A 55,400-nucleotide genomic window follows, 5' to 3' on the forward strand; every position below is an offset into this window, starting at 1 on the left:
GCACGTGGGGCGATACGTTGGACAGCCCGGCATCAACTGCGGCCGCCTTGAAGCCATTCTTGATGGACTTCACGGGGCCGCCCGCCCACTCCACAACGTAGTCGGACAACGCCGCCCTCCGCGCCTCCATGAGCCGCCGCGGGAACTGCCATCACAACGCCGTTGCCGAGAGCCTCTTCAACCTGCTCAAGTGCGAGCGGATCAGACGGCGTACCTACCGAACGCGCGAGGAGGCCGGGCAGGACGTGTTCGACTACATCGAGATGTTCTACAATCCGAAGCGCAAACACGCGAGAAACGGGATGCTGTCGCCCGTCGAGTTCGAACGGCAGCAGAAAATGAGACACGAAGGCGTCAATAAGGCGCGGGGCAATTTGCAGGTTAGCCAATCGCATCAAGATACGACTGGCGTCCCTGTTGTCAGCCTAAGCTGGCCGCGGCAAGCCGCGTTGGTTGCCGATCCAACTCAGGCCACGTGATGTCTTATGCGGATTTCGGCACCAGCTCGATCTTGCTGCCGTCTTCCAGCCAATCCTCAAGCCAATTGGTCGACACATCTCCTGCCCGAACATCCGGGTTTCGAACCAAGGCGCTATGCAGTGAAACCGTGGTCGGACCGGGGTCAATCGCGAGTTCACTCAGCGCTCCAGCCAAACGGTCCAGAGCCCTTTCCCGGGTCATATCCCAGACAATCAGCTTTCCAAGCAATGAATCGTAGTAGGGGGGAATCCCATAACCCTCATAGATGCCTGTATCGAACCGCACCCCCGGCCCGCCGGGAACCTTGAGGGTCTCGACAACGCCCGGCGCCGGGAAAAAATTCCTTGCCGGATCCTCGGCGTTGAGCCGCACTTCGATCGCGTGCCCGCGACACTGGATCTGTTCCTGCGTGAACGACAGCGGGCTTCCGCCGGCAATCAGGATCATTTCCCGCAGCAGATCAACGCCGGTGATCATCTCGGTCACCGGATGCTCGACCTGAATACGCGTGTTCATCTCGATGAAATAGAATGCCTTGCGATCAATATCGTATAGATATTCAAGAGTTCCCGCGCCGCGATAGCCGACCTGTTCGGCCAGACGCACGGCAGAGGCGCAAAGCTCCTCCCGGATATCTGCGGGCAGCATTGCGGCCGGGGCTTCCTCCCAGACCTTCTGCCGGCGGCGTTGCAGCGAGCATTCCCGCTCGAACAGATGGACGGCAGAATTGCCGTCGGCCAGAATCTGCACTTCGATATGACGCGCACGGGGGATGAAGGCTTCGATATAGAGACCGTCGTCGCCGAACCCGGCCCGCGCCTCGGTCATCGCAGCCGGAATGGTCTTTTCAAGCTCCTCACGGTTCTGCGCCACCCGGATGCCGCGCCCGCCGCCGCCGGCGGCCGCCTTGACCATCACCGGATAGCCGATCTCTTCGGCAACGGCGATGGCAGCCTCAAGGCCGGCAACACGCCCCTCGCTTCCGGGCACGACCGGAACATTCGCCGCCATGGCGGCCCTGCGGGCGTTCACCTTGTCGCCCATACGTTCGATCGTATCGCCGTCGGGCCCGCAGAAAATCAGCCCCATATCCTCGACACGACGGGCAAACTCACCGCTTTCCGAAAGGAAACCATAACCGGGATGGATCGCATCCGCCCCGCTTTCCACTGCGGCCGCAAGGATCCGGTCCATATTCAGATAGGATTGCGGCGCGGGCGCAGGGCCGATCTCGATCACCTCGTCGGCAAGGCGGGCGGCAAGCATGTCGTGGTCCACGGTACTGACGACCTGGACGGTGCGAATGCCGAGATCACGCGCCGCGCGGATGATCCGCACCGCGATCTCGCCCCTGTTCGCGATCAGGAGCTTGGTGATTTTGCCCGCCATGGTCACGCCTCGATCTCGCAAAACGGAACGCCTGGATCCAGGCTCTCCCCGTCTCCGATCAGGAATCCGCGAAAGGTTCCGGCGATCTCCGCTTCGATCGGCACGAAAGACTTCATCAGTTCGACAAGCGCCAGCGTGTCGCCGACGGCGACCGGGTCGCCCGGCTTCTTGAACGGTTCGGCATCTGGTTCGGGCTTGTGATAGAGAAGCCCCGGCATCGCTGCTTCGATCTTGATGATGGACATGTGAGAATTCCTTTCGTTATTTCAGAGTCCGCTCAAGCACGCGTTCGAGGGCCGCAAGGAAATAGTCCGCATTGTCCCTGGTAAAGACCAAGGGCGGACGGATCTTGAGGACGTTTGCCGCCTTGGCGCAGCCGGAAATGAGAACGTTTTCATCGCGCAGCCCGTTGACAATGGCGGTGGCGAGCCCGGCATCCGGCGTCTTGATTTCGGGATCGGAGACCATTTCGACACCGATAAAAAGGCCGGCCCCGCGCACGTCGCCGATTTGGGGATACTCTGTCTGCAAGGCCCGCATCCGGTCACGCATATAGGCGCCGATCTCGCGCGCGTTCTCGACAAGGTTTTCCTTCTCGATCACATCCAGCACCGCGCCCGCGGCCCGCACGGCGACGGCATTGCCGCCGAAGGTGTTGAAATAGCGCGCCTTGCGCCCGAACTCGTCGATCACCTCGGGACGCACCGCGACACCGGCGACCGGATAGCCATTGCCCATCGGCTTGCCCATGGTCACCAGATCGGGAATCACGCCATGACGCTGGAAGCCCCACATCGCATCCCCGGTCCGGCCGAACCCGGACTGCACTTCGTCAGCGACATAAAGCGCGCCCGCGGCACGTGTCGCCGCCACGGCCTTTTGCAGGAAGCCGGCCGGGCCGTCGAACACGCCATCGCTGGCGAAGATGCCGTCGCAGATAAACAGCGCCGGCTTGATCCCGTGGCGCCTGAGATCGGCGAAGGCTGCGGCGACGGCATCGCCGAACGCATCTGCCATGCCCTCGCCCATGCGGTAGGCATCCGGCGCGGGAACCGTGCGGACATGCGGGCCCATATCGACATTTTCGCCAAGCGATGGCGAAAACTCCGAAACGGACTGGGTGATACCGTGATAGGCGGTTTCGGTCACAACAATGCCGGTGCCGCCGGTATAGCTCTGGGCGATCCGGGTCGCGAGATCGTTGGCGTCCGAGCCGGTGCAGGTGAACATCATATGGCCGATCTCGTCGGGCATGGTGGCCAGCAGACGCGCGGCGTAATCGAGGATGGAGGCGTGGATGTAGCGCGTATTCGTCGCCAGGGTCGCCGCCTGTTCCGCAATGGCCTCGACGACTTCGGGACGGCAATGCCCGATCGAGGTCACGTTGTTATAGGCGTCGAGATAGGCCTCGCCCTCGGGATCGTAGAGCCAGACGCCCTCCCCCCGCACGAGATGCAGAGGACGCTCGTAGAACAGCCTGTAGGCCGGCCCCAGAAGCGCGCTGCGGCGCCGGATCATCTCCGCGGTCGCCGCGTCGAGTTCGGTCTTTCCCTCTACAAAGGCATTCACCATGCCCACTTCGGTCTTCATGGTTCACTCCATTTCACAGGCGCGCAAAAGCCGCCCGGTTACATGATTTCGGTCGAGTGCTGCGAAACGGGACATGGCCAGTTTGGCCGGGCCGTTGTTGCGCAGGATATAGGTCGCGTTCTCCGGATAGCGCCGGGCGCGCCATTCGGTGATGGTGATCGAGGTGACGAGACGCGCCACGATCAGGTCGCGCATGACTTCGATCTCTGCGCGCTGGAGCGGCGTCACCCGGTGATAGGCCGCGATCATCCGCGCGACGCTTCCCAGAGCGTCCTCAGGATGATCCGCAAGATACGAGGCCGCGACCGCGACATCGACGGCCAGGCAGGTCTCGACCATATCTCCGAAATCGATCACGCCGGTGATCCTGGCGGTTTCCCCGGGATCGACCATCAGGTTGTGATGATTGAGATCGTTATGGACCACCTGATGACGCAGCGCCTCAAGCTTGGGCCGTGTCTTGACCTCGAAGCGTTCCAGCTCATCCCGTACCGCGATCCCGAGGGCATCTGTCGGCAAGGCGTACAAAAGCGGCTTCAGACGCGACGCATGGCGGATATCCCACAGAAGGTCCTGCCTGGCGCCTTCATGGGTGAAATCGCGCAGGGCCCGACCGATCCGCGCAAGTACGGTTCCGATGGCTTCCTCGATCGCCGGATTTATCGCGACCTTGTAGAGCGGCGTGCCCTGAAGCCAGGTCAGTACGCGAACCATGCTCTGCCGCCCGTCGGCAAGCGTCACCACGGTCTGGTAATGCCCCTCCCGGGTCGGCACGAGTTTCGGCACCGGAATTCCCGGATCCGCCCGCTCGATCCAGAGGATACCCTGCGTCTGGAAATCCGTGGTTATCCGCGGCTCTTCGGGGTTGGAAATCTTGAGCACATATTCACGCCGGTCCGAGGCAACCACATGAAAATTCTGGTCGCGTTCACAGGCCACTTCGCAGACCGTCGCATCGATACCGTAGCGGCCGGCCAGTACGCCCACCGCCTCGGACGGCGTCATACGCGGCGGCTTGCTCGCCAGCAGACCCGCAAGAATGGGATCCCGTTCCAGGACAGACAGGCTCGGACTTTCCGCATCAGACACGATCCAGCACCCCGACCTGTGTTGAACGGTCGATCTCCGCGCGCAACGCGCCGGCTTCGGCGCGGTCGATGCTGCGGAACTTCAGAACCTCGTTCGGCTTGACCTGTCCGAGCTTCCACAGCGCGGCGCTGGCCACGGTGAACGGGTTGATGAACCCGCCGGTGCTTGGGGAATCGTGCACAAGAATGATCGGCGTCTGGCCAGCCAGGTTCACCGCCCCCAGTGGGTACCCGTGGTCGATGATGTTCGAAGGGTCGTGGCCATGATCGGCATTTTTGTTCAGCGCCCGTTTGGAAAAGCCGAACTCCGGCCCGGTGAGACGGATGCCGGTCCGGCTGCTCTTTGCCTGCACTTTCCACTCGGCGGAAAAGAAGGTTTTGACCGTTTCCTCGCTCAACCAGTCGTCATTGGGGCCTTTCAGCGCCTCGATCGTCCAGCACTTGTCTTTGGAGAAGACCGGCCGTTTGTCTTCGGGAATTGTGAAAACCCCGCCGGCGTTGCCGTTATCTCCGAGCGGCACAACCTGGCCCGCGACAAGCGCATGGCCGCCGACACCAGCCTGATGGAACACCGCCCGCGAGCCAAGCACCGGCTCCGTGGCGACCCCCCCGGAGATGGCGATATAGGCTCGCGCTCCGGTCATCGCGGCCCCGAGGACCAGCTCCTGCCCCGCCCGGACGGCGACCGTCGTCCACATCGGCACGGCCTCGCCATCCAGCTTCGGCCGCATGTCGGCGCCGGAAATCGCAATCAGGCAATCCGTATCCAACTTCAGGCTCGGTCCCACAAATTGACATTCGAGCGCGGCGGCATCGCGGTCGTTGCCGACCAGAAGGTTGGCCTGCCGAAAAGACCAGGCATCGAACGGACCGGAAAACGGAAACCCCTGTTCGAGAAAGCCAATCCGGCCCGGAAGCTCCTGCACGCAGGTCTGCAGGCCGGGTTTCACTGTCGTAAAGCTGCGGCTCATCCCTCTGCCCCCTGCGCTTTGGCCCAGTCGAGGTAGCGGTCGACCGAAAAGACCTGATAATCGATGATGTCGTGGCGATAGGACCCTTCGGCCACGCGGGCCTTGATATCTTCGTATTCTTCGAGCCCGACAGGCGCGAAACGGACACGATCGCCCGCCCGGAACAGGGCGAGGCTGTCCTTGAAATCCGGCAGACGCTGCGCGCCGTCATAGGTCGGGGCCGGGGTATGGCCGATCAACTGGTAGCCGCCCGGCGTTGCATCGGGATAGATGCAGGTCAGGGCGCCGCCGATCCCGACGGCTCCTTTCGGGGTATGCGTCCGCGGCGGGTTGTATTTCGGCGCGATGATCCTGGCGCCCGGGTGCAGAGCCAGGAGCGAGCACAGCCCCGGCCAGAACCCGAGCGCAGCAACCCAGTATTCCGTCCCGGCATGGGCGCGCTGCAGCGCAGCACGATCGGGCAGATGGTTGAGCTCGCAGACGAGCTCCGGATCCGGTGTCTTCTCGGGATAGGTCTTGCGGTAGTCGGCAATACAGGCCGCCGTCTCATCGTCGAAATAGAGCACCGGGATCGTGATCAGGCGGCTCGGAAGCGACCCTGTCGCCCCGCGCCCGAGCCCGGCATAGATACCCTCGACCTCCCGGCAGAGATCTTCGTAGCTCATGATGTCGGGATCGTAGGTGATCTGAAAAGAGGCCAGTTCGGGGATAAGGTCCACAACCGCCTCGAATTTCGCGTCGCGCACCGCGGCGACCAGCTTGTGAACGATGAAATTGATCGTGAAATCCATTTCGTCGCCCAGTTCGACTTCTATCGCGCGATCGCCGCCCGGAAAGAAGCGTAGTGCATCGTAAAGCATCCGGCTGATTTCTCCGTATTCTGGCCCGCCCGGGCCGGCATGGTCAGAGGTGGCTCAACTGATCCGTTGCAATATGCGGTATATCATATATCAAATAGCGTCAATGAAATTTCTGTGTATCCTGCGCTGCAATGCGGTATGCCCATGGATGTAAGAGGAAGATCGAGAATGAAGAAAATCGAACATCAGTCGTTGAGCGATCGTGCCTACCAAGCGCTGAAGGACGGTCTCCAGGAAGGCGTCTTTCTTCCTATGCAGCCCATGGTCATTCGCAACCTGGCGGCGGAATACGGCATCTCGGCGACACCGATCCGCGAGGCGCTGCAACGGCTGGTCGCCGAACGTTTGCTCATCGTCCTGCCGAACCGTTCCATCGTCGTGCCGCGGATGACCCGCGAGCTGTTCCTCGACCTGATGCCGATCCGTGTCTCGCTGGAGGGGCTGGCCGCCCGTCTGGCCACGTCGAATTTCTCTCCGAAGGATCTGGAGAAACTCGAAAAGCTCGTTCAGCGCGTCGCGAATGCGATGACGCACTACGATGCGAAGACCTATCTGCTGCTTAATCGGGAGTTCCACTTCGCTATTTACGAAAAGGCCGGAAATCCCGAACTTCTGCAATTGATCAACGACCTCTGGCTCAAGGTGGGACCGGTGTTCACCGGCCTGTTCGACGATGCCTATTTCCGCGAACACGCCAACGACGAACACCAGAACATCCTCCGGGCGATCAAGGCCGGAGATGCCGAAGCCGCCCAGCATTACATGCAGCAGGACATCGACATCGCGGCCAAGGCGCTTCTCCCGCTCATGCCAGAAGACGACGTAACGTAGTCCGGGACGCCGGTTTCCGCCCCTGCCCTCAGGTCTTGTTGAGCCGCGCAAAGAGCAGCCAGAACGCCCCGCCCAGCAGCGGCAGCGTCAGAACCAGAATGATCGACGACAGCGAGAATATTATCGGCACCTGGCTTTGCTGGGCAGCTGCCTGAACCCAGTTCCAGACCGGCATCGTCTCGGTCGTCCCGCGCAGGAAAATGGTCCGCATGACCTCGTTGAAGGACATCAGGAAGCCAAAGAGGCCGGCGCTCACAATTCCCGGCATAAGGATCGGGAATTCGATGTCCCGGAAGACCTGCCAGTCCGATGCGCCAAGATCGCGTCCGGCCTCGATCAGGCTCTGATCGAAGCGCAGCGTAACAACCAGCACGATCAGCAACGCATAGGGCAGCGCCCAGACGTAATGGCCCACGGCGATCGACCAGAAGCCCAGATCAAGCCCGAGCACCGAGCGCGCGAAGATGAAAAGCGCCGCCCCCATCGACATGCCCGGCACGAAGAGCGGAAGCACGAACATTGCCAGCAATCTGCCGGGCCGGCGCATTTTAGGCACCGCGCGACCGATAATCGTTGCGGTCACGGCGCTGACAAGACCGATGATCAGCCCGATCACCACACTTGCAACCATCGGCATGTGCCACGCATCGCTGGCGAACAGCGCGCGATAGTGCTCGAGCGAGAAGGCCCCCGGAATACCCGAAAGCGGATCGCGCGAGATCGACAGCAGCACCAGCCAGAGCAGCGGAAAATAGATCAGGCCAAGCATCGCCAGCCCCAGCCACTTCCCGACGGATTTCCAGATCGGGCGAAAGCTGATCTCCAGCTTGGTGTCGGGCGTCGGGGACGACAGAACGGAAAGGTCAGACATTTTTGTTCCCTGAAATCAGCGTAGCGTCAGACCCGAGGCGCCGAAACGGCGCAGGACCAGAAGAAGGGCGCCAAGCAAGAGTAGCAGCAGCGCGATGACAAAAGTCGAAAGCGCTGCCACGACCGGATAGCGCAGGGCGGTATAAGCGCTCTCGATCGAACTGGAGAGAAGGTTGACGAAACCGCCGCCCAGCATTCCCGGCTCAACCCAGGCCGCCAGTGCCGGACCGAGGGTGAAAACGAACCCCGCGACCACGCCCGGCAGCGCCAGCGGGAAAATCACCCGCCAGAACGTCTGAGCCGGCGTCGCGCCGAGGTCGTTCGAAGCCTCGATCAGACTGTCATCGATCAGGCTGATCGCCATGTAGATCGGCAAGACCATCGGCGGAAACAGCGCCGGGATCATCCCGAAATGTACGGCGAATTCCGAATACAGCATCCATTCGACGGGCGCATCGGTGATACCGGTGGACAGCAGGATGGTGTTGATCAGGCCGTTCTGGCCGAGGATGGCGCGCCAGACGATCGTCCGTGACGACAGATCCAGAAAGAACGGGATCGTCAGCAGCGCCAGAAAGATCGCTCGCGTCGTCTTGCCGATATCCGACTTGGCCAGCCACAGCGCGAAGGGAAAGCCGACGACAAGCTCGATCATCGTGACGGTCAGGGCCACCCGCAGGGTCCGCAATGTGACTTCGAAGCGCCCCGAGGCGAACAATCCCGTCCAGGTGTCGAGGCTCGGCGTGTAGACCGTCTGAAAGTATTCGGTGGTGAAGAAACTGAAAACGAACAGAATGATCAGAGGAACGATCACGGCGACGAACCATGCAAGCGCGATCGCACCCAGCGCCACCTGAGAAAACGACAGATTGATCTTCGATCGTTTCATGATGGTCTTTCCTTCGGGCGCACCGGCCTCGTTTTCCATCTCAATGTTCATCGTCATCGTTCGGACTTTTCCATGGTAAACAAGCAGGCCCCCGTGCCGACATATTCGCGAGCCCCCCGTTCCGGGGGGCCCGCCTGTTCTATGTCGCGATCACGCGTTGAGGAAACGCTGCCACTGGTCTTCGATATCCGCCGAGTGCTGCGGCGTGGTGGTCGAGACGAAAGGCTTGGCGAATTTCTTCGCCACCTTGGCCTCGGTCGCCTTCAGCGCGGCAACCTCTTCCTCGGACCAGCCGTTTTCCTCGGCGTATGCGACGCCCAGATCCATGTTCGGACCGGCATAGCCGCGATCCCGGGCCTGAAGCGCGCGGTACTCACCGCTAAGGAAGTAGTTCAGCACCTTGTAGATATTGTCGACATTGTCGCGGTCCATCGCCTGCTTTGCGACATAGGCGCCATGGCCCCACTTGAAGTAACCCTCCTTGGTGTAGGCATAGCGCGTCGCATCCGCCCCGAGCACCGCGTTCGCCTCGCGCACGGCGGGCTCCCAGCAGTTGATCACATCGACTTCTTTGTTGGTCAGAAGTTGGATCTGCTCTTCAAAGGCGCCGTAAAGTGTACGGAATTGGCCGGCTTTCTTACGCTCGATAAGGAAATCGGCGACCACCTTCGCCTCGTCGCCGGTCATGTCCGCGACATTGCCGATTTCGGCGGCGCCGGTGGACTTCAGGTAGAGCGCGGCACTGGGGAAGGAATAGGCCCAGCCCTTGCCGAACGCAACGCGGCCGCGCGTGCCTTCGTCGTCGAACATCAGCGACCACGACAGCTCTTCTTCGCTGTCAGGCTCCAAGCCGAGTTTCGCGGGAAAATAGCCGAAGCTGTCGGCGTTGCCGATGACCGGCACACCCCATTGAGTGCCGGCCGGATCGGTCACGACATCCGAACGCTTCCAGTCGTCGGAGGTCCGCTCCCACAGTGTCAGTTCCGGGTTTTGCGTGTCGATCTCGGCGTAGAGACCACGCGGGCCGAGGATGTCTTCGGTGCCGCTTTCAAAGATGAAGATATCGGTGGTCTCGCCGAGGTTCGACGCCATGATGTCACGCATGAAGACGCCGACATCATTGCTCGTGCCGCTCAGTTCGCAGCGCACGCCGATGCTTGCCTCCATCGGTGCCCAGTCCTTGAGAGCGGCGGTCGGCACGCCATAGGCCCGCACCACCGGCAGATCCTGTGCTTGCGCCGCGGAGGGCATCCCGGCCACGCCGCTTACGGCCATGGTCCCGGCAACTGCGGCCAGCCCCTGCAACATCGAGCGCCGCGTCAGTTCCTCTTGGGAATAGGTTGATAACTTGTCTTTCATGTCTTCTCTCTCCTTGTTGGCCACCGCCTTTGGCAGTGGATATTCAGACACCGCCATCCGCGAAGATCACGGCATCAGTAACTTTCCAGCCGATCCGATTGACGGATTCGTTCTCCGTCGGGGCGCCGTGCCAACTCCGCATGCGCACGGGGCCGGCCGCCGTCTCGATAACCATATCGGTGTATTTCCCACGGTAGACTTTGCTTTTCAGCGTTCCGTCGATGCCGCATTCTTCGCTGGCGACCGCGCTGATCCTCTCTGCCCGCAAGGCAATGCTGGCAGCACTCCCCGGCAGGGCGTCGGGTGTGACCAGGGTCCCGCGGACCACCGCGCCGCCAGCCAGCTCGATCTCGCCCACTCCGCCCTCGCACCGAACCAGCCGGCCGTCGAGGATGTTCTCGTAGCCCATGAAATCCGCGGCGAACCGCGTCGCAGGGCGGTCGAACAGATCAAGCGGCTCGCCACTCTGTTCGATGCGCCCGTCGCGCATGAGGACGACGCGATCGCTCATCGTCAGCGCCTCTTCCTGCGAATGGGTAATATAGACGAAGGTCATGTCGAGCTTGCGCTGAAGCTCCATCAGTTCGAGCTGCATGTCCTCGCGCAGCCGCTCGTCCAGCGCGCCGAGCGGCTCATCCAGCAGCAGAACCGCCGGTTTGGTGACGACGGCGCGGGCAAGCGCCACGCGCTGCCGCTCGCCGCCCGAAAGCTGACGAATGTTTCTGTCGGCCTTTGCCTCGAGCTGAACCATCGCCAGGGCACGACGGGCCTCCTTCAGGGCATCAGCGGTCGGAACCTTGCGGATTTTCAGCCCATAAGCGACGTTTTCGACGACGGACATATGCGGAAACAGCGCATAGTTCTGAAAAACCGTGGTGCAGCGCCGCTTTGCCGCCGGCATCCCCGCAACGTTTACCCCGTCGATGCGGAGCCGTGAAACGGAGGTGGGGATTTCCAGCCCGGAAATCACGCGCAGCATCGTCGTCTTGCCGGAGCCGCTGGAGCCGAGGATGGTCAGAAACTCGCCTTTTCCCGCCGAAAGCGAGACATGCGAGAGCGCCGTCACAGGGCCGTATTTGTGCACGACATCGTGGACCTCAAGCATGGGTTCCGCGTTCATTTCTTCCATCTTCATTCCTCGATCATGTGCTTTTCAGGTCCTCACAACCGCCGCTTCGAGCGTCATCATCTGCAACGCGAGTGAAACGGCGATTTCCAGAAGACTGCGCGACAAATCCGCGGGGTCGGAAAGTTCGGGCAGATCCGCCCCCCAGTTTCCGTACCCGTCATCAAGCCCGGCATTGCGGCGCAGCACCCGCTCGGGCGCTCGCAGGGCGCGTTCCAGGATCCGCCGCGCGGCGCGTTCTTCCTGCGTTTCGGGTTTCTCGATCTCGATGCGGGCCGCGACAGCGGACAGCCCCTTGCCCGCCCCCGCGATCGTGCCATGGGCCTGCGCGGATCGGGCCGATTTCATGGCCCGCTCGACGCGCGCGAGCAACCCGGGCTGCGCCGGATCCTCGCCGACCGACAATTCAACCCAGCGCCCGGCAAGCCGGGAATGGCGGCGTTGCGCATGTTCGCGATCCAGCGCGAGATAGCGATTGCGGACAACCTCCGCCGCGATCCCACGCAGACGCAATGCGATCTCATCCCCGTTTCCCTTGGGCTCAAGAAATGTGATGCGATCGCCCTGACGCTGCAGCGCGCTCGCCGCCCCCAGCATATCGGGGGTAAGATGTGCAAGGCTCCGCCCGGTTTCCTCGGAAATCATCTCGGCGCCGCTCGCGACCGCAAGATCGGTCAGCATTTCGGCCGCACGGGGACCCTTGTCGACGGGTTCGAACGCCGAGACGCGCAAGATCCCGGCGACGCGGTTCCGCTCCAGAAGCTGTTTTGCGTCGCCCTCAAGCCCCCGCGCCGCAATGAAAAGGCTCTTGTCGCTCTTGGCGAACCCTTCGATCACCGGCAAGAGCGGCTTCAGATCCCGAATAACGTCATTGACCACGAGGACGGAGACCCGCTCCATGTGATAGTGTGTGCCGCCGATCAGCGGCTTCATATCGACAATGAAGCCCTGGCTTGCGTTGCATTCGATCCCCGGTTCGGGATGCTCCGAAACCTCGACATGCCCCTCCTGTCCGGCCTGATCCAGCGCCGCGCGCAAAGCTGTGACGGCCTCCTCCGGAAGATCAAAGGCGCGCAACACCGCCGCCGGATCGCCGAAGGGCGCGGTGCAGGCGGCGAACTGTGCGTTCACTTCGGGAAACAGCGCTGAGACGGCGCGCGACAGCAGGGTCGGATGGATGCCCGCTGCGATGGCCTCGCCGCTGGCGGAAAGGGCTGCATCAAGCATCGCGGCGAGCCGCGCCGTTCCGTCGTGGAGGCCCTGATCCGCCGCCACGAAAGCTTCCCGCACGAGCTTTTCCTCGGCGCTTTGCCCGGTGAAATGGCGAATAATTTCCACCCCGGTCTCAGCCCGCCGGACAGCACCGCCAAGCGTATAGAGCGCGCCAACGCCCTGTGGCCCCAGCGAGGCCGCCGCCGCGCGAATGGCGGGGGCAAGCCTGTCGGTCATTCCAAGGCGGAGCTGATCGCCGAACAGGACGCGGGTGGCGCTCATACAGCCTCCAGAACGCCTTCGCGTTTCAAGGTCTCATAAACAGCCTTCGCCACCTCCAATGCATCCGGCGTATCGGAATGGACGCAAATGCTTTCGGCGACGACGGCAACATCCTTTCCGTTCACCGAGCGTGTCACACCCTCCTTCACCGCACGGAGAACTTTGTCACAGACGACGGCGCTCGGCACGGCGGCATGTTCTCTCGAAATGATCTGGCGACCGTCGTCCCCATAGTCGAGATCGGCATAGAATTCGCAGGAAAACGGAATGCCACGGCGGGTGAACACCTCGGACATGCAGCAATCCGAATAGGCAATCATCGGCAGCTCGAGGGCCTCGGCCGCATCCGCGATTCCTTCGGCAACATGCAATTCATTCTGTGCCATCCCGAAAAGCGAGCCATGTGGCTTGATATGAGAAAGCTCTCCTCCCTGCGCACGGACAAAGGCCTGAAGCGCTCCGGTTTGATACAGGACGAGAGAATAGACCTCTTCCCGAGTCATCTGCATCGGCCGGCGCCCGAAGCCTTCGCGATCGGGCAGGCCCGGATGGGATCCGATCCTGATCCCCGCCTGAACTGCGTCCCTGACAGTTCTGCGCATCGTGACGGGATCGGAGGCATGGAATCCGCAGGCGATATTCGCATGCGTCACAAATGGCATACAGGCCGCATCGTCCCCAAAACGATAAATCCCGAAAGCCTCACCCATGTCGCAGTTGATGGTAACCATGCGCCCCTCCATGATATATGATGTAGTGTATATCACTCATTGCCAGCGAATGTGTCAAGGCTGCAGACTCTTCAAGATTGGTCAGGTTGTACGAGGATCACTCCCTGCGTACTTTTATTGCATCCCCGGGGGCGGTCACATCATCAAAGCCAAGCATGGCGGCGCCAAACGCAGGCTGTGTGAGCCAATGGGATGAACTGCCCTCCCACCAAACCGCGGCTATTGTTGCGGGGGTAGGTGGAGAGAGGAGCATCTGATGGACATCAAGATTTTGGGAGTTGATCCGGGCAAGACCGTTTGCAGTCTTGCGGGATTCGACGCAGCCGGAGCGGTCGTATTTCGCAACCCGCCCAGCGGCATCGGTTGCTGAACCACTTGGAAGGCTTGCCACCGTGCGTTGGGACGATGGAGGCCTGTGGTGGGGCGCATCACATCGGTCGCTTTTGCCTTCAACACGGGCACGAACCTCGGCTGATGTCGCCGCTTTATGTCCGTCCCTACGTTAAGGTCCACAAGAACGATGATCGTGATGCGGAAGCGATCGCCGAGCCGATGGGAAATGTGGTATGTGCGCCCGGACCATGCGTGGCCCTTTCGAACTCGTCCGCCATGTACGCTGCTCGGAAGTCCTGGTCGGCCTTCTTGGCTGCCTCTTTGGCTGTTTGCTCGTGCATAACGACCAGAAACGGCATGGGCAGTTTGCTCAACCAGTGAAGTCGAGCGCGCGAAAAGTTCGGGCGCGGTGCAAATTTCCAGCGGCGTCGGGCGCCGTCGCCGCCGTCGCAGTCGGACCGCCAACTGGGGGGCCGGCGCGGGATGGAGGGCGGTACATGGGTCGCGCCGCCGTTCGTTAGGGTACATCCGCATCGACCTGTCCACGTTCGATGACGACTTCACCGTTACGATCGCGGATGAAGATGCTGACGACGCCATTTTAATTTCGGGTTACCAGTCGCAAACTGATAACGGCGACGGCTCGCACACCTTCCCCTATACCGGCACGGGCGGGCTGACGCACACGGCCACCGTCCACCCGGGCGATGCGAAGCTGAGCTCCAGCAGTGGCTACGACGACACGATCAATGCCGGCGACGGCGACGGCGACGATACCGTCCATGGCGGCGGCGATCCGGTCAGTTTCGGCGGCCCCAGCGAGCCGACGCTGAGCGAACTGCTGTCCCGCAGCTACGATCCCGGCAGCGGCGCGATTTCCCCGGTGGGGTGGTTCCAGATCAGCGGCGGCGACGAGACAGGCCAGATCGGCGATGTCAGCTTCGAGAACTTCGAGGGGGTGAACTTCTCGGTGATCTGTTTCGCCGGCGGCACGCTGATCGCGACAGATCGCGGCGAGGTCGCCGTAGAGGAGCTCGCCGAGGACGATCTGGTGCGCACGATGGATCACGGACTGCAGCCGATCCGCTGGATCGGGGCCACCACGGTGCCGGCGCGCGACGCCTTGGCCCCGATCGAGATCCAGGCCAGCGCGCTGGGCAACCGCCGCATGCTGCGTGTCTCGCCGCAGCACCGGATGCTGCTGCGGGGCTGGCAGGTGCAGCTATTGTTCGGCGAGGAGGGCGCCCTCGTTGCGGTCAAACACCTCGTCAACGACAGCACGATTCGCCCTATGGAAGGCGGCGAGATCACGTATTTCCACATATTGTTCGATCGCCGCGAGATCGTTTTCGCCGAGGGCATGCGGCAAGAGATCTTCTCTCTGTTTCCCCGATTGCGCAGCGACCTGGATGCCTTTGGCTCCTCCGCCCGCCGCAGCCTGAACGGGTTCGAGGCAGCCGCGCTCAGGCATCAACAAATGTATCCGCCGGTCAGGTCGAACAGCCCATGTCAGGCATGACTTGCGACAAACTGAAAGCGAAGAAAGGTTGCGACCATAAGAACAAGGCGCCATCGGGCGCCTTTGTTGTTCTTGGCCGATCCGCCGCAACGATATTCGCGACGTTTCGTGCGGCAGCGGCGCCCCTTCCGCTCCGGTTTCCCGGCGGCCCGCTGGTTTGCGGCACGTCCTGTCTGCCGGCCCATGATCCCCCGTGATCCCGCCGGCCGGGTGCGGGCCAACCGCATACCGCGCGTGGATGAGGCCCAGATCGGATTGGCCGGGTCCGGCGGCGGTTTTTGTCCGGGGCCGGCGCCTGAAAGGCGCCTTCGGGGCATTTGTCCGGCCGCGTGCACGCCAGGCGACCGATGTCGGCCGCCGGATGATGCCGGGGCTTGCAACCGGGTGCCTCTATGTCCCAGGATTCGGCGGGAAACACGGTGCGGACAGGAGGCCCCGCTGGCACGCCGCGACCGGTCGCACGACAGACGGGCGCCGGACCAAGGACTATGATACCGGGTCGCACAACAGGCCCCTTGAAGACACATAAAGGTAGCGAAAGACCATGACTGACGGGAAAAACTACACGTACCAGTCGATTGCCCAGGCCATTCGGGATCACGGGATCGACACGATGTTCGGCCTCATGGGGGACGCGAACCTGTTCATGGTCGATCACTATGTCCGCGCCTGTGCGGGCACCTTCGTCCCGGTCGCGTTCGAGGGCAGTTCGGTCCTGATGGCGCTGGCCTATTCGCATGTCTCCGGCGGGGTGGGCGTGGCAACGGTCACCCATGGCCCCGCCCTGACCAACTGCACCACCGCCCTGACCGAAGGGGTGCGGGGACATATCCCGATGGTCCTTCTGGCCGGCGACACGCCCGTCATGACGCCGCAGAACCTGCAGAACATCGATCAGCGCGAACTGGTCAAGGTCACCGGCGCCGGGTTCGAGCAGATCCGCGCGCCGCAGACCGCCGCCTATGACATCGCCCACGCGTTTTACCGCGCCCGCGTCGAGAAGCGGCCCATCGTGGTGAACATGCCGTCGGATTTCATGTGGCAGGAGGTCGGGCATGAAAAGGTGGTGTTCCAGGCCTTTGACGCGCCGGCCTATGTGCCCGAGGGCGACGACCTCGACGCGGCCATCGGCATGATCGCCTCGGCGCGACGCCCGATCATCCTGGCCGGGGCCGGCGCGGCGGGGGCCCGCGACAAGCTGATCCGCCTGGCCGACAGGCTGGAGGCGCCGCTGGCGACCACGCTCAAGGCCAAGGGCCTGTTCAACGGGCATCCCTACAACATGGATATTTTCGGCACACTCAGCACGCCGGCGGCCTATGACGTCATCGCCAAGGCCGATTGCGTCGTCTGTTTCGGCACCAGCCTGCATTACTTCACCACCGACAAGGGCGCGCTGATGAAGGGCAAGCGTGTCGTGCAGATCAACAACACCGTCCCGGAGGTCAGCAAGAACTATCACCCCGACGCGGCGCTGGTGGCCGATGCCGGCCTGACCGCCGACAATATCGTCTATTGGCTGGACGAGGCCGAGATTCCGCCCACCGCCTTTACCGGAGAGCTGGACATGAAGGCTCTGACGGCGCACCCGGCGGGACAGGCGGACAAGGCGGCCCCGGGATACGTGAATTTCGTCTATGCGCTCGACCGCCTCGAACAGGCGCTGCCCCGGGACCGGACCCTGACGACCGATGGCGGCCGTTTCATGACCGAGGTCTGGTGCCGCATTTCAGCGCCCGATCCCCGAAGCTTTATCGTCACCGCGAATTTCGGCTCGATCGGGCTCGGCCTGCCCGAGGCGATCGGGGCGAGCCTGGCGGTCCCCGGCCGGCCGGTGGTGCTGTTCACCGGCGACGGCGGCTTCATGATGGGCGGGCTGAACGAATTCAACACGGCCGTCCGCCTGAAACAGGATCTGATAGTCATCGTCTGCAACGATTCAGCCTATGGGGCCGAGCATATCCAGTTCCTGGACCGGAGAATGGACCCCGGCCTGTCCCAGTTCGACTGGCCGCGCTTCTCCGACGTGGCGACGGCGCTGGGGGGGCGGGGCATCCATGTGCAATCGAACGCCGACCTCGAAACCGCGATCGAGGCGATCGAGACCCGCGACGGGCCGCTTCTGATCGAGCTGCGCCTCGATCCCAACGACGTTCCAAGAATGCGGCTGTGACGGCCGATTGACGGGCCGGGCGGCGGCAGAGGCGTTGTCTGCGCCCTTGCCGGTTGGCTCGATCACTTGATGCCCGCGCGCATGAAGCTTTGCACGAACTGGCGCTGGAACAGCAGAAAAGCGACCAGCAGCGGCCCCGAGGTCATCAGCGTGGCGGCGTTGATGACGGACCATTCGACGCCGGAATCGACCGCCGAAAACACGCTGAGCCCGACGGTCAGCGGCCGCGTCTCGACCGAGTTGGTCACGATCAGCGGCCACAGGAAGTTGTTCCAGTGGTGGCTGACGGACACCAGCCCGTAGGACAGGTAGACGGGTTTGGCCAGCGGCACATAGACCCGCCAGAGAATGGCGAGCGGCCCCGCCCCCTCGATCCGGGCGGCGTCGTCCAGCTCCTGCGGCACGGTCATGAAGGTCTGGCGGATCAGGAACACGCCGAAACCCGAGGCGACATAGGGCAACGCGATCCCGGCGATGGTATCGACCAGCCCCATCCGCCGCAGAAGACCGTAGTTCTCGACGATCAGGATGTCGGGCATCACCAGAAGCTGAAGCAGAACCAGGCTGAACAGGATGTCGCGGCCCGGAAACCGGTAGCGGGCAAACCCGTAGGCGGCCAATGTGCACAACACGAACTGGCAGATCACGATCACGGTGACCAGGACGAAGGTATTCAGGAAATAACGGGCGAAGGGCGCGGCCTGCCAGGCCTCGATGAAATTGGCCAGGGTCAGCGGCGCGGTGAGGACAAAGCGCGCCTCGTATTCAGACGGATGCACCGCCGTCCACACCGCGTAGATCAGCGGCAGCACCCAGAGCGCCGCCAGCATAGCGGCCCCCAGGATCGTCAGCGCGCGGTCGTAGCCGGTCATTTGTAATGCACCCTGCGGTCAAAGAGAAAGAACTGCCCGATCGCCAGCAGGCACAGCAGCGCCAGCATGGCCACGGTCAGCGTCGCGCCATAGGCGGTGTCCCAGAACCGGAACGAGGTTTCGTAGATGTAGTAGAGCAGCAGCGACGAGGCGTTGTCCGGCCCGCCGGCGGTCAGGATGAAGATGTGATCGACCAGCCGGAACGAATTGATCACCGCGTTGATCGACACGAACAGCGTCGTCGGCATCATCAGCGGAAAGGTGATGCGGCGAAAGATCGTCCAGCCGCCCGCCCCCTCGATCCGCGCGGCCTCGGCCAGTTGCGGCGGGATCGCCTGCAGCGCCGCGAGGTAGAAGATCATGAAGAACCCCGCCTCCTTCCAGACCGACACCACGACGATCGCCGCCAGGGCGGTGTCCGGATTGCCCAGCAGGTTGGTCTGCCCATGGTCGAAGGCGCCGAGGATCTGGTCGACCAGGCCGAAACCGGGCGTGTAGAAGAACAGCCATATGTTGGCCACCGCGATCAGCGGCAGCACCGTCGGCGTGAAATAGGCCATGCGCACCAGGCTGCGGCCCAGAAACTGCCGGTTGACGAACAGCGCCATGGCGATGGCCAGCGCGATCGAGGTGGGGATGGTGCCCAGCGCGAACCACAGGTTGTTGCTCAGCACCTTCCAGAACACCGGATCGTTGATCAGCCGCTCATAATTGTCGAGCCCGACAAAGACCGATGGACGTCGCCCGCGCGCGGTCGAGAAAAAGCTGTTCCAGACCGTGACTACCGCCGGGATATGGGTGAACAGGAAAATAAAGGTCAGCGCCGGCATCAGCAGCAGCCAGCCATGCACCCATTGTCGCGTCAGCATCCTTGCCTCCGGATCGCGGAATGAGGCGGGCCCGGGTCTCGGGCCCGCCCCGGTTTCGGGGCCGTTAGCGGTAGGCCGCCAGGATCGCGTCGGCCTGCGCCTGCGCCTCTGCCAGCGCGGTCGCGGCATCCTTCTGGCCGGTGATGGCGGCGGCGAGCGCGTCATTGAAGATCTGCGTGATGCGCTGGTTCTGATAGGTCGACAGTTCGGCCACCGCATGATCCAGCTGGTCGCGGGCGACCAGAACATAGGGGAAGTCGGCGGCATAGGCCTTCATCGTTTCGGTGTCCCAGGTGGCCGGGCGCGGCGCGACGTAGCCGGTGGCCATGGTCCATTTGGCCGATTGCTCCGGCCCGGTGATCCACTTGATGAAATCGACGGCCTCGGCCAGCTGCTCTTCGGACGAGCCGTCGAACAGGTAGAAGTTGCCGCCGCCGGTGGGCGCGCCGCGGCGTTTGTTGGCCGGCAGCATGGCGACGCCGAAGTCAAAGGGCGCATTGGCGCGCACGTTGGTCAGGTTGCCGGTGGTGGTCCACATCATCGCGGCCTGACCTTCGAAAAAGGCCTTGGGCGTGGCGCCCCATTCAACGATGCCGGGCTCCATGATCTCATGCCTGGTCGACAGATCGACGAGATATTGCAGCGCCTCGACGACCCTGGGGTCGTCGAAATTGGTCTCGTTGCCGTCGGCATTGGCCAGAATCGCGTCGTTCTGCGTGGTCAGCCCCTGGAACAGCCAATAGGGAAAGCCCGAGGTCGGAATGCGCACGCCCCACTGGGTGACATTGCCGTTGGCGTCGCGCCTGGTCAGGGTCTTGCCCATTTCGACCATCTCGTCCCAGGTCGCCGGCGGGGTCTCCGGGTCGAGGCCGGCCGCGGCAAAGGCCGCCTTGTTCCAGTAGAGCACCGGGGTGGAGCGCTGGAACGGGATGCCGTAGGTCTTGCCGCCGGTCTGGCTGTTTTCCATGAAGGCCGGATAGAAGCTGTTCAGCCAGGCCTTGTCCTCTTCGGTCTTGATGAAATCGTCGAACGGCAGGATCAGCCCCTCGTCGATCAGGGTGAACATGTCGACCGACAGCGCCACCGAAAGCTGCGGGGCGTTGCCGCCGCGGGCGGCGGTGATCACCTTGGTGATGGTGTCCTGGTAAGAGCCGGCATAAACCGCGTCGATCTTCACATCGGGGTTCAGCTGCATGTATTCGTCGGTCAGCGCCTGGATGGTTTCGGCCGCACCGCCGCCGACGGCGACCGGAAAGTAGAACTGAAGGTCAACGGCGCGGGCCGGTGCCGCGGCGCTGATGGCGAGGGCTGCCGCGGCGGCCGCGCCCTTGAGAAGGTTGGCGAGCATGGTCATTGGTCCCTGTGGTTGAGGAAAGGCGCAGAGGCGCCCGGTTCGGCCCCGGGGATCCCCGATAGGGCCATCAGCGAGGCGAGGCCGGTCAGCTGGACACGCGTCCCCGACCCCGCATCGAAGAGGTGCAGGTCATCCGCCGCCAGCGCGATCGGCAGCACGGTCCCGGCGGCGGGCGCGTAGTGGCCCGGCGCCCGCAGAACCACCGGCGCGCCACCGATCCGGCCCTGGACCAGCGCGTCGGCGCCCAGGTATTCGGCTTCGGTCGTCACCATGCTCAGCGAACTGGCCTGCGTCACGCGCATCGCCTCCGGTCGCATGCCGATCATCAGCGGGTGGCCGATGGCCGCCTCCAGCCGCCCGCCGAGCCCGCCCAGCGCCGCGGCGGGCACCAGGTTCATCGGCGGCGTGCCGATGAAGCGGGCCGAGAAGGTGGTGGCGGGGCGTTCATAAAGCGCCTCGGGCGTGTCGGCCTGCTCGACCCGGCCCTCGTTCATCAGCACGACCTGATCGGCCATGGTGATCGCCTCGACCTGATCGTGGGTGACATAGAGCATGGTAAAACCCAGCTCGCGCTGCAGCGCGCGCAGCTCGGTCCGCATCGTCTGGCGAAGCTTGGCGTCGAGATTGGACAGCGGCTCGTCCATCAGGCAGATCGAACGTTGGGAGATCACCGCGCGGCCCAGGGCGACGCGCTGCTGCTGCCCGCCGGACAGCGCCGCGGGCTTGCGGTCGAGGTAGGGCGTCAGCCCCAGCAGTTCGGCGACACGGTGCAGCCGCTCTTGCCGCCTGGCCCGACGCACGCCGCGGGTCTTCAGGCCGAAGACGATATTCTCGGCCACGCTCAGATGCGGGAACAGCGCGTAGGACTGGAACACCATCGACAGGTCGCGCTTGTCCGCCGGCCTGCGCGACACGTCTTCCCCGCCGATCAGCACGCGGCCCTCGGTGGCCGCGTCGAGCCCCGCGACGATGCGCAGCAGCGTGGACTTGCCACAGCCCGATGGCCCGAGCAGCGCGGTGAAACTACCGGCCGGCACCGTGACATCGACCCGGTCTAGGGCGCGCGTCCCGGTCCAGTCCCTGACGATCCGCTCCAGCCGGATGGAGCGCCCGCGCCGGTCCGCCGCCCGCGTCATGGCCGCGGGCCCGCGATTTTGATGGTGACCCCCTCTCGCGCCAGCTGCGCCGCGACGACCGCGGGCAGCGGCTGATCGCAGATCACCTCGTCGACCTCGGTGATCTGGCCGCCGCGCACATGGGCGACGCGCCCGAACTTGGTCCGGTCCAGCAGCAGGACCGAGCGCCGGCAGTTGCGCAGGATCGCCAGACGCGCCGCCACCTCCTCCTCGGTGAAATCCAGAAGGGTGCCGTCCTCGGCGACCCCGGCCACGCCGAACACGCCGAAATCGACCCGATAGCGGCCGAAAAACGCCTCGACCTGCGGCCCCAGAACATCACGGTCGCCCGCGCGCACGGCGCCGCCGGGCACCTGCACCGTCCAGCCCTCGCGGTCGCAGGCGAAGATCGCGATGTTGAGGTTGTTGGTGACGATGGTGAGGTCGGTCTGCCCCTGCAGGCTGTGGATGGCGAACTCCGGTGTGGTGCCGATGGAGACCGCAAGAGAGGCCGCCGAGGGCACACGGCCCGAAAAGGCAGCGCCAATGGCGCGCTTGGCGGTTTCGTTCAACATCCGCCGCGCGTTGTACAGAATGTTGCCCGCCTGCGGCAGCGCGACGCCGCCGTGCAACCGGCGCAGCGCCCCGGCGGCGCAAAGCGCGTTGGCATCGCGGCGGATGGTCTGGGTCGAGACGCTATGGGCCTGCGCCAGCGCGTCTATGGTGACATGCCCGGCGCCGCGTACGCGTGTGAGGATATCGCGCTGCCGTTCCGAGAACCGGCCATCCCAATCGTTCATCCCCGTCGCACCCCGGCGTCTGTGTCGCATCCCGGGGTGTGGTCCCACTTTCATATGAAGCCTGGGCGGCATTCAGGTGAAAGATATGTGAACCCTGCGCGCCGATCCGCACCGCCGCAAAACGGGGGCGCAGGTCAGCCGACGGTCAGCTCGCCGGCGGCGGTGTTTCCGGCGGCTGCGCCGTCTGGCCCGCCGCCCCCTCCGACAGCGGCAGCCGGACCTGGAAACAGGATCCCGCGCCCGGCGCGCTGGAAACGGAGATGTCGCCGCCGGCGCGCTGAATCAGGTCGCGGGTGATGGACAGGCCCAGCCCCGTGCCCTCGTTCCGCTTGGTCGAGAAGAAGGGATCGAAAATGCGCGCCTGAAGCTCGGCATCCATGCCGATGCCGGTGTCCCGCACCTCGATGGTCAGGGTGCCCTGCGCGGACCCGGTGCGCAGGCTCAGGGTGCCGCCCTCGGGCATGGCCTGGACGGCGTTGATCATCAGGTTGACCAGAACCTGCTGAAGCTCGGTCTCGTTCATCGCGATCTGGCCGCCGGCGGCAAGGTCCAGCTCCAGCTCGATCCCGGAATTGGTCAGGATATGCTGGACCAGCGGCACGGTGCTGCGCACGACCCGGTCGGGATCGAGGCCATCGCCGGTCTGCTCGAACTCCTCCGGACGGGAAAAGCGCAGCACCTTGGTCACCAGAAGGCTGATCGCCTGGATCTGTTGCTGGATCAGCGTGAACTCGGTGCGCAGCGGTTCGGCGGCGGGGCCGAGATCGTCGTGGATCACATCGAGATTTCCCTGGATCACCGCCAGCGGATTGTTGATCTCATGCGCGACGCCGGCGGTAATCTCGCCCAGCGCGGCCAGCTTTTCCGACAGGATCAGCTGTTTCGAGGTCATTTCCAGCTGGCGGTTCGCCTCCTCCAGATCGCGGGTGCGACTGGCCACGCGCAACTCCAGCTCCTCGGCCCAGTCGCGCAGCTTGCGGTCGCGTTCCTGCAACTGATCGAGCAGACTGTCGAGATGCGCGGCGAGGCGCGAGATTTCGTCGTCCCGCCCCCCGATATTGGACCGCGCCCCGAGATCGCCCCGCTCGACCCGGCCGATGGCGCGGTTCATCCGCTCCAACGGCCTGAAAATACCGCGCGCAAAGATCAACAGGATCGGCACGCTCAGCACCATCACAAAGAGGAAACTGGCCCCGGTCAGCAGATGCGTGCGCCGCTCGGCGGTCTTGAACGGCCGCTCCAGAAAGCCGACGTAAAGCATCCCGATGCGTTTGTCGAAACTGTCGGTGATCGGCTCGTAGGCCGAAATGTACCAGTCGTTGACGACAAAGGCGCGGGCGAGCCAGACCAGCCCTTCGTTCAGCACCTTGCGGCGCACCTCGGCCGAGACGCGGGTGCCGAGGGCGCGGACATTCTCGAACAACCGCACATTGGTGGAGACGCGCACATCTTCGAGAAACAGCGTCGCGGTGCCGAGGTTGCCACCGGTCAGACTGCCCGCCGGGTAGACCAGCTCGTTGATCTCGTCGATGAAACCGAGGTTGCGGTTCAGCAGCAGCCCGCCCACCAGCGCGCCGCCGGGGGCGGGGGCCGCCGCGTGGATAACCATGCCGCGGGTCTCTTCGGTGCGGGCGGTGGGCGCCGCGGCGCGGGTCGGCACCAGCTCCAGCCGGGCGCGGGCGGCCAGTTCCGGCGACAGCGCCGCGAGCTGGGCGGCGTCGAAGACGTCGATCCCGGTCTTGCGGCGCCCGGCCAGCGCCACCCCGACAACCGGCCAGCCGCGCGGGTCCGCCAGGCGGTCGGCGCGGCCGGCGAGCACCGTATTTCCCCCGCCATCAACGAAATAGAGGAAATCGAGCCCCATTTTCAGCCGCTGCCCCTCAAGGAAATCGCTGAGGCTGGACTGATCGGAACTCAGCCGCTGGAAAACCGCCGACTGACCCAGCGCCGAGATGTCGGCGCCGCGCCGCTCCATCAACCCGGCCAGATGCTGATGCGCCACGGTCAGCTCTCCGGCCACCTTGGCGATCAGCACCTCGTCGAACCGGTGGCTCCAGGTTCTGACCGAGGTGATCAGCAGCAGCGGCAGCAGGATCAGGACCGGAAGCAGCGCGATGGCCAGCAGCCGCGCGCGCACGGTATCGCGCAGCGCCACCGGGCGCGCGGCGCTGTCAGACATTCCACATCGCGCATTTGCGGTCGATGGTCTTGCGCGACACCCCCAGCCGGCGGGCCGCCTCGGCGCGATTGCCGCCGCAGGCCTCAAGCACGGTCAGGATGTGACGGCGTTCGACCGCATGCAGCGATTCCACCGGCTCCACCCCGGCCTCGTCGGCGCTGCCGGCGAATTCGGGCGGAAACTCCCCCAGGATCAGCGAGCGTTCGATCAGGTTGCGCAGTTCGCGCACATTGCCGGGCCAGTCATAGCGCGCCAGATTCAGCAGCACCTGTTCAGAAAGCGACAGCGGCGTGACGCCCAGCTGCCGCGACAGCTTGCCCATGAACAGCTCGGCCAGTTCCGGGATGTCACCCACCCGGTCGCGCAGCAGCGGCATGTGCACGGTGATCACGTTGATCCGGTGATAGAGGTCGGCGCGGAACCGCGCTTCCTTCATCGCCGCCTCCAGATCGGCGTTGCTGGCGAACACGAAGCGCAGGTTCAGCGGCACCTCGCGCTCGGCGCCGCCGAGGCGGACGCGGCCATCCTCGATCACCCGCAGAAGCGACGCCTGCAACGGCAGCGGCAGTTCGGCCACCTCGTCGAGGAACAGCGTGCCCCCCGAGGCCTGCACCAACAGCCCGTCGCCCGAGGGATGATCCAGCTCGCCGAACAGGTCGGCGGCGATGCGTTCGGGCGAGGCGGCGGCGCAGTTGATCGGGACAAAGGGCTTGTCGGCGCGGTCGGACATGGCGTGGAGCGTGCGCGCGGCGATCTCCTTGCCGGTGCCGCTGGCGCCGGTGAACAATACCGGCGTCGGCATCGGCGCGACCTTTTCCAGTGTCTGGCGCACCGCGTCGATCCCCGGCGATTTGCCGATCAGTCGGCCGCGTGCGGCCAGATTATCGGCCTGCAACTCGTACTTCAGCAGGAAATTCTCGCGCCGCAGATAGCGCTGGTCCATGCAGCGGTTGACCACATTCAGGATCTGGTTGGAGCGGAACGGCTTGAGCACGAAATCCGAGGCCCCGACCCGCAACGCCTGGATGGCGGTGTCGAGATCGGCATAGGCGGTCATCAGGATCGCCTCGGCGAAAAAGCCGACGCGCCGCTGTTCCTTCAGCCAGTCGAGCCCGGACTGGCCCGGCATCACATTGTCCAGCAGCACCAGATCGAAATGCTGCCTGTCCAAAAGCTGCGAGGCCTCTTCGGCGCTGGCCGCGGCCTCGATCCGCTTGCAGCGGGGCTGCAAGGTGCGCACGAGATAGTTCCGCATCCCCGGCTCGTCGTCGATCACGAGGATTGAGATGTGCCTGATGGCGCGGTCGATCTGAGACTGGTCCGTCCCCGACCTGCCATCGGGCGGTTTCTGCGCCGCTACATTCATGATGTGAGTGTGGCCTTTTGCTACGGGTCGGGTCAATCCAGCCGAACCGAGGGTCCGGAGGTTGCCTCCTGTACGGAAAAACCCGCCCGATGCAGCCCGAAATCGGCCAGCACCGCCAGGGCCACAATCGCCAGGAACGCCAGATACATGCTCTTCATCGTTGTCTTCCCCTGACTGGAAGTCTCATTCGGCCGGGTGTCCGGCCGGATCGTGGGCGGGCTTGCCGGTCACATCCTCATACCACAGGCCATGGTGTTCCTTGGCCCATTGTTCGTCGACCTCGCCCGAGCCCATGGCGTCGAACGCGCCCTCCATGCCGACGGTCCCCAGATAGATATGCGCCAGAATGATGGCGATGAAAAGAAAGGCGACAATGGCATGCCAGAGCTGCGCCAGCTGCATCTCCTGATGCGGCAGCAGCGTCGTGGGCAGATCGCCCAGTCCGACCAGCTGCGGCAGGCCGAGCGCGTTCAGCTTTTCGAAGGTGGCGGCGAACAGCGGCATCTGGAACGGGAACAGCAGCGACAGCCCCGACACCGAGATCGACACGCCCAGCACCAGCACCCCCCAGAAGATGATCTTCTGGCCGGCGTTGAATTTCTTTGCCGGCGGGTGGACATTTTTCGAGAACAGCCCGCCGCCCAGCGCCAGCCATTTCAGGTCATGCCGGTTGGGAATGTTGTGCGCCAGCCAGAACACGGTGACCAGCACCAGCCCCAGCATGAACGCCCAGGAGACGTTGTTGTGAACCCATTTGCCGGCGATGGCATAGGGCGCATAGGCCTGCTTGCCGAGCAGCGGAATGATCGCCATGCGCCCGAACAGCATGGTCAGCCCGGTGATCCCCAACAGCACAAAGGACCCGGCCAGAAGCCAATGTGCGAACCGTTCGATCGCGGAAAACCGCAGAATGGTGATGCCCGCCTTTTCGCCGTCGATGCGGATGCGACCGCGCAGCAGGTAAAACAGCAGCAACGCCCCCAACACCCCCAGCAGCAGATAGCCGCCATAGGTTGCCAGCGGCCCCTCGCGGAAGGTCAGCCATGTCATGCCGCTGTCCTGGATGATCACCGCGGCGGCCGGGCCGTGCGAGGAGACCGTCACATCGGCCGTGCCGTAACGCAGCGCGCGCCACAGCTCGGGGTCCGAAACGCCGCCCAGTGTGCCAAGCTGGCCGGTCATCGGCGCCGCCCCGGCCGGATCGCCCGTCGCGGCGCGGCGGAAGTCGTAATCCACCGCCTCGCCGCGCTGGCGGGCCAGGATGTCCTCGAGCGTCTGCGCCCCGCCGGTCGCGGTGCGCGGATCGACCGGCGCGGCCTCCTGCGCCAGGACCGCGGTGCCCTGCATCAGCACCAGTATCAGCACCGGCGTCAGCGCCGCGATAAAGCTCAACAGTCTCTGCGTGATGATCGCCATAGCCGATTTTCCCGTGCGGTCAGCGCATTGGCCCGCAGCGCGAACGCCACGGGCACAGGTCAGTTACCGTGCGGCCGTCTCATTGCGGCCGCACGCATGAAAGGCGGACTCAGTTCGCCTTTTGCTCGTAGGCGGTGCCCCAGCCCCAGGCGCCGGACCCGAAGCCGCGGGCCACGACACGCTCGCGGTAGATCGCCGAGACAATGTCGCCGTCGCCGGCCAGCAGCGCCTTGGTCGAGCACATCTCGGCGCAGAGCGGCAGCTTGCCCTCGGCGATCCGGTTGCGGCCGTATTTGGCGAACTCGGCGCTGGAGTTGTCCGCTTCCGGGCCGCCGGCACAGAAGGTGCATTTGTCCATCTTGCCGCGGGATCCGAAATTTCCCGCCTGCGGATACTGCGGCGCGCCGAACGGGCAGGCGTAGAAGCAATAGCCGCAGCCGATGCACAGATCCTTGGAATGCAGAACGATCCCGTCTTCGGTCTGGTAAAAACAATCCACCGGGCAGACGGCCATGCAGGGCGCATCCGAACAATGCATGCAGGCGACCGAGATCGACCGTTCGCCGGGGGTGCCGTCACCGATGGTGACGACCCGGCGGCGATTGATGCCCCACGGAACCTCATGTTCGTTCTTGCAGGCGGTGACGCAGGCGTTGCACTCGATGCAGCGCTCGGCGTCGCAGAGGAATTTCACTCGTGCCATTGTGTCGACTCCTTATGCTGCGCTGATCTTGCAGAGAGTGGCCTTGGTCTCCTGCATCTGGGTGACCGAGTCGTAACCGTAAGTTTGCGCGGTATTCGACGATTCACCCAGGACATAGGGGTCGGCCCCCTCGGGGTACTTGTCCCTCAGATCCTTGCCCTGGAAATGTCCGCCGAAGTGGAAGGGCATGAAGGCAACGCCCGGCCCCACCCGCTCGGTGACCATCGCCATCACCTTGACCTTGCCGCCCTCGGGGCCCTCGACCCAGACCTGCGCGCCGTCGCGCACGCCCAGATTGTTGGCGTCGCGCGGGTTGATCTCGACGAACATGTCCTGCTGAAGCTCGGCCAGCCAGGGGTTCGAGCGGGTCTCTTCGCCACCGCCCTCGTATTCCACCAGACGCCCCGAGGTCAGGATGATCGGGTAGGCCTCGCTGAAGTCCTGCTTCTGGATCGAGGCATAGAGCGTCGGCAGACGATAGAACTTGCGGTCCTCATAGGTCGGGTAATCCGCCACCAGGTCGCGCCGGTTGGTATAGAGCGGTTCGCGGTGCAGCGGCACCGGGTCCGGGAAGGTCCACACGACCGCCCGCGCCTTGGCATTGCCGAAGGGCGCGCATTCATGCTTGATCGCCACCCGCTGGATGCCGCCGGACAGGTCGGTCTTCCAGTTGGTCTTGGGCCCGGCCACCGCATCGATGGCGGCGCGCTCCTCATCCGTCAGGTCGCCGTCCCACCCGAGATCCATCAGCATCTGCATGGTGAACTCGGGGTAGCCGTCCTGGATATCCGATCCCTGGCTGTAGACGCCCTCGGCGAGCAGGTTGTCGCCATCGCGCTCCACCCCGAACCGGGCGCGGAAGGTCAGGCCGCCCTTCGAGACCGGCTTGGACATGTCGTAAAGGTTCGGCGTGCCCGGATGGCCCATTTCCGCAGTCCCCCAGCAGGGCCAGGGCAGACCGTAGTAGTCGCCATCGGCAGGGCCGCCAATGGCCTGCAGCGTGGTCCTGTCAAAGGTGTGCTGGTTGGCCATGTGCAGCTTCAGCCGTTCCGGCGACTGGCCGGTATAGCCGATCGTCCACATGCCGGTGTTGATCTCGCGCAGCACGCTTTCGACATTCGGCGTTTCGGCGTCCTCCATCTCGATATTGCGGAAGAGCCGGTCGGCGAAGCCGAACTTGTTGGCGAACTTGGCGATGATCACGTGATCGGGCAGCGATTCGAACAACGGGGCGACCACCTGCTCGCGCCATTGGAACGACCGGTTCGAGGCGGTGACCGATCCGCGGGTCTCGAACTGGGTCGCGGCCGGCAGCAGATAGACGCCGTCGGTGCGGTCATGCAGCACGGCGGAAACCGTCGGATAGGGGTCGACCACCACCAGCATGTCCAGCTTTTCCATGGCCGTCTTCATTTCGGTCATGCGGGTCTGCGAGTTGGGCGCATGGCCCCACAGAACCATGGCGCGGACGTTGTCGGGCTGGTCGATATTCTCCTTGTCTTCCAGCACGCCGTCGATCCAGCGCGATACCGGGATGCCGGTGCGGTTCATCAGGTTGGTGTCTTTGCCCTCGGAGTCCTTCTCGGTATGGAACTGGCCCTTGAGCCAATCCAGATCCTCGCCCCAGACGCGCGCCCAATGGGCCCAGGAGCCGGCCGCCAGACCGTAGTAGCCCGGCAGGGTGTGGCTGAGAACGCCCAGGTCGGTCGCGCCCTGCACGTTGTCATGGCCGCGGAAGATGTTGGTGCCGCCGCCCGATGTGCCCATGTTGCCCAACGCAAGCTGCAGGATGCAGTAGGCGCGGGTGTTGTTGTTGCCGTTGGTGTGCTGGGTGCCGCCCATGCACCAGATGACGGTGCCCGGACGGTTGTTGGCCAGGGTGCGCGCCACGCGCTCCAGCTGGCTGCCGGGCACGCCGGTGACCCGCTCGGTCTCTTCCGGCGTCCACTTCTTCACCTCGTCGCGGATCTGATCCATGCCCCAGACGCGGGTGCGGATGAATTCCCTGTCCTCCCAGCCGTTCTCGAAGATGTGCCACAGCAGCCCCCAGATCAGCGCCACATCGGTGCCGGGACGGAAGCGCACGTATTCGTCAGCATGGGCCGCGGTGCGGGTGAACCGGGGATCGCAGACGATCAGCGGCGCGTTGTTCTCTTCCTTGGCCTTCAGCAGGTGCAGCAGCGAGACCGGGTGCGCCTCGGCCGGGTTGCCGCCGATCACGAAGATCGCCTGCGACTTGTGGATGTCGTTGTAGCTGTTGGTCATGGCGCCGTAGCCCCATGTGTTCGCCACGCCCGCCACCGTCGTCGAATGGCAGATCCGCGCCTGGTGGTCGACGTTGTTGGTGCCCCAGTAGGCGGCGAACTTGCGGAACAGGTAGGCCTGTTCGTTGCTATGCTTGGCCGAGCCCAGCCAATAGACGCTGTCCGGACCGCTTTCGTCGCGGATCGACATCATCTTGTCGCCGATCTCGTCGATCGCCTGCTCCCAGGAGATCCGCTTCCACTCGCCCCCCTCTTTCTTCATCGGGTACTTCAGCCGGCGTTCGCCATGCGCATGTTCGCGCACCGAGGCGCCCTTGGCGCAGTGGCTGCCCAGGTTGAACGGGCTGTCATAGCCGGGCTCCTGCCCGACCCAGACGCCGTTATCCACCTCGGCCACCACGGTGCAGCCGACCGAACAGTGGGTGCAGATGGATTTCACCGTGTCCACGGCGCGGGTGACGGCCGCCTGCGCCTCGGCGCGGGTGACGGTGCCACCGGTCACGCCCAGCGCGGTCAGCCCCCCGATCGCAAGGCCCGACCCGCGCAGGAAGGCGCGGCGATCAACGGACTTTTCGGCAACTGTGGCCAGAAGCGGCGTCCGATGCGCACTGCGCGCAACCCCGCTTGTCTTTTTCCTGAGCATCATACTCTCCCTTGCTTGCTCGGTGCCGGGCACCGCAGCGCTTGCTTGGTCACGCCCCCGTTGCAGGGGGCGCGGCTGGCCTCAGAACCGGGCCGTCTCGTAATAGGCGCGGGTATGCGCGGTGTCCTGCAGGCCGCTTTTCGCGGTCTGGCTCTCGGTCGCCGCGGCAACCTCGCCGCCGCCCGCCGCCACGGCCACGACAGCCGCCGGCGCAGTGGTGGCCGCGAGCTTGAGGAAATCGCGGCGGTTCTTCTTTTCGCTGTTGGATGTCTCAGCCATCTTGGTCTTCCTTCTTCATTGTCCGGCAGGCCCGCCCTGCCCGCGCCCCCCCGGCCCCACGGGGGCCCGGGAGCGAATTGCTGTCACGCTCCGGCCATCCGAAAGGCCTCGCGCTCGATCTCCATGAACAGCCGGCCGATGGTGCCCACCGGCGCATAGAGGACCGAGGTCTTGGCGCCCTCGAGATCGGAAAAGAAATGCCCCGCCCAGGGGCTGATATGCCGGCTGAAGAACGCGCGCTGCTGCGCCAGCGTCGCCGGCGCGCCGAAGCGGCCTTCGATCAGCCCGGCCATCATCTCCATCAGGCTGGCGATGTTGTCCTCGGGCTCATAGACGTTCGCGGCCCGCTCGATCGCGCGCGCGGCCATGTCGGCGCGCAAGGCGGCCAACGGCTTTTCGTTCAGAAACCCGGTCATGTAATAGCTGGCATAGGGCACCAGCTCGCCCCGACCGATGCCGATGAAAAGATCGGTGAACTCTCGTTCGGCGCCCCGCTCGGTGGTCTTGCCGGCCAGGTTGGACAGGGTGCCGATCGCCTGCCCCAGCGGCGAGCTGTCGCCGGTCAGCCGCGCGGTCTGCTCCAGCAACCCGCGCGGCGGCGGTCCGGCCAGCAGCGCGGACAGGAAATCGTAGAGATCCGCGCGCAGCTTGTCCTCCCGGGGGATCGTCAGTTCGGTCTGGGCGGCCTGGGTCATCTGGGTCGGTCTCCTTGGATCAGCTCTCGAAGGCAAAGCGCATGTGGCGGCGGGTCAGGGGCGCCGGCTCCGGCTCCTCCTCCATCTCTTCCACCGGCGGCAAAGCCTGTGCATCGGTTTCGCGCAGGCGCGGCGCGGAGGGGTCGGCGGCGGCCAGGGCGGGTGCGTCCCCCCCGGCTTGCTCCGGCCCGGCCTCTTCGGATGCGGCGGCGTCGGCGGCATCGCCGGCCTCTTCCTCCGTGTCCGAGACCAGCGTGCGGACATGCTGATACATGCCGCGGCCCACCTGATAGGCGGTGCGCATATCCGGAATCACGGTCGCCGCGTCGGTAAAGTCGTCGCTGTAGTCGGTCAGCCCGTCGAGATTGGCCAGAATCGGGTTCGAGGTCCACAACCGGCGCAGCGCGCGGCGGCGCAGCCGCTCGGGCACGGTCTTTTGCATGAAGGCGGCGAAATCGTCCCCCGGCTTCAGCCCGTCGGGATCTGGCAGGCCCAGCTCCTCCAGCAGATCCTCATCGGTCTTTTCCGCCGCAGCGCGGGCGCGCTCCTGCTCGTCGCGGGCGGCCTCGGCAGCGCGCTGCGCCGCCGCCTCGGCCTCTGCCTCGGCCCGGACCGCAGCCCGGCGGCGCGACCAGAAATCGCCGGTTTCCCGCGCCACCGCCATCACGCGTCCCCTCCGAAGGTGCCGCGCGGCGCGCGGTAGACATCGCTGAGCTGACGGACCCGCGGATCGCCCTTGCCGTCCTCGACCAGATCGATCCGCTTGCGGTCGCGCTTGCGTTTGACAAAGGCCTCCTCGACGTGGTGCTCGGCCACGAAATCGCGCACCCAGCCGATCAGGCCCAGCGGCATTGGAACCAGTTCCACCAGCCCCTCGCCGCTTTCGGCATAGCCCTGGCCCTCATAGGCCGAAACGGTCACCAGCTCGGGCCGCCAGGGCATCTGCGCCTCCGGGTCGGTTTCATCCCCCAGCACCACGTAGAGGCCGGGCGTCTTTGCCGAAAGCGCCACCAGATAGGCCTCGGTATCCGAGGAATAGAGCGTCAGGGTCAAAGTCGCGGCGTGATATTCCGCCGCCTCGCCCTCGCGGCGCAGCTCGCGCCAGTCGGCGGGCCCGGCCCCCGGCAGGACGGCGACCACTTTCCACGACCATTTTTGCCACCGGGTCACCCCCGGTGTTTTCCGGACAACAATGCCCAGAGGCAAAGACTCGCAGATAACCGTCATTCGTCCTGTTGCCTCCCCCTCTGGCGCGCAGCGATGCGTCGTTGAGAACAAGATTGACGCCAGCCGGTCGCGCCAGCCAACAGGATTTTTTCCGAATCGCCGCATTTTTCACCAGGCGGCCCGATGACTGGACAATTTGTCCACTTAGGCGATTGATGCAGATTGCCGCATAGACGAATTGTCCCGAGCGTCGATACCCCTTTATTTTTGTCAGGAAACTTTCCGGCAATTTTCGGCGAATCACCCCATTTCCGCTTTACGGCTCGTCCCCTTTCGTGCCTAGCATCGCGCCGCATCAGCGCTGCACCATCAAAGCCAAGTCACCGCGCCGGGGGAGGAGCACATGACTAAGCAACTGATTTTGTGTGATTGTCTGGGAAGCCAGACACTCGACCGTGAGGCCCTGAGCCGGGCCACGGGTCTTCCCTGCTCCCGCGTTCATACCGCCCTTTGCACCCGCGAGATCGACAGCGCCGCCGAGGCGATCGCCGCCGGCGAGGCGATCGTCGCCTGCGCGCAGGAGGCGCCGCGCTTCGAGGAACTGGCGGTCGAGCTGGGGACCGCGGCGCCATTATGCGTTGACATTCGTGACCGCGCAGGCTGGGGCGAGGGCGGCGAATCTCTGGCCAAAATGTCCGCGCTGATCGCCGAGGCCCGGCTCGATGCCCCGCCCGCCAAGACGGTCGATGTGACCTCGGACGGGCTGTGCCTGATCCTGGGGCGCGCCGATGTCGCGCTGCCCGCGGCCGAGCGGCTGGCCGACACACTGGCGGTGACCGTGCTGCTGCTCGATGGCGCCGACGACCTGCCGCTGTCGCGCCGCTATGAGGTGATCACCGGCGATCTGAAGCGTGCGCAGGGCAGTTTCGGCAATTTCACCCTGCGGCTGGACCGGCTGCGGATGCTGGAGCCGGGCGGGCGCGGCGACTTTGTCCTGTCCCCGCCGCGCAACGGGGCCGAGACCGGCTGCGACCTGATCCTGGATCTGTCCGGCAATACGCCGCTGTTCCCCGCCCCGCACAAGCGCGACGGCTATCTGCGCGCCGATCCGGGCAGCGCCAGCGCCGTCGCCGAGGCGGTGTTCGAGGCCGCGCAGATGCTGGGAACCTTTGAAAAGACCCTGTACCTGACGCTGGAGGAGCATCTTTGCGCCCATTCCCGCGCCGGTCAGGTGGGCTGCACGCGCTGCCTCGACATCTGCCCCACCGGCGCGATCTCGCCCGAGGGCGAGCATGTGACGGTCGATGCGATGATCTGCGCCGGTTGCGGCGCCTGTTCCTCGCTTTGCCCCTCGGGGGCGATCAAATATGACGCGCCGCCCGCTGCGCATCTGGTCACCCGTGTCCGCACCCTGGCCGAAGCCTACCGCGCCGCCGGCGGCGCGGCGCCGCGCCTGCTGGTGCACGACGAGGATCACGGCACCGGGATGATCGCCCTTTCGGCCCGTTTCGGGCGCGGGATGCCTGCCGATGTAATCCCGCTGGCGGTGCCGGCGCTGGCCGGCTTCGGCCATGCCGAGATGCTGGCGGCGCTCGCCTCGGGGTTTGCCGGGGTGACCATCCTGCCCGGCCCCCGCACCGAGCGCGACCCGATCGGCCGCGAAATCGCCCTGGCCACCGCGATGGGTGGCGCGGGCCGCGTCGCGCTGCTCGACGTGGACACGCCCGACGCGATGAGCGATGCGCTCTATGCCGAAACCGCCCAGGCGACCGATGTCTCGCCCGTGCTGCTGATGGGCGACCGCCGGCAGGTGGCACGGCTCGCTGCCAAGGCGCAGATGCCCGGGCAGGACAGCCCGGTTCCGCTGCCCGACGGCGCGCCCTATGGGGCGGTGCTGGTGGACACCGACACATGCACGCTGTGCCTGTCCTGCGTCTCGCTCTGCCCCTCGGGCGCGCTGATCGACAACCCCGACCTGCCGCAGCTGCGGTTCCAGGAGGACGCCTGCCTGCAATGCGGGATCTGCGCCACTGTCTGCCCGGAAACCGCGATCACGCTGGAGCCGCGCTTTGATCCCGGCGACGGGGCGATGGCGCAGAAGGTGCTGAACGAGGAAGAGCCGTTCTGCTGCATCGAGTGCGGCGCCGCCTTCGGAGTGAAATCGACGGTCGAGAAGATCGTGGAGAAGCTCGCCGGCAAGCACAGCATGTTCACCGGCACCGACGCGGCCCGGCTGATCCAGATGTGCGACGATTGCCGCATCAGGGCGCAGTATCACAGCGCCGACAATCCGCTGGGCTCACGCGACCGCCCCCGGGTGCGCACCACCGAGGATTATTTCGGCCAGCGCCGGGATCACTGATGCTCGATCTGCGCCCCCAGATCCGCCGGCGCGACCGACGCGGCATAGGCCAGCAGCGCCTCGGCCTCGTCCGGCGTCAGCGCGACCGGGAGGATCGCGGGCGGGCTGGCCGGATCGAAGGGCGGGCTGATGCCCTCGACCCGCAGAAAGGCGGGATGCGGATTGCGTACAAAGAAGGCCTCGAAACGGACGCTCCAGTCGGGCAGCGCCCGCAGCGCCGGAAACGACGGGGTGGAGCCGATGCCGCTGGAGCTGTCGCGGTCATGGGTGCGGTGACAGCGTGCGCAGTGCCGTTCCGCCACCGCCCGGCCCAGCGCCACGTTGCCCTCGATGACCCGGGCAGCGGTGGCCTCTACTTTCGGAGCGCGACCAAAGGGCGCGCCCTGCGGCGGGCGGTAGGCCGCGACGGTGCGCTGGCCCACATCGGAGCGCAGCCAGTCGGAAAACCGCCGCGCGGCGTCGTTTGCGCCGGTCAGCCGCAAGACATAGACGGTGCCGTCCCGCACCATGACCGGCACACCGCCCGCGGCCTCGGCGCTCAGAACCGCGTCGGCCGCCCCGCCCGCCAGTTCGGCGCGGCGCCCGGTCTTCAGCGCGAACCGCGGCAGCAGGTAGGCCATCACACCGCTCTCGGCCACCTCTGGCGGCACCGAAAGGCGGAAGTGGCGCGCCTCCTCGGCCTTGGCCCCGGCGGTCACACCGACCCCGGCGCCAAGGGCGGTCAGGACGAAAAAAAGGATCAGGCCCGGTGTTGCGGTCACGCCTCGCATCCCGCCATGCTAGGGGCGGCGGCGCCGGGCGGTCAATCACCAGCAGCAATCACCGGAGAGACCCATGGATGACAATTTCAATATGTCGATGCGCAAATTCCTCAAACAGGTGGGGGTCACCTCGCAGCAGGCCATCGAAGCGGCCATGCGCGACGCCGGGGCCGAGGCCGCCGGCAAGACCCACAAGATCCGCATGGTCCTGACCATCGAGGGCCTGGACATGGAACATGTGGTCGAGGGCACGATCCAGGGGCCCGACGCATGAGCGCAACCCGCGAAACCGTTCTGGACGCCCTGCGCGAAATCACCGACCCGGTGGGCGGCAAGGACATCGTGACCGCAGGCATGGTGCGGGCGCTGACGGTCGAGGGCGGCGCCGTGCGCTTTGTGCTGGAGATCGACCCGGCGCGGGCCGCCCGGATGGAGCCCGTCCGCGCCGAGGCCGAGGCCCGGGTCAAGGCGTTGCCGGGGGTTGAGACCGTTTCGGCCGTCATGACCGCCCATGCCGGCGCGCCGAAGCCGCCGGATCTGAAGGTCGGCGGCCACCCCAAGCCCGGCGGGCCGGAGCAGGTGCCCGGCGTCGACCGGATCATCGCCATCGCCTCGGGCAAGGGCGGCGTCGGCAAATCCACCGTTTCGGCCAACCTGGCCTGTGCACTGGCCGCCGAGGGCCGCAAGGTGGGGCTGCTGGACGCCGATGTCTACGGCCCGTCGCAGCCGCGCATGCTGGGGGTCTCGGGCCGGCCCGCCTCGCCCGACGGCAAGACGATCCTGCCGCTGCGCAACCACGGGGTGACGCTGATGTCGCTGGGCCTGCTGACGCAGGAGGACGAGGCGGTGGTCTGGCGCGGGCCGATGCTGATGGGAGCGTTGCAGCAGATGCTGTTCCAGGTGCAGTGGGGCAAGCTCGACGTGCTGATCGTCGATCTGCCGCCGGGCACCGGCGACGTGCAGATGACGCTGGCGCAAAAGACCCATCTGGACGGCGCGATCATCGTGTCGACCCCGCAGGACGTGGCGCTGCTGGATGCGCGCAAGGGGATCGACATGTTCAACAAGCTCAAGACCCCGATCCTCGGGCTGATCGAGAACATGAGCGTGCATGTCTGCTCCAACTGCGGCCATGCCGAACATATCTTCGGTCATGGCGGCGTGGCGACCGAGGCGGAAAAAATGGGCGTGCCGCTGCTCGCCGAACTGCCGCTGGACATCGACATCCGCACCGCCGCCGACGGCGGCGCGCCGATCGTGGTGTCGCGCCCCGACTCGCCGCCGGCGCAGGCCTTTCGCGCGCTGGCCCGCAGGCTGGTTTCCGAGGGGCGGGCATGACCATCCTGGTGCCGCAGTTCCCGCCCCTGATGAAGGGGCTGGCGGCCGGGCCGGCCAACCCCATGACCATCGCCTGCACCGAGGCCGCGCGCGGCACCGACGCGGGGCTGCTGCCCTGGTCGCTGACCGAGGAGCGGCTGCGCGCAGCGCTGGTCCTGGCCCCGGAAGAGCCGCTGCACAGCGCCATGGCCGCCTTTTGCGCCTGCGGCGTCGGGCTGCAGAACGCCATCGGCGCGCTGGCCCCTCCCGAAACCGCCGTGCATCTGGAATGGACCGGTGGCATCCGCCTGAATGGTGGGCATTGCGGCGGGCTTCACGTCGCCGCCAGCAGCCGTGATCCCGCCTCGATGCCGGACTGGATCGTGATCGGGCTGGAACTGACGCTGAGCCTGCCCGATTCCGACCAGCTGGAACCGGGGCAGACGCCGGAATGGACGGCGCTGGCGCATGAGGGATGCGGCGACATCGACCCGCTGGCCCTGCTGGAAAGCTGGGCGCGCCACAGCCTGGTCTGGCTGCATGAGCTGGACAGCGCCAGCGGCCGCGCCAACCTCTACCGCGAATGGAAGGGGCTGGTCTGGAAACTGGGCGAGACAGTCACCGTGCCGCTGCCCGACGCGCGACCCCAGGGCATCTTTCTGGGCGTGGACGAGGATTTCGGCATGGTCCTGAAGCCCGAGACCGGCGATACCTGCCTGATCCCGCTGACCACCCTTCTGGAAGAGGTTTGAGCCCATGCTGATGGCCCGCGCCATTCATTTCGACGAAAGCGACCGCAACGTGTTCCACCTGCCCGCCCGTACCGGGGAATGGGCGATCAGCGGCGGGTTCGAGTTTTCCAACTGGTCCGAGGCCGACCTTCAGGGCAAGGCGCGGCAGGCCTTTGCCAACGGGTGGCTGGGCGTCGAGACCTTCGGCCGGGTGACCTTTGTCGCCGTCACCCGGATCGAGCAGGCCGAGATGGAGGCACTGGCCGATCAGCTGGCGCGGCATTTCGTCGAGGTCTACGGAGCGCCCTCGATCGAGGCCGCCCTGCCGGTGGCGCAGGAAGAGCTGACCCATATGGCCGATCTTTGCGCCGAGCATGACCCCAACACGGTGCTGACCGTCCGGCGCGAGCTGACCGGGGCCGGGGTGCGCGAGGAGTACCGCTTTATCGAGGCCTCCGAAGCCGGGCTGGACCAGTTTGCCATCCACGGATCGCTCGACGACTGATATCCGAAAATTGAAAAGGGCGCCCGCCGGGATCCGGCGCGCGCCCCTTGACGGAAAGATCCCGGATCACTCGGCCTTGGCGTTAAAGGTGAACAGCTTTTCGCCGTTCAGCGTGTAGCCGTCGATCAGCTCCCGCGCGCGGTCGCTGACCAGCCAGGCCTCGAGCGCGTTGGCCTGCTCGATTTTCGCATGGGAATGTTTCTCGGGGTTCACCGGCATGTAGGCGTATTGATTGAACAGGATCGGGTCGCCCTCGTAGACCAGTTTCAGATCGCCCTTGTTGGCGAATTTCAGCCAGCTCGCGCGATCCGACATGATATAGGCGTTCATGCCGGACGCGGTGTTCAGCGCCGCGCCCATGCCCTGACCGACAGCGCGGTACCAGTCGCCCTGCGGCTCGATCCCGGCCGCCTTCCACAGGCGCAGCTCCATCTTGTGGGTGCCGCTGTTGTCGCCGCGGCTGACAAAGGGGGCCTGCGCCCCGGCGATGGCGGACAGCGCCTCGGTCGCCTGTGCCGCCGAACCGGCCGCGGCGGGATCGTCCGAGGGGCCGACGAGGATGAAATCGTTATACATGATCTCGCGGCGGTGGGTTCCGTTGCCCTCGGCGAGCCAGGCCAGCTCGGCCGCCTTGGCATGGACCAGAACGGCGTCGACGTCGCCCTGCGCGCCGAGCTTGAGCGCCTGACCGGTGCCGACGATGAGCAGTTGCACGTTGATGCCGGTGTCCTTCTTGATCTCGGGCAGCAGCACGTCGGCAAGGCCGGAATTGGCGAAGGAGGTCGTCACCGACATCTTCATGTCCTCGGCCTGGGCGGCGACGGCGAGTACCGCGGCAAAAGCCGCGGAAAGAATGGTCCTGAACGTCATATCACGATGTCTCCCTGTAGATATGCTTTGGCTTGCTGGCTTTGCGGCGCGTCGAAAAAGGCCGCGCTGGGGGCCTGTTCGACGAGATGCCCGTGATGCATAAACACCACGTCGTCGGCCAGACGCCTGGCCTGCCCGATATCGTGGGTCGACATCACGATCCGCGTGCCACGGGCGCGGAAATGGTCGAGTATCTCTTCGATCTCGCGGGTCGAGCGGCCGTCGAGATTGGCCGAGGGTTCATCCAGGAACAGCAGCGCCGGATCCATGATCAGCGCGCGGGCGAGGGCCATCTTCTGCTTCTCGCCGCCCGACAGGGTGCTCACGTCCTTTCTGAGGCTGACCCGCAGGCCGACGTTTTCGGCGCACTCCGCCGCCCGCTCGCGCGCGGCGCCCCGCCGCACCCCCCGCAGCCGCAGCGGATAGGCGATGCTGTCCAGCACCGAGCGGCGCATCAGGATCGGGGTCTGGAACACAAAGGCCTGTCTTTCGCGCAGGGCCCGGGCGTCCTCGTCCCAGTGGATTTGCCCGGACGAGACCCGCTCCAGCCCGTGCAGCGCGCGCAGCAGCGTGGTCTTGCCGGCGCCGTTCGGACCCATCGCCATGGTGATGCCCTCGCCGCCCAGACGCAGCGAGATCGGCCCGACGATGACCCGCCCGCCGCGGCGCAGCTCGACCCTGTCCAGCGCGACCATCGCATTCACCATCTCGACCCCCTCTCGGTGCGCGACAGGATGTGCAGCGCCAGATTGACCGCGATGGCCAGCCCGATCAGCACAAAGCCCAGCGCCAGCGCCATGTCGAACTCGCCCTTTCCCGTCTCCAGCGCGATGGCGGTGGTCAGCACGCGGGTGGCGTGGTCGATATTGCCGCCGACGATCATGATCGCCCCCACCTCACCGATGCCGCGGCCGAAACCGGCAAGCGAGGCGGTCATCAGCGCCCGCCGTCCGTCCCAGAGCAGCGTTGCGATGCGTTGGTGGCGGCGCGCCTCGAGCGAGATCAGCAGATCGTGGTAATCGGCCCAAAGCTCGCGGATGGCCTGATGCGCCACCGAGGCGATGATCGGCGTGATGATGATGACCTGCGCGATCACCATGGCCGTCGGCGTGAACAGCAGCCCCAGCACCCCCAGCGGCCCGGAGCGGGAAAACAGGACATAAACAATGAGGCCGACCACCACCGGCGGCAGTCCCATCAGCGCGTTCAGCAGCGCGATCACCGTGCGGCGGGCCGGGAAGCGGTTGATCGCCAGCCAGGCCCCCAGCGGCAGCCCTATGGCCGAGCCGATCACCGCCGCGCCGAGGCTGACCTGCAACGACAGCAGAGTGATCTCCACAAGGTCGGCATTCAGCGTCACCACCAATTTGGCCGCGCGCGCCAATCCCTGAAGAATATCATTCATTACAAAGTGTTCCGTCGTTCCCCACGGCAGATTACATGTGCCGCGGCGCATCGAAACGGACAAATTGAGGGTTCGGCGCAAAGCGTGGGGACAATTTGTCCAGCCCGGGGCGGATCAGCCGGCGGTCAGGGTTCGCTGCGCCATGCACCAGTCGAAAACCACCTGCGCGTCGCCGGGAAGCGCCTCGGCCAGATCCTCGGCAAAGGCGAGGAATTGTTCCACGTTGCCGCGGTTGACCGCGGTCAGAACCGGGATGCCCATGGCCAGCGCCTCGCCGATCAGGGGACGGAACCCGCGGCCGTCGATCTCCTGCTTGCCGTATTTGTTGACGATCAGCAGGTCCGGCCCCTCGGCCAGCGCCTGGGCCACCAGCCCCACCGCGCGTTCCAGCCCGTCGGGGTCCAGCCGGCAGCCGCGCGACAAGGCGCCGAGGTTCTGACTGATCCGCACCACCGCGTCCCGTGACAGGACGTGCAGATCCATCTCGCATTTCCGGTCGGGGTCGGTATCTTTGTTGACCTGCACGGCGCCTGCCAGTTGCACGCCCTCGGCGCGCAGCCGGTCGGCCACCTCGCGGATCACCAGATCCGCGGCCCCCTGCCCGTCCGCCACCACGTAGCCCAGCATCGCGCGCCCCTTGCAACTCGTCAGTCCGGCATACAAGATGCCCGCCGAGCAGGAAAGAGACCCCGCCCCGAAAAGGAGCCGCCCCCGTGACGTTGCCCGTGACGCTGCCCGACCTTCCCCTTCTGCCCGATCCGTCCGACCCCAGGCTGACGCGGCGGATCGCCGGCACCGATCACACCGGCGCCGCGGCCGAAATCTCGGTGGTCGAGGAGCGTCCGCTGACCATCTACCTGAACCGGCAGGAGATCGTCACCGCCATGACGATCGGCGATCATCCCGAATACCTGGCGCTGGGATTCCTGCGCAATCAGGGCATGCTGCGGCCCGATGACGAGGTGACCGGCGTCGATTACGACGACGAGATCGAGACCGTGGTGGTGCGCACCACGCGGCAGACCTCCTATGAGGAAAAGGTGCAGAAGAAGACCCGCACCAGCGGCTGCGCGGTCGGCACCGTCTTCGGCGATATGATGGAGGGGCTGGAGGGGCTGACCCTGCCGCAGGCGGAGGTGCGCACGAGCTGGCTCTACGCCCTGGCGAAGGAGATCAACACCACCCCCTCCCTCTATCTCGAAGCGGGGGCGATCCATGGCACCGTGCTCTGCCAGCAGGACCGGCCGCTGGTCTATATGGAGGATGTCGGCCGCCACAACGCGGTAGACAAGATCGCGGGCTTCATGTTCCGCCATGGCGTCGGCGCGCAGGACAAGATCCTTTACACCACCGGGCGGCTGACCTCTGAGATGGTGATCAAGACCGCGCTGATGGGCATCCCGGTGCTTGCCTCGCGCTCGGGCTTCACCGCCTGGGGGGTGGAGATCGCCCGCCAGGTCGGCCTGACCCTGATCGGCCGGATGCGTGGGCAACGGTTCGTCTGCCTGTCGGGCGAGGAGCGGTTGGCGCGCGACGTCGACCCCGGGCAGGTGCCGGAGGAGCCCGCGAAACACCGGCGCAAAGGGGCGGAGGCATGAGCGATGTTCCCGGCGTCATCCTGGCCGGCGGCAAGGCCACCAGAATGGGCGGCGGCGACAAGGGGCTGCGCGCGGTCGGCGGCCGGCGCCTGATCGACCATGTGATCGCGCGGCTTTCCCCGCAATGCGCGGCCCTTGCGATCAACGCAAACGGCCCGCCCGGGCGGTTCGCCGAGTTTGCCCTGCCGGTGCTGCCCGACAGCCTGCCCGATCATCCCGGCCCGCTGGCGGGGGTTCTGGCCGGGCTCGACTGGGCCGCCGCCGAAGGGTTTGACGCCATCGTCACCGCCGCCGCCGACACGCCGTTTTTCCCCCGCGACCTTGTTGCCCGTCTGCGCGCGGCGGCGGGCCCCGAGGGGCTGGCGCTGGCCGGCTCGCGCGACGAGGCCGGCAAGCTCTGGCGTCAACCGACCTTCGGCCTCTGGCCGGTGGCCCTGCGCGAGGATTTGCGCGCCGCGCTGGCGGGCGGGCTGCGCAAGATCGTGCTGTGGACCGATGCGCATCAGGCCGGGCTGGCCGAGTTTCCCGCGCATCCCTTCGATCCGTTCTTCAACGTCAACAGCCCCGAGGACATCACCGAGGCCGAGCGCCTGCTGGAGGCATTGTGAGGATCTACGGCGTCACCGGCTGGAAGAACGCGGGCAAGACCGGGCTGATGGAACGGCTGGTCGCCGAGATCACCGGGCGCGGGATCACCGTTTCCACCGTGAAGCACGCCCATCACAGCACCGATGTGGACCAACCCGGCCGCGACAGCCACCGCCACCGCGAGGCCGGCGCGCACGAGGTGATGCTGGCCTCGCCCAACCGCTGGGCGCTGATGCATGAGCTGCGCGGCGCCAAGGAACCGCCGCTGGAGGAATTGCTGGCGCGGCTCTCGCCGGTCGATCTGGTGTTGGTCGAGGGTTTCAAGCGAGACACTCACCCGAAGATCGAGGCGCACCGGGCGGAGACCGGCAAACCCATGCTGGCCGCTGACACCCCCACCGTCCGCGCGGTCGCTGCCGACCGCCCGCAGCCGGGCTGCGCCCTGCCCGTCTTCGATCTCGACGACACCGGGGCGATCGCCGATTTCATTCTGCGGGAGGTCGGGCTGTGAGCTTCGACACCGTTGTCGTCACCGACTGGTCGGGCGCGTCCACGCCCTCGCCGGCGCGGCCGTCAAAGGATTCGATCTGGATCGGCGTCGCCCGTGGCGGCGGGATTGAGGCCAGCTATCAACGCACCCGCGATGCGGCGACCGAGGCCCTGTGCGCCCTGTTCGAGGCCGAGATTGCCGCCGGGCGGAGGGTGCTGGCCGGGTTCGATTTTCCCTTTGCCTATCCGCGCGGTTTCGCCGGTGCGCTGACGGGCACCGGCGATCCGCTCGCGCTCTGGGCCGAGATCGCGGCGCGGATCAAGGACGGCGCCGACAACGCCAACAACCGGCTCGATGCGGCGGCGGAGATCAATCGCCGCTTTGCCGGCAACGGCCCGTTCTGGGGCAACACCCTTGGCCGCGATATCCCCGATCTGCCGCGCACCAAGGCGGATTATGCCAACCCCTTTGCCGAGAGGCGCGGTTGCGACGGTGCGCCGGGGGCACAGCCGGTGTGGAAACTGGCGGGCGCGGGCTCGGTCGGATCGCAGGCGCTGCTGGGCATTGCCCGGCTTCAGGCCCTGCGTGCGCGGTTCGGCGCGGCGCTGTCGGTACGGCCGTTTGAGACGCGCGAAACCCCTGTCACGCTGGTCGAGGTCTTTCCCTCGCTGATCGCGAAAACCGTCGCCGATCTGGCCGAACCGGAGGAGATCCGCGACCGCGCACAGGTCCGCGTGCTGGCCGGTGCGCTGCGGGCGCTGGAGCCCGCGCATCTCGATGCGATGACGCGCGAGGGCGACCCGGAGGAGGGCTGGATCCTCGGGCTGGGCCATGAGGCCGTCCTTGAGGCCGCCGCGCGCGCGGCGGCCGCGCCGGCGCTCACCCCGCCACGCCTGCGCAACGACTGTTTCGCCATGCCGCAAGGGGTCAGCTGGGTGCCGGTGGACGAGGCGCTTGAAAAACTGCGCGCGGCGCTGCACCCGGTGACCGGGGACCAGACCCTGCCCACCGAGCTGGCCGAGGGGCGTATCCTCTCCGCCGGGTGCATCGCGCGCCGCTCGAACCCGCCGCGCCCGAATTCCGCCGTCGATGGCTATGGTTTTGCCCATGCCGCCACCGGCGCGGGTCCGCAGCGCCTGCCGCTGGTCAAGGGCCGCGCCGCCGCCGGCCAGCCCTATGAGGACAAGGTACCGAAGGGCGCCGCGATCCGCATCCTGACCGGCGCGATCCTGCCCGAGGGCGTGGATACCGTGGTGCTGGAGGAGGACACCGCGACCGATGGCGTGGCGGTGGTCTTCGACGGCCCGGTGAAGCCCGGCGCCAACACCCGCAAGGCGGGCGAGGACGTCACCGAGGGCGCCCAGGCGCTGCCGGCCGGCCATCGGTTGCGCGCGCCCGACCTGGCGCTTCTGTCGGCGCTGGGGATCGGCGCGGTCGAGGTGTTCCGCCCGCTGCGGGTGGGTGTGATGTCCACCGGGGACGAGATCGTGCCCGGCGCCGCCCTGCCCGCCGCGCCGCATCAGATCTGGGATGCCAACCGCCCCATGCTGCTGGCGCTGGCGCGTGGCTGGGGCTGCGAGGCGGTGGATCTGGGCCATGTGCGGGACGACCCGGCGCAGATAGAGGAGCGCCTGAACGAGGGGGCCGCGAAAGCGGACGTGATCCTGACCTCGGGCGGCGCCTCGGCGGGGGACGAGGACCATGTCTCATCCCTGCTGCGCCGCAAGGGTTCCCTGTCGAGCTGGCGCATCGCGGTGAAACCCGGCCGCCCGCTGGCGCTTGCCATGTGGCAGGGGACGCCGGTTTTCGGCCTGCCCGGCAACCCGGTCGCGGCGCTGGTCTGCGCGCTGGTCTTCGCCCGGCCCGCGCTGTCGCTGATGGCCGGCGCCGGCTGGCAGCGCCCGCAGGGCTTCACCGTGCCGGCGGCGTTTTCCAAGACCAAGAAACCGGGGCGGCGGGAGTTCCTGCGCGCCCGTCTGACCGACGAGGGCGCCGCCGAGGTGTTCAGATCCGAGGGTTCCGGCCGGATCAGCGGGCTGAGCTGGGCGACCGGGCTGGTGGAGCTGCCCGACGGCGCGCTGGAGGTCACGCCCGGCACGCCGGTGCGGTTCATCCCCTACGCCTCATTCGGGCTGGTCTGACGGGTCAGCGGCGCTCGATCAGATAGATCTGCGCCTCGCCCTCCTGCCCGCTGCCCAGCAGCAGGTTGCCGGATTCATTGCAGTAATGCGGCACGTCCACCACCGCCGCAGGGTCGGTGGCGACCAGGCGCAGAACCTGGCCCTGCGCCATTCCCTTGAGCCGCTTGCGCGCCTTGAGCACCGGCAGCGGGCACAACAGGCCGCTTGCGTCGAGTTCCTGATCCCATGTCATGCGCCCAGAGATATTCCGCGCGCCCGGATCTGTCCATCCGCCAGAGGCGGCACCGGGCCGAAAACGCGGCCCGGGCAGGCGACCCGGGCACGCGGCGACGGGCAGGCGGCGACGGGAGAGGGGCGCCACAGGGGCGTGCCCTTTTTGCTCCTGTCCGGTTTGTCAGCCGACCAGGCCGTTGTCCCGCCGCCTGATCGCGATCAGCGACGAGCGCGGCAGCCCCGATCCGTCGGGCCAGCTTCCGCCCGGGTGCTGGATGCCCACGAACATCGTGCGGCGGTCGCCGGACCAGGTCAGTCCGGTCACTTCGCACCCCTTCGGCCCGGTAAGAAAGCGCACGATCTCGCCACTCACCGGATCGCCCGCCAGCATCTGGTTGTTGCCCATCCCGGCAAAATCGCCCGCGTTGCTGTCCTTGCCGTCGGTCTGGATCCAGACCATGCCGCTGCTGTCCAGCGCCATGCCGTCGGGCGAGTTGAAGAGGTTGCCCGCGTTGATGTTGGCCGAGCCGGCATAGGAATCTTGATACACGGTCGGGTTGCCGGCCATCACGTAAAGATCCCAATCGAACCGCTCGGCGGCGTGATCGCCGCCCCGGGGCCGCCAGCGCACGATCTGGCCATAGCGGTTGGTCTCGCGCGGGTTGGGGCCGTTGACCGGGGTCGCGTCGCCGCCGGCGTTCGGTTTGACGCCGCGGTTCTTGTTGTTGGTCAGGCTGCAATAGACCTCGCCCGCGAAAGGATTGATCGAGACCCATTCGGGACGGTCCATGGTGGTGGCCCCCACCGCCGAGGCGGCGATGCGGGTGTGGATGCAGATCCCGGGCAGGTCCATCCCGGTGGTCCCGGGCGTCAGCGGCAGCCATTCGCCGGTCTGGTCGTCGTTGAACCGCGCGGCATAGAGCGTACCGTCGTCCAGCAGCCCCCCGGTCGGGGCACCCGGCGCATAGATGCCGTTGGAGACGAATTTATACAGGAATTCGCCCCGCTCATCGTCGCCCATATAGACCACCACGCGGCCGTCGGCGGCCAGGGTCACCTCGGCATTCTCGTGTTTGAACCGACCCAGGCCGGTATGCTTGACCGGTATGGCGTTGGGATCGGCCGGGTCGATCTCGACCACCCATCCAAAGCGGTTCGGCTCGTTCGGGGTGGTCGAGACATCGAACCGCGCGTCCCACTTGTAGTAGTCATAGCCCCAATCCTCGGGGCCGATGCCGTAGCGCGCCTGTTCCGGCGTCGGTCGGGCCGGTTCGGCGGCTACCGCGGCGGTGCCTTCGGCCGGTTTCTCTGCCGCCGGTTCTGCCGGGACGGTCATGCCGAAATAACTGTTGAAATTCTCTTCGCAGGTCAGATAGGTGCCCCAGGGCGTCCTGCCCGACCCGCAGTTGTTGATCGTGCCCAGCACCAGCGTGCCGGTCGGATCGGCCTCGGTCCGCAGCAGCGGATGACCGGCGGCGGGTCCAACCACCCGGATCGGCGTGTTGTGGTGGATGCGGCGGTTGAACGGGCTGTCCTTGACCACGGCCCAGCCGGTAAGCCCCTGAGCGATTTCCATCACCGTCACGCCCTGCAGGTTCTGCAGCTTGCGCACGTCACCGGCGTCGGCCGGGGTGCCGCCCTGCGCCGCGGGCAGGTTGACCTTGCGGTTGGCGAATTCGTGGTTGACCGCAATCAGCTGATGACCGCGGTAGCTGAAACTCTCCATGCCGTCGGTATTCTCGCCGAACACGCGGTCGGACTTGGCGACCGGGCCGCCATCGGTCACGTCATAGAGATCGGCGTCCGAGAACAGCGGATCGCCCCAGCGCGCCACCACCTGCCAGCTATAGCCCTCGGGCACATGAACGGTGCCGTCGGTCCGGGCCGGGATCGGCGTGAAGGGAAAGCGCGCGCCGCCGGCCAGCGCCGGGGCCGGGGCGGCGCTGATCAGGCCGGCACCCATCGCGGCGGCGCCCGAGCCGAAGGTCAGCACCCCGCCAAGAAAGCCGCGGCGCGAAATCGCGCGCTCGACCACGCGGTCGAAATCGTTTTCCGCCGGGCGCGGAAAGGTCAGCTCATCCCACTCATCGGCGGACAACTCGGTCTTGTCGAAATCGCTCATTGCGTGCTCCCTGACTGCGGGCTTTGAAATGTCCGGCGCCATACCAGACTGCACCGGGGGCCTATCCGGGCAAGTTGACCCTTTCGTGACGATGACGCCTGGCCGGTCCGGGCGCATCATGACCCCGGGACCAGCTTGGGGGCCACCTCGGGGCCAGAGCCGGGGACAGACAGGTAAAGACGCAACACTTTCAACATTTTCGTCCATCTCCCGGCAAAGATATAAGAGTTATTTGCGATTTCATCAGATTTGAGTACGGTGACGACGAGGCAGACAAAAAAATAATCTGGAAGATCCGGAATGAGCATAGCCGCATATAAGCGGACGATCTCGGAGACAGAGTCGCCGCGGCAAATCGAGCGTCGCGTTCTTTCCCGCGCCACGTCGGAGCTGGAACGGCTTGGACCCGAATACGACGCCGCTGAACGGGGACTGGACAGGCTGACGTTTCTGGCCAACGGACTGCGCGATGCCCTGTGGCAGAACCAGAAAGTCTGGCTGGCATTCCAGCATGACCTTGCGCAGGAGGGGAACACCCTTGCGCCGGACCTGAGGGCCGGGCTGCTGTCGCTTTCGCACTGGGTCGACACCCATACGCGCGGTGTTCTTCTGGGTCAGAACAAGGTGCGCCCGCTGATCGAAATCAACCAAACGATCATTCGCGCGCTGGATGGGAACACGCTGCAAGCGATGGAGTAGCCGGTGGCGCTGCGACTGACACTGAAACCGAATGAAAAGATCGTGATCAACGGCTGTGTGATCCGAAACGCGGACCGGCGCCAGACGCTGACCATCGAGAATTACGCCGACGTGGTGCGTGGCGTCGACCTGCTGGACGATGGGGATGCCGCCACGCCGGTGAAAAAGGTCTATTTCTTCATCCAGTCGGCCCTGCTGCGCCCCGAGATCCGCGACGATCTGAGACCGGTGATCCAGAAAAGCCTGGCCGAACTGGTGCCGATCTTCAACGAGCAGATCGCCGGGCACATCTTCGAGGCGGCCAATCACGTGTCGGCGGCCAATTATTACAAGGCGATGCGCTCGCTGCGCGAGGTGATGCGCTACGAGGACGAGCTCTTGACGCTGTTGCGCGCGCGCAATGACACCGTCGAAGCCGCGGAATAGGGCGGGGACGGATCATGGTACTGAGCATCTCCGGTCTCAACAGCCAGCTGGCGCTGAAACTGATCGACAGCACGCGGGAGCGTCAGCTGGAAAGCCTGCAGAGCGAACCGCAGCACGCCCGCGCCGCCGAACGGTTCCGCGAGCGGATCGCCTCGATCACCTCGCCAAAGGAATTGATCGAGGATTATGAAGTCTACAGCTTTGTGATGCGGGCCTTTGACCTGGAGGATCAGATCTTTGGCAAGGGGATGATCCGCAAGGTTCTGGAGAGCGATCCGACCGATGATGCCTCGCTGGTCAACCGGCTGACGGATTCACGATTTGGCGAATTGCACGCCGCGCTGGGTTTCACCACCGGCGCCGGCGCGCAGGTTCCCGATTTCAGCAGCGCCGCATGGCAGGATGAGGTCGTCGGGCGATATTTCGATCAGGTCTATGAAAACGGCTATGCCGACCAGAATGAAATCGTCGGCGGGGTTCTGGAATTTCGCCAGCAGGCCGGCGACATCAACTCCTGGTACGACGTACTCAAAAACAAAACCCTGACCGAGTTCTTTCAGACCGCCCTGAACCTGCCTTCGGCAATGTCCGGCCTTGAGGTGGACAAACAGGCTGAAATCCTGGCCGAGCGGTTCGACATCGGGAAACTGGCCGATCCGGACGAGCGGGAAAAACTGATCGGCCGTTACGTGGCCATTTCCGAGGCGCTCAACCCGCAGGGGTTTTCAGCCACCAGCGCGGCACTGAGCGTCCTGCAAAGCTCCTCGTCGCTGAGTTCCGGCATCATCGAGGTGACCTGGGATATCGCGCCGGTGTCCTTCTCCGGCTACTCGCTGTATCGCTGAACCGCCGCCGGTCTATTCGATCATGTCCTCGTCGTCGCCGCTGGGCAGCTCGATCTCGCCCTGCGAGGCGAGCCGCAGCGCCGCCTCGACCAGCTCGGACTGGGCCTGTTTCACATCGCGCGACCGCACCGGCCCCATCGCGCGCATCTCGTCCTCCAGCATGTCGCGGGACCGTGCCGGCAGCGAAGCCAGGAAATGGTCGCGCAGGTCCCGCTCAGCGCCGCGCAGCGCCAGCGGCAGGGTCTTGCCCGTCACCTCGCGCATGACCTTGGACAGCGGCGCGGCCTTCAACTCGATCAGATCGCTGAACACGAACATCTTCTGCTTGAGCATCCGGAACTTGTCCGGGATCTTTTTCTCCAGCTCGCGCGACAGCCCCTCGAAGACCTTGCTGTCCAGCTTGTTGAACACGTTGACCAGTTGTTTTTCCGCCTCGGCCTCGGCATTCCGCCCGGCCTTGGCCAGAACCTCGCGGCGCAGGCTTTCCTCGATGCTGCGCAGCGCATCGGCGGGCAGCTCTTCGATCGCCACCATGCGTTCGACCAGGTCCACCGCCCGCTCCTGCCCCAAAAGCGGTAACACCTTGGCGGCGGCATCGGCGCGAATGCGCGACAGGATCACCGCGACAGTCTGATTGTGCTCCTTGCGCAGCACGTCGGCCAGAACCTTTTCGTCCAGCTGCGACAGGTCGCCCCAAAGATCTCCGGTCGAGCTGCCCTCGATTTCTTCCAGGATCTCGGCCACCCGGTCTTCGGGCAGAAACCCCTTGAGCAGACCCCGCGCCGCCTCGACCGACCCGGTAATGCCGCCATAGCTGGACATCTTCTCGCCGAACTCGCGCATCACCTCCTCGACCACCTCGGCCTGCACCTCGCCCATGGCCGAAATCGCCCGGGTGATCTTGCGGATCTCGGGAACATCGAGTTGCTGCATGAGCTGGCCGCCGCGCACTTCGCCCAGGCACAGGAACAGGATCGCCGATTTCTCGGGTCCGCTCAGGCGGGTCTGTTTGCGAAGGGGCGAAAACTGGTTCATGGGCGTTGATCCGAACCCGGCACTGTTGCGATGTCTGGTCATGTACAAAATAACCTTCACTATCCATGATGCACAAGGATTAGTCGTACAAGTTAACGATTTATTCTTTCATTCGGCCCGTCGAGCCGATGGAATGGCGGCCGCTCTGCCCCTATCCTCCGCCGGTCGCCGTCAGATAGGATTGCATCAGCGAGCCGGCCAGCATGTACCAGCCGTCGATCAGAACGAAGAAGATCACCTTGAACGGAAGCGACACGATCACCGGCGGCAGCATCATCATGCCCGCGCTCATCAGAACCGAGGCGACGATCAGGTCGATGGCGATGAACGGCAGATAGAGCAGAAAGCCGATGGTAAAGGCGCGGCGCAACTCCGAGATCATGAAGGCCGGGACAATCACCCGCCAGCTGACCTGCGCCGCCTCATCCGGCACGGTGTCGGGATCGGCCTCGCCGGCGATGTCCTGGAACAGCGCGATGTCCTTGTCGCGCGTGTTGGCGAACATGAAGGCGCGGAACGGTTCGGCGATGTTCATCATCGCCTGCTCCTCGGTGATCGCGTTCTGCATCAGCGGCCGCAAACCGCCCTGCCAGGCGTCGTCGAACACCGGCTGCATGACGAAAAAGGTCATGAACAGCGCCATGGCGTTCAGCACCATGTTCGGCGGGGTTTGGTTCAGCCCCAGCGCCGAGCGCAGCATCGAGAACACGATCACAAAGCGGGTAAAACTGGTGGTCACCACCAGCAGCCCCGGCGCGATGCTGAGCACCGTGATCAGGGCGAATATCTGGATCAGCCGCCCCGACAGGCTGGCGCCGGTGTCGCTGCCCGGCGCGGCGCCGCCAAGGGTGCTGGACAGATCGCGGATCAGCCCGCCCAGATCGGTCTCCTGCGCCCGGACCCCGGCGGTCGCCGCCAGCACGGCCAGGGCCGCCAGTCCGCAGACCGGGGCCAGCCTGCGCGGCGCGACAAGGTGGGACAGGAGATGCTGCACGGCCCCTCGCCTCAGGCCCCGGGGATAAAGTCTTTGACGATTTCCCGCAGGGCCACGCCGATGTGATCGCCATTGACCTTCACCAGATCGCCGCGTGCGACCATCCGGTCGTTGATCATGATGTCCACCGGGTCGCCGACCTTGCGGTCCAGTTCGATGACCGACCCCTTGGACAGCTCCAGCAGGTCCGAGATCGGCATCCGGCTGCGGCCCAACACGACACGCACATCCAGCCGCACGTTCAAAAGCGCGTCGATATTGCGACCGCCGCCTACAACCGCCTCGGCCATGTCCTTCAGCGTTTGCCTGTCGTCCGCCTGCGCCGCGTCAGCGCCCGTTTCGGCCACCACGTCCTCTGGCGGGGTCTGGGTTTCCGTATCCGACATTTATCCGACCTTTCCCTGATCGTCGTTCAGTTTCGCCGCCGCCTCACGCAACGCCGACAGCACCACCTCGCAGGCGCGCTCCAGGCTGTAGTCGAGGCGGCCGTTGTCCCAATCGAGCCGCACGTCCCCTTCGCCCAGGCCCTGGTCGGCGATCAACCGGGGGGCGGCGGCCCCGGCGCCCCCCGCCTGCGCCAAACCGGCAAGCTGCGCCTGCAACGCCGGCTCAAGCGTCGGCGCGACCCGGATCGTCATCTGCGGGCTGCCGCCCGCCATCCGCAGGCCGGCGCGGATCTGCGCCCGGGCCAGATCGGCGGAATGCTCGGCCAGCAGGTCCGGCGCGATCCGCTCGCCGATCTCGACCAGCATCTCGACCACGTCGCGCTCCAGCGCCCGGCGGTGGGCACCGTCCTGCGCCAGCAGCTGCGCGAATTGCCCCTGCAACAGGTCCAGCGCGGCGGCGATGCGGGCGGCCTGGCCCGCCTCGGCCTCGGCCCGTGCGGTGGCGGCGCCCTCTGCCCGGCCCTGCGCCAGCGCGGCCTCGCGCGTGTCGGCCAGCAGACGCTCCAGCTCTTCGGGGTTGGGGCCGCGCGGCACCTCGTCCTGACCGGCTGCGGCCTCTGGCTGCGTCTGCCGGTTTGCCGCCATCGCCTCGGCATCGAAATCGCGCAGGAACAGGTTCATCGCGCGTCAGCCTCGGCCACCAGCCAGGAGCGCAGCACCCGCAGCACCTCTTCGGGTTTGTCCTCGGCCAGGGTCTGGATCGCCTCGACGCGCGCCTTGATCAGGCTGCCGCGCACACCCATCGTCTCGATATACTCATGCGGGCCATCGTCGCGCTCGGGGTCAAAGATGCTGGTGTAGCCGGGCGCGCCGCGGTCTTCGCCGGCGACGTCCAGCAGATGCGCCGCGCCCGGTTCGCGTCCCGGCTGGCCGCGCCCGGGCAGGGCGGGCACCCCGGCCTCGCCTCCGTCCGTGATCGCGCCGCCGGGCGCGGCCAGCGCCGCCGCCTCGTCGCCGGCGGGCAGTTCCGGCGTGACCGGTTGCTGCAGGTGGCGCAGCAGCGGACGCACGCCCAGCACCATAACCAGCGCCACGATCAGCAGCGCCAGCAGGCCGCGCAGGAGCGACACGATATTGTTGCCGATCTGCTGCATCAGGCTCAGGTTGACGGGCTCGCCGACTTCCATCGAGTAATCCATGAAGCGCAGGCTGTCGACGGACACGCTGTCGCCACGCCCCTCGTCAAAGCCCACCGCGGTCCGGACCAGCTCGGACAGGCGCTGAAGCTCTTCGGAGCTGCGCTCGGAATAGATCACGTCCGAGCCGTCCACCGTGTAGATGCCGTTGACCAGGACCGCGACCGAGACGCGGCGGACATCGCCGGCCTCGCGCACCACCTCACGGCGGGTGTTGCCGATCTCGTACTGGACGCTTTCGCCGTTTTTCGACTGGGTCGAGGTCGCGGCGCCCCCCGGATCGGCCAGCGCGGCGGGGATGTTGTTCTCGACCCCCACATTGCCGCCACCATCGTTGCCGGCGCGCTGTTCGGTACGGCTGTCGGTCGAGCGCACCACCTGCTGGTCGGGATTGAAGCGTTGCTCGACGATCACCTCGCGGGCCGAGGTCAGATCCACATTGACCCGCACCCGGGCGTTGCCGGCACCGACCCGCGCGGTCAGGATGTTCTGGATCTGCTGCGCCAGCCGGTCCTCGATCGCGGCCTTGGCCGACTGCAGCGTCGCCTGGCCGTCCCCGTCGTTGACCTCGGCCAGAATCGTCTCGCCGCTGGCCGACAGCACGGTCACGCGGCCCAGCTCCAGCTCGGCCACCGAGGAGGACACCAGGTTTCGGATCGCCATCGCCTGCTTGCGCGCGATGGTCCGCCCCGGCACCGCCCGCACGATAACCGAGGCGCGCGGTTCGGGCCGTTCACGCGAAAACGCCTCGCGCTCGGGCAGGACCAGATGCACCCGCGCGCTCTGCACGCCATCCAGCGTCTGGATCGACCGGGCCAGTTCGCCCTCCATTGCGCGCAGGCGGTTCACCCGCTGCATGAACGAATTCATCGCCAGGCCGCTGGCCTCGTCGAACAGCTCCCAGCCGGGATCGCCCTCGATCGGCAGGCCGCTTTCCGCCAGCACCATGCGGGCGCGGGCCAGATCATTTCGCGGCACCGTTACGGCGGAACCGTCCTCGGTCATCATCGCGTCGAACCCCGCCCCGGTCAGCGTGGTTTCGATCGAGGTCGCCGCCGCCATCGACAGATTCTTGTAGACCGTCGCATGATCCCGGCCGGACACCGCCGAAAGCCCCAGAAGCAGCGCCATCACGATTCCGACCGCGACCCCGCCCAGAATCATCAGGCGGGTCCGGCCCAGCCCCTTGAGGGTGTTGATCAAGTTCTGCACGCCAATCCTCGCCAGGTATCTCTCGCCTGTTCTTAGTTCCACGATATTCTATTTTTGGCCATCAAGTAAATAAGGATGT

54 protein-coding genes and 1 pseudogene are annotated in these 55,400 nt (G+C 65.7%); 16 read left to right on the top strand and 39 right to left on the bottom strand.

Translation table 11 applies throughout. The annotated features are described in order from the left end of the window. Positions 1-116 precede the first annotated feature (116 nt). Positions 117-356, top strand: a pseudogene (locus tag E1832_RS06960) (IS3 family transposase); the annotation flags it as partial. 127 nt (positions 357-483) lie between these two features. On the opposite strand, the gene E1832_RS06965 reads toward E1832_RS06960, so the two are convergent. From E1832_RS06965 to E1832_RS06990, 6 genes are all read right to left on the bottom strand, one after another. Continuing rightward, complete coding sequence (locus E1832_RS06965) at positions 484-1,869, bottom strand: acetyl-CoA carboxylase biotin carboxylase subunit (RefSeq protein WP_133359015.1); 1,386 nt, start codon at positions 1,867-1,869, stop codon at positions 484-486. Positions 1,870-1,871: 2 nt separating this feature from the next. Further along, positions 1,872-2,114 (bottom strand): biotin/lipoyl-containing protein, encoded by a 243-nt coding sequence (locus E1832_RS06970; RefSeq protein ID WP_245513877.1) that lies wholly within the window; start codon positions 2,112-2,114, stop codon positions 1,872-1,874. Between the two features lie 16 nt (positions 2,115-2,130). Further along, complete coding sequence (locus E1832_RS06975; RefSeq protein WP_133359016.1) at positions 2,131-3,459, bottom strand: aspartate aminotransferase family protein; 1,329 nt, start codon at positions 3,457-3,459, stop codon at positions 2,131-2,133. Between the two features lie 3 nt (positions 3,460-3,462). Next, positions 3,463-4,464 (bottom strand): phosphotransferase, encoded by a 1,002-nt coding sequence (locus E1832_RS06980; protein WP_165978821.1) that lies wholly within the window; start codon positions 4,462-4,464, stop codon positions 3,463-3,465. Positions 4,465-4,540: 76 nt separating this feature from the next. Beyond that, complete coding sequence (locus E1832_RS06985) at positions 4,541-5,518, bottom strand: 5-oxoprolinase subunit C family protein (protein ID WP_133359018.1); 978 nt, start codon at positions 5,516-5,518, stop codon at positions 4,541-4,543. Beyond that, complete coding sequence (locus E1832_RS06990) at positions 5,515-6,378, bottom strand: 5-oxoprolinase subunit B family protein (protein ID WP_133359019.1); 864 nt, start codon at positions 6,376-6,378, stop codon at positions 5,515-5,517. Before E1832_RS06990 ends, E1832_RS06985 begins: the two co-directional genes overlap by 4 nt. Before the next feature lie 168 nt (positions 6,379-6,546). On the opposite strand from E1832_RS06990, the gene E1832_RS06995 reads away from it, so the two are divergent. Continuing rightward, positions 6,547-7,209, top strand: a complete 663-nt coding sequence (locus tag E1832_RS06995; protein ID WP_165978822.1) for a GntR family transcriptional regulator — start codon at positions 6,547-6,549, stop codon at positions 7,207-7,209. Between the two features lie 28 nt (positions 7,210-7,237). Here the strand turns inward: E1832_RS06995 and E1832_RS07000 are convergent, their stop codons facing one another. The 6 genes from E1832_RS07000 to E1832_RS07025 all read right to left on the bottom strand — a co-directional run bounded on the left by E1832_RS07000 (position 7,238) and on the right by E1832_RS07025 (position 13,678). Then, positions 7,238-8,080 (bottom strand): ABC transporter permease, encoded by an 843-nt coding sequence (locus tag E1832_RS07000; protein WP_133359021.1) that lies wholly within the window; start codon positions 8,078-8,080, stop codon positions 7,238-7,240. Positions 8,081-8,095: 15 nt separating this feature from the next. Next, positions 8,096-9,007: an ABC transporter permease gene (locus tag E1832_RS07005; protein ID WP_165978823.1), complete on the bottom strand. Its 912-nt coding sequence runs from the start codon at positions 9,005-9,007 to the stop codon at positions 8,096-8,098. 111 nt (positions 9,008-9,118) lie between these two features. Then, positions 9,119-10,384: an ABC transporter substrate-binding protein gene (locus E1832_RS07010; RefSeq protein WP_133359023.1), complete on the bottom strand. Its 1,266-nt coding sequence runs from the start codon at positions 10,382-10,384 to the stop codon at positions 9,119-9,121. Beyond that, positions 10,371-11,462 (bottom strand): ABC transporter ATP-binding protein, encoded by a 1,092-nt coding sequence (locus E1832_RS07015; protein ID WP_133359024.1) that lies wholly within the window; start codon positions 11,460-11,462, stop codon positions 10,371-10,373. Before E1832_RS07015 ends, E1832_RS07010 begins: the two co-directional genes overlap by 14 nt. An 18-nt stretch (positions 11,463-11,480) precedes the next feature. Continuing rightward, the gene (locus E1832_RS07020) at positions 11,481-12,947 is read right to left on the bottom strand and encodes a hypothetical protein (RefSeq protein ID WP_133359025.1); all 1,467 of its coding nucleotides are present in this window, start codon (positions 12,945-12,947) and stop codon (positions 11,481-11,483) included. Continuing rightward, entirely contained in the window at positions 12,944-13,678 is a 735-nt protein-coding gene (locus E1832_RS07025) for a 5-oxoprolinase subunit PxpA (RefSeq protein ID WP_133359026.1), read from the bottom strand. The genes E1832_RS07020 and E1832_RS07025 overlap by 4 nt, the downstream gene beginning before the upstream one ends. 742 nt (positions 13,679-14,420) lie before the next feature. On the opposite strand from E1832_RS07025, the gene E1832_RS07030 reads away from it, so the two are divergent. Further along, positions 14,421-15,530 carry a Hint domain-containing protein gene (locus E1832_RS07030; protein ID WP_133359027.1) on the top strand — a complete coding sequence of 370 codons (1,110 nt, stop codon included), beginning with the start codon at positions 14,421-14,423 and terminating at the stop codon, positions 15,528-15,530. A 544-nt stretch (positions 15,531-16,074) separates the two neighbouring features. Continuing rightward, on the top strand, positions 16,075-17,703 hold the full coding sequence (locus E1832_RS07035) for a thiamine pyrophosphate-binding protein (RefSeq protein ID WP_133359028.1): 1,629 nt from the start codon (positions 16,075-16,077) through the stop codon (positions 17,701-17,703). Positions 17,704-17,765: 62 nt separating this feature from the next. On the opposite strand, the gene E1832_RS07040 is transcribed toward E1832_RS07035, so the two are convergent. The 15 genes from E1832_RS07040 to E1832_RS07105 all read right to left on the bottom strand — a co-directional run bounded on the left by E1832_RS07040 (position 17,766) and on the right by E1832_RS07105 (position 33,485). Then, positions 17,766-18,575: a carbohydrate ABC transporter permease gene (locus tag E1832_RS07040; protein ID WP_133359029.1), complete on the bottom strand. Its 810-nt coding sequence runs from the start codon at positions 18,573-18,575 to the stop codon at positions 17,766-17,768. Further along, positions 18,572-19,444 (bottom strand): carbohydrate ABC transporter permease, encoded by an 873-nt coding sequence (locus E1832_RS07045; RefSeq protein ID WP_133359030.1) that lies wholly within the window; start codon positions 19,442-19,444, stop codon positions 18,572-18,574. Before E1832_RS07045 ends, E1832_RS07040 begins: the two co-directional genes overlap by 4 nt. A 64-nt stretch (positions 19,445-19,508) precedes the next feature. Next, positions 19,509-20,792 (bottom strand): ABC transporter substrate-binding protein, encoded by a 1,284-nt coding sequence (locus E1832_RS07050; RefSeq protein WP_133359031.1) that lies wholly within the window; start codon positions 20,790-20,792, stop codon positions 19,509-19,511. 2 nt (positions 20,793-20,794) lie between these two features. Next, complete coding sequence (locus E1832_RS07055; RefSeq protein ID WP_133359032.1) at positions 20,795-21,934, bottom strand: ABC transporter ATP-binding protein; 1,140 nt, start codon at positions 21,932-21,934, stop codon at positions 20,795-20,797. Then, the gene (locus E1832_RS07060) at positions 21,931-22,713 is read right to left on the bottom strand and encodes a DeoR/GlpR family DNA-binding transcription regulator (RefSeq protein WP_133359033.1); all 783 of its coding nucleotides are present in this window, start codon (positions 22,711-22,713) and stop codon (positions 21,931-21,933) included. The genes E1832_RS07055 and E1832_RS07060 overlap by 4 nt, the downstream gene beginning before the upstream one ends. 145 nt (positions 22,714-22,858) lie before the next feature. After that, a complete protein-coding gene (locus E1832_RS07065; protein WP_133359034.1) occupies positions 22,859-24,892 on the bottom strand; it encodes a sensor histidine kinase in 2,034 nt (677 codons plus the stop codon). Then, a complete protein-coding gene (locus E1832_RS07070; RefSeq protein WP_133359035.1) occupies positions 24,885-26,258 on the bottom strand; it encodes a sigma-54-dependent transcriptional regulator in 1,374 nt (457 codons plus the stop codon). The genes E1832_RS07065 and E1832_RS07070 overlap by 8 nt, the downstream gene beginning before the upstream one ends. A gap of 32 nt (positions 26,259-26,290) precedes the next feature. Continuing rightward, on the bottom strand, positions 26,291-26,416 hold the full coding sequence (locus E1832_RS23100) for a hypothetical protein (protein ID WP_280960203.1): 126 nt from the start codon (positions 26,414-26,416) through the stop codon (positions 26,291-26,293). Positions 26,417-26,441: 25 nt separating this feature from the next. Further along, on the bottom strand, positions 26,442-27,674 hold the full coding sequence (locus E1832_RS07075) for a formate dehydrogenase subunit gamma (RefSeq protein WP_133359036.1): 1,233 nt from the start codon (positions 27,672-27,674) through the stop codon (positions 26,442-26,444). 109 nt (positions 27,675-27,783) lie between these two features. Further along, positions 27,784-28,377 (bottom strand): formate dehydrogenase FDH3 subunit beta, encoded by a 594-nt coding sequence (gene fdh3B, locus E1832_RS07080; protein ID WP_133359037.1) that lies wholly within the window; start codon positions 28,375-28,377, stop codon positions 27,784-27,786. 12 nt (positions 28,378-28,389) lie between these two features. Beyond that, the gene (locus tag E1832_RS07085; RefSeq protein ID WP_133359038.1) at positions 28,390-31,284 is read right to left on the bottom strand and encodes a formate dehydrogenase subunit alpha; all 2,895 of its coding nucleotides are present in this window, start codon (positions 31,282-31,284) and stop codon (positions 28,390-28,392) included. An 81-nt stretch (positions 31,285-31,365) separates the two neighbouring features. Further along, on the bottom strand, positions 31,366-31,563 hold the full coding sequence (locus E1832_RS07090) for a ubiquinol-cytochrome c reductase iron-sulfur subunit N-terminal domain-containing protein (protein ID WP_133359039.1): 198 nt from the start codon (positions 31,561-31,563) through the stop codon (positions 31,366-31,368). 83 nt (positions 31,564-31,646) lie between these two features. Then, a complete protein-coding gene (locus E1832_RS07095; protein ID WP_133359040.1) occupies positions 31,647-32,258 on the bottom strand; it encodes a TorD/DmsD family molecular chaperone in 612 nt (203 codons plus the stop codon). 19 nt (positions 32,259-32,277) lie between these two features. Then, on the bottom strand, positions 32,278-32,922 hold the full coding sequence (locus tag E1832_RS07100; RefSeq protein ID WP_133359041.1) for a DUF3306 domain-containing protein: 645 nt from the start codon (positions 32,920-32,922) through the stop codon (positions 32,278-32,280). Further along, positions 32,922-33,485: a DUF3305 domain-containing protein gene (locus E1832_RS07105; protein ID WP_133359042.1), complete on the bottom strand. Its 564-nt coding sequence runs from the start codon at positions 33,483-33,485 to the stop codon at positions 32,922-32,924. The genes E1832_RS07100 and E1832_RS07105 overlap by 1 nt, the downstream gene beginning before the upstream one ends. 343 nt (positions 33,486-33,828) lie before the next feature. Here E1832_RS07105 and E1832_RS07110 point away from each other — a divergent pair, with 343 nt between their 5' ends. Then, entirely contained in the window at positions 33,829-35,787 is a 1,959-nt protein-coding gene (locus tag E1832_RS07110) for a 4Fe-4S binding protein (RefSeq protein WP_133359043.1), read from the top strand. Here the strand turns inward: E1832_RS07110 and E1832_RS07115 are convergent. Then, on the bottom strand, positions 35,781-36,548 hold the full coding sequence (locus E1832_RS07115) for a c-type cytochrome (RefSeq protein WP_133359044.1): 768 nt from the start codon (positions 36,546-36,548) through the stop codon (positions 35,781-35,783). The genes E1832_RS07110 and E1832_RS07115 overlap by 7 nt on opposite strands. 73 nt (positions 36,549-36,621) lie before the next feature. Between E1832_RS07115 and E1832_RS07120 the strand changes: the two genes are divergently transcribed. Genes E1832_RS07120 through E1832_RS07135 form a run of 4 tightly spaced genes read left to right on the top strand, consistent with a single transcriptional unit; the run spans position 36,622 to position 39,101 of the window. Then, positions 36,622-36,822, top strand: coding sequence for a DUF6494 family protein (locus tag E1832_RS07120; RefSeq protein WP_133359045.1), 201 nt, complete (start codon positions 36,622-36,624; stop codon positions 36,820-36,822). Then, positions 36,819-37,886 carry an Mrp/NBP35 family ATP-binding protein gene (locus E1832_RS07125; RefSeq protein WP_133359046.1) on the top strand — a complete coding sequence of 356 codons (1,068 nt, stop codon included), beginning with the start codon at positions 36,819-36,821 and terminating at the stop codon, positions 37,884-37,886. Before E1832_RS07120 ends, E1832_RS07125 begins: the two co-directional genes overlap by 4 nt. Then, positions 37,883-38,617 carry a biotin/lipoate--protein ligase family protein gene (locus tag E1832_RS07130; RefSeq protein ID WP_133359047.1) on the top strand — a complete coding sequence of 245 codons (735 nt, stop codon included), beginning with the start codon at positions 37,883-37,885 and terminating at the stop codon, positions 38,615-38,617. The genes E1832_RS07125 and E1832_RS07130 overlap by 4 nt, the downstream gene beginning before the upstream one ends. 4 nt (positions 38,618-38,621) lie before the next feature. Then, positions 38,622-39,101: a DUF6505 family protein gene (locus E1832_RS07135; RefSeq protein ID WP_133359048.1), complete on the top strand. Its 480-nt coding sequence runs from the start codon at positions 38,622-38,624 to the stop codon at positions 39,099-39,101. A gap of 66 nt (positions 39,102-39,167) precedes the next feature. Here the strand turns inward: E1832_RS07135 and E1832_RS07140 are convergent, their stop codons facing one another. From E1832_RS07140 to E1832_RS07155, 4 genes are all read right to left on the bottom strand, one after another. Beyond that, positions 39,168-39,971 carry an ABC transporter substrate-binding protein gene (locus E1832_RS07140; RefSeq protein WP_133359049.1) on the bottom strand — a complete coding sequence of 268 codons (804 nt, stop codon included), beginning with the start codon at positions 39,969-39,971 and terminating at the stop codon, positions 39,168-39,170. After that, positions 39,968-40,678, bottom strand: a complete 711-nt coding sequence (locus E1832_RS07145) for an ATP-binding cassette domain-containing protein (RefSeq protein ID WP_133359050.1) — start codon at positions 40,676-40,678, stop codon at positions 39,968-39,970. The genes E1832_RS07140 and E1832_RS07145 overlap by 4 nt, the downstream gene beginning before the upstream one ends. Next, complete coding sequence (locus E1832_RS07150; protein WP_133359051.1) at positions 40,672-41,376, bottom strand: ABC transporter permease; 705 nt, start codon at positions 41,374-41,376, stop codon at positions 40,672-40,674. The genes E1832_RS07145 and E1832_RS07150 overlap by 7 nt, the downstream gene beginning before the upstream one ends. A 114-nt stretch (positions 41,377-41,490) precedes the next feature. Next, on the bottom strand, positions 41,491-42,003 hold the full coding sequence (locus E1832_RS07155) for a DUF2478 domain-containing protein (RefSeq protein WP_133359052.1): 513 nt from the start codon (positions 42,001-42,003) through the stop codon (positions 41,491-41,493). 86 nt (positions 42,004-42,089) lie between these two features. Between E1832_RS07155 and E1832_RS07160 the strand changes: the two genes are divergently transcribed. Genes E1832_RS07160 through E1832_RS07175 form a run of 4 tightly spaced genes read left to right on the top strand, consistent with a single transcriptional unit; the run spans position 42,090 to position 46,193 of the window. Then, positions 42,090-42,974, top strand: a complete 885-nt coding sequence (locus E1832_RS07160; RefSeq protein WP_133359053.1) for a formate dehydrogenase accessory sulfurtransferase FdhD — start codon at positions 42,090-42,092, stop codon at positions 42,972-42,974. After that, positions 42,971-43,582 carry a molybdenum cofactor guanylyltransferase MobA gene (gene mobA / locus E1832_RS07165; RefSeq protein ID WP_133359054.1) on the top strand — a complete coding sequence of 204 codons (612 nt, stop codon included), beginning with the start codon at positions 42,971-42,973 and terminating at the stop codon, positions 43,580-43,582. The genes E1832_RS07160 and mobA overlap by 4 nt, the downstream gene beginning before the upstream one ends. Continuing rightward, a complete protein-coding gene (gene mobB, locus E1832_RS07170; protein ID WP_133359055.1) occupies positions 43,579-44,073 on the top strand; it encodes a molybdopterin-guanine dinucleotide biosynthesis protein B in 495 nt (164 codons plus the stop codon). The genes mobA and mobB overlap by 4 nt, the downstream gene beginning before the upstream one ends. Then, positions 44,070-46,193, top strand: a complete 2,124-nt coding sequence (locus tag E1832_RS07175) for a molybdopterin-binding protein (RefSeq protein ID WP_133359056.1) — start codon at positions 44,070-44,072, stop codon at positions 46,191-46,193. Before mobB ends, E1832_RS07175 begins: the two co-directional genes overlap by 4 nt. A 4-nt stretch (positions 46,194-46,197) precedes the next feature. On the opposite strand, the gene E1832_RS07180 is transcribed toward E1832_RS07175, so the two are convergent. Both E1832_RS07180 and E1832_RS07185 read right to left on the bottom strand, forming a co-directional pair. Further along, complete coding sequence (locus E1832_RS07180; RefSeq protein WP_133359057.1) at positions 46,198-46,425, bottom strand: sulfurtransferase TusA family protein; 228 nt, start codon at positions 46,423-46,425, stop codon at positions 46,198-46,200. A gap of 162 nt (positions 46,426-46,587) precedes the next feature. Continuing rightward, complete coding sequence (locus E1832_RS07185) at positions 46,588-48,528, bottom strand: PhoX family protein (protein WP_133359058.1); 1,941 nt, start codon at positions 48,526-48,528, stop codon at positions 46,588-46,590. 300 nt (positions 48,529-48,828) lie between these two features. Between E1832_RS07185 and E1832_RS07190 the strand changes: the two genes are divergently transcribed. Genes E1832_RS07190 through E1832_RS07200 form a run of 3 tightly spaced genes read left to right on the top strand, consistent with a single transcriptional unit; the run spans position 48,829 to position 50,498 of the window. After that, on the top strand, positions 48,829-49,227 hold the full coding sequence (locus E1832_RS07190) for a flagellar biosynthesis regulator FlaF (RefSeq protein WP_133359059.1): 399 nt from the start codon (positions 48,829-48,831) through the stop codon (positions 49,225-49,227). A gap of 3 nt (positions 49,228-49,230) precedes the next feature. Continuing rightward, positions 49,231-49,653 (top strand): flagellar biosynthesis repressor FlbT, encoded by a 423-nt coding sequence (locus E1832_RS07195; protein ID WP_133359060.1) that lies wholly within the window; start codon positions 49,231-49,233, stop codon positions 49,651-49,653. 14 nt (positions 49,654-49,667) lie between these two features. After that, positions 49,668-50,498 (top strand): DUF1217 domain-containing protein, encoded by an 831-nt coding sequence (locus E1832_RS07200; protein WP_133359061.1) that lies wholly within the window; start codon positions 49,668-49,670, stop codon positions 50,496-50,498. A 12-nt stretch (positions 50,499-50,510) separates the two neighbouring features. On the opposite strand, the gene E1832_RS07205 is transcribed toward E1832_RS07200, so the two are convergent. The 5 genes from E1832_RS07205 to fliF all read right to left on the bottom strand — a co-directional run bounded on the left by E1832_RS07205 (position 50,511) and on the right by fliF (position 55,321). Continuing rightward, the gene (locus tag E1832_RS07205) at positions 50,511-51,533 is read right to left on the bottom strand and encodes a flagellar motor switch protein FliG (protein ID WP_133359062.1); all 1,023 of its coding nucleotides are present in this window, start codon (positions 51,531-51,533) and stop codon (positions 50,511-50,513) included. Positions 51,534-51,684: 151 nt separating this feature from the next. Further along, the gene (gene fliP / locus E1832_RS07210) at positions 51,685-52,527 is read right to left on the bottom strand and encodes a flagellar type III secretion system pore protein FliP (protein ID WP_245513879.1); all 843 of its coding nucleotides are present in this window, start codon (positions 52,525-52,527) and stop codon (positions 51,685-51,687) included. Positions 52,528-52,538: 11 nt separating this feature from the next. Next, the gene (gene fliN, locus E1832_RS07215) at positions 52,539-52,913 is read right to left on the bottom strand and encodes a flagellar motor switch protein FliN (protein WP_245513881.1); all 375 of its coding nucleotides are present in this window, start codon (positions 52,911-52,913) and stop codon (positions 52,539-52,541) included. Next, a complete protein-coding gene (locus E1832_RS07220) occupies positions 52,914-53,594 on the bottom strand; it encodes a FliH/SctL family protein (protein WP_133359063.1) in 681 nt (226 codons plus the stop codon). It lies immediately after the preceding gene. Continuing rightward, positions 53,591-55,321, bottom strand: coding sequence for a flagellar basal-body MS-ring/collar protein FliF (fliF, locus tag E1832_RS07225; RefSeq protein WP_133359064.1), 1,731 nt, complete (start codon positions 55,319-55,321; stop codon positions 53,591-53,593). The genes E1832_RS07220 and fliF overlap by 4 nt, the downstream gene beginning before the upstream one ends. Positions 55,322-55,400 lie beyond the last annotated feature (79 nt).

It is taken from the genome of Antarcticimicrobium luteum, from assembly GCF_004358185.1.
GTDB classification, from domain to species: Bacteria; Pseudomonadota; Alphaproteobacteria; order Rhodobacterales; family Rhodobacteraceae; genus Antarcticimicrobium; species Antarcticimicrobium luteum.

Excerpts from the sequence above, each read along its gene's own strand:
- E1832_RS06965 (WP_133359015.1), bottom strand. The coding sequence starts at position 1,869 with ATGGCGGGCAAAATCACCAAGCTCCTGATCGCGAACAGGGGCGAGATC.
- E1832_RS06970 (WP_245513877.1), bottom strand. The coding sequence starts at position 2,114 with ATGTCCATCATCAAGATCGAAGCAGCGATGCCGGGGCTTCTCTATCAC.
- E1832_RS06975 (WP_133359016.1), bottom strand. The coding sequence starts at position 3,459 with ATGAAGACCGAAGTGGGCATGGTGAATGCCTTTGTAGAGGGAAAGACC.
- E1832_RS06980 (WP_165978821.1), bottom strand. The coding sequence starts at position 4,464 with ATGACGCCGTCCGAGGCGGTGGGCGTACTGGCCGGCCGCTACGGTATC.
- E1832_RS06985 (WP_133359018.1), bottom strand. The coding sequence starts at position 5,518 with ATGAGCCGCAGCTTTACGACAGTGAAACCCGGCCTGCAGACCTGCGTG.
- E1832_RS06990 (WP_133359019.1), bottom strand. The coding sequence starts at position 6,378 with ATGCTTTACGATGCACTACGCTTCTTTCCGGGCGGCGATCGCGCGATA.
- E1832_RS06995 (WP_165978822.1), top strand. The coding sequence starts at position 6,547 with ATGAAGAAAATCGAACATCAGTCGTTGAGCGATCGTGCCTACCAAGCG.
- E1832_RS07000 (WP_133359021.1), bottom strand. The coding sequence starts at position 8,080 with ATGTCTGACCTTTCCGTTCTGTCGTCCCCGACGCCCGACACCAAGCTG.
- E1832_RS07005 (WP_165978823.1), bottom strand. The coding sequence starts at position 9,007 with ATGGAAAACGAGGCCGGTGCGCCCGAAGGAAAGACCATCATGAAACGA.
- E1832_RS07010 (WP_133359023.1), bottom strand. The coding sequence starts at position 10,384 with ATGGCGGTGTCTGAATATCCACTGCCAAAGGCGGTGGCCAACAAGGAG.
- E1832_RS07015 (WP_133359024.1), bottom strand. The coding sequence starts at position 11,462 with ATGAAGATGGAAGAAATGAACGCGGAACCCATGCTTGAGGTCCACGAT.
- E1832_RS07020 (WP_133359025.1), bottom strand. The coding sequence starts at position 12,947 with ATGAGCGCCACCCGCGTCCTGTTCGGCGATCAGCTCCGCCTTGGAATG.
- E1832_RS07025 (WP_133359026.1), bottom strand. The coding sequence starts at position 13,678 with ATGGTTACCATCAACTGCGACATGGGTGAGGCTTTCGGGATTTATCGT.
- E1832_RS07035 (WP_133359028.1), top strand. The coding sequence starts at position 16,075 with ATGACTGACGGGAAAAACTACACGTACCAGTCGATTGCCCAGGCCATT.
- E1832_RS07040 (WP_133359029.1), bottom strand. The coding sequence starts at position 18,575 with ATGACCGGCTACGACCGCGCGCTGACGATCCTGGGGGCCGCTATGCTG.
- E1832_RS07045 (WP_133359030.1), bottom strand. The coding sequence starts at position 19,444 with ATGCTGACGCGACAATGGGTGCATGGCTGGCTGCTGCTGATGCCGGCG.
- E1832_RS07050 (WP_133359031.1), bottom strand. The coding sequence starts at position 20,792 with ATGCTCGCCAACCTTCTCAAGGGCGCGGCCGCCGCGGCAGCCCTCGCC.
- E1832_RS07055 (WP_133359032.1), bottom strand. The coding sequence starts at position 21,934 with ATGACGCGGGCGGCGGACCGGCGCGGGCGCTCCATCCGGCTGGAGCGG.
- E1832_RS07060 (WP_133359033.1), bottom strand. The coding sequence starts at position 22,713 with ATGAACGATTGGGATGGCCGGTTCTCGGAACGGCAGCGCGATATCCTC.
- E1832_RS07065 (WP_133359034.1), bottom strand. The coding sequence starts at position 24,892 with ATGTCTGACAGCGCCGCGCGCCCGGTGGCGCTGCGCGATACCGTGCGC.
- E1832_RS07070 (WP_133359035.1), bottom strand. The coding sequence starts at position 26,258 with ATGAATGTAGCGGCGCAGAAACCGCCCGATGGCAGGTCGGGGACGGAC.
- E1832_RS23100 (WP_280960203.1), bottom strand. The coding sequence starts at position 26,416 with ATGAAGAGCATGTATCTGGCGTTCCTGGCGATTGTGGCCCTGGCGGTG.
- E1832_RS07075 (WP_133359036.1), bottom strand. The coding sequence starts at position 27,674 with ATGGCGATCATCACGCAGAGACTGTTGAGCTTTATCGCGGCGCTGACG.
- fdh3B (WP_133359037.1), bottom strand. The coding sequence starts at position 28,377 with ATGGCACGAGTGAAATTCCTCTGCGACGCCGAGCGCTGCATCGAGTGC.
- E1832_RS07085 (WP_133359038.1), bottom strand. The coding sequence starts at position 31,284 with ATGCTCAGGAAAAAGACAAGCGGGGTTGCGCGCAGTGCGCATCGGACG.
- E1832_RS07090 (WP_133359039.1), bottom strand. The coding sequence starts at position 31,563 with ATGGCTGAGACATCCAACAGCGAAAAGAAGAACCGCCGCGATTTCCTC.
- E1832_RS07095 (WP_133359040.1), bottom strand. The coding sequence starts at position 32,258 with ATGACCCAGGCCGCCCAGACCGAACTGACGATCCCCCGGGAGGACAAG.
- E1832_RS07100 (WP_133359041.1), bottom strand. The coding sequence starts at position 32,922 with ATGGCGGTGGCGCGGGAAACCGGCGATTTCTGGTCGCGCCGCCGGGCT.
- E1832_RS07105 (WP_133359042.1), bottom strand. The coding sequence starts at position 33,485 with ATGACGGTTATCTGCGAGTCTTTGCCTCTGGGCATTGTTGTCCGGAAA.
- E1832_RS07110 (WP_133359043.1), top strand. The coding sequence starts at position 33,829 with ATGACTAAGCAACTGATTTTGTGTGATTGTCTGGGAAGCCAGACACTC.
- E1832_RS07120 (WP_133359045.1), top strand. The coding sequence starts at position 36,622 with ATGGATGACAATTTCAATATGTCGATGCGCAAATTCCTCAAACAGGTG.
- E1832_RS07125 (WP_133359046.1), top strand. The coding sequence starts at position 36,819 with ATGAGCGCAACCCGCGAAACCGTTCTGGACGCCCTGCGCGAAATCACC.
- E1832_RS07130 (WP_133359047.1), top strand. The coding sequence starts at position 37,883 with ATGACCATCCTGGTGCCGCAGTTCCCGCCCCTGATGAAGGGGCTGGCG.
- E1832_RS07135 (WP_133359048.1), top strand. The coding sequence starts at position 38,622 with ATGCTGATGGCCCGCGCCATTCATTTCGACGAAAGCGACCGCAACGTG.
- E1832_RS07140 (WP_133359049.1), bottom strand. The coding sequence starts at position 39,971 with ATGACGTTCAGGACCATTCTTTCCGCGGCTTTTGCCGCGGTACTCGCC.
- E1832_RS07145 (WP_133359050.1), bottom strand. The coding sequence starts at position 40,678 with ATGGTGAATGCGATGGTCGCGCTGGACAGGGTCGAGCTGCGCCGCGGC.
- E1832_RS07150 (WP_133359051.1), bottom strand. The coding sequence starts at position 41,376 with ATGAATGATATTCTTCAGGGATTGGCGCGCGCGGCCAAATTGGTGGTG.
- E1832_RS07155 (WP_133359052.1), bottom strand. The coding sequence starts at position 42,003 with ATGCTGGGCTACGTGGTGGCGGACGGGCAGGGGGCCGCGGATCTGGTG.
- mobA (WP_133359054.1), top strand. The coding sequence starts at position 42,971 with ATGAGCGATGTTCCCGGCGTCATCCTGGCCGGCGGCAAGGCCACCAGA.
- E1832_RS07180 (WP_133359057.1), bottom strand. The coding sequence starts at position 46,425 with ATGACATGGGATCAGGAACTCGACGCAAGCGGCCTGTTGTGCCCGCTG.
- E1832_RS07185 (WP_133359058.1), bottom strand. The coding sequence starts at position 48,528 with ATGAGCGATTTCGACAAGACCGAGTTGTCCGCCGATGAGTGGGATGAG.
- E1832_RS07190 (WP_133359059.1), top strand. The coding sequence starts at position 48,829 with ATGAGCATAGCCGCATATAAGCGGACGATCTCGGAGACAGAGTCGCCG.
- E1832_RS07200 (WP_133359061.1), top strand. The coding sequence starts at position 49,668 with ATGGTACTGAGCATCTCCGGTCTCAACAGCCAGCTGGCGCTGAAACTG.
- E1832_RS07205 (WP_133359062.1), bottom strand. The coding sequence starts at position 51,533 with ATGAACCAGTTTTCGCCCCTTCGCAAACAGACCCGCCTGAGCGGACCC.
- fliN (WP_245513881.1), bottom strand. The coding sequence starts at position 52,913 with ATGTCGGATACGGAAACCCAGACCCCGCCAGAGGACGTGGTGGCCGAA.
- E1832_RS07220 (WP_133359063.1), bottom strand. The coding sequence starts at position 53,594 with ATGAACCTGTTCCTGCGCGATTTCGATGCCGAGGCGATGGCGGCAAAC.